Here is a 57,671-nt window from a genome sequence, read left to right on the forward strand (position 1 = left end):
ACAACCACAGCATTGAAATCCCTTGTATAATAGATTGCCTTTGGCAGCGACTTTTAGATACACGGCAAATGCCGGTCAAAAACAACCCCCTTTATTAAGGGGATTTAACTGCTCGCTCCCAAACTCCTTCCCCATTTTCATGAGGACATGGTTTGGGAGCGTACTGGACGAGAAACTCAGTTTCTCTGTAATTGTGTTCCCAAACGGATGCTTCAACAAGTTCAGCACATTGGTTTGGGAACAAGCGGTGGCGGTTTATTTAAAGACAATCTTCAAACAGCTAAAAATGTTACCAATTTCGAATATGTTTACTCTCATTCCTCAACGTGCATGGCAAACTTTAACCGACGGTCATTGAACAGATGATTCATAGGAGTTATCTGCTTATCGCGAGCGATTTTTGGGTTAATTTCAACAACGATTGCCTCATCCCGATCAGATGAGGCACGACAGAAGATCTCTCCCTTTGTCCCTACAATCTGACTGGTACCGATAAAAGTAAGCGTTTCTTCTGAACGTTTCTCCGTTCCAGTACGGTTGGCAGTAATTGCAAACACCCTATTTTCAAGACACCGTGTTATCATAGCCTGCGGACAATACGGCAGGACAAGGTTAGCTGGGTGACAGATAATATCTGCTCCCTTTACGGCCAGGTATCTTGCGACTTCTGGAAAGAACCAGTCAAAACAGATCATGATACCAATCTTTACCTGCCCAATGTCATAGACGTTCAATTCGACATTTCCCGGCTCAAACCACTTTTTTTCATTGGAGAATAGATGAAGCTTTCTATAGCAGCCAATGAATCCATTCGGTCCTGTCAACACGGCCGAGTTATAGCAACGCCCTTTTTCCCGTTCAGACAGGCCTGCCACAATATAAAGGTGTTTTTCCTTTGACAGATTGATCAGCGTACGTGTCGTTTCTCCATCTGGAACTTCTTCTGCTAAAGCAAAGGCCTCTTCTTTTGATGTGAACTGATAACCTGTATTAAAGAGTTCAGGTAAAACTACCAGGTCGGCATCTAGTTGTTTTATTAGCTGAATAGCATTACGTACATTCTCATCCTTTTTCCCAAAAATGGGCGATGTTTGCAAAAAGCCGACCTTCATCGCATTTCCTTTAAGTTAAAAACAAATCTTCGCTCTTTATTGAGTGAACTAAGGATTATGAGCGTGACCTCCTCATCAGGTTCTAGGTAATAGTTTGGGAAATCATATTGACATGCGGCGCGATAGGTAGCAGGCATCCTGATTCCAAGGTTGGTAGGCCTGGCATGAGTATCGTTTTGCTCATTGACCGGTTGGATGGGCTTGTTTTTATACAATAATACTGCATGATAATCTCCGGCAAAACCAGGGGAATTGCCATACAAAACAACCCGGAATGACAAAATGTCCTCCACTTCTGAAATCATCTGAAATATCTGAGGTTCCGTTAATTTCCCGGCGGCCAGAGCCGCCTGCCTTGCTTCATATGCCAGCATGCTAAATTTGGTGTTTAAGGCCGCCCATTCGTATCCATCGTGGGATACAACTACCCATTCATCGAAAAATGAGATATAGTCCAGGTCTTTGTTTTTTTCACCATATTCAATAGCCTGTCTGATTTGCTCATCGGTCAGGAAAAAGTATACGGCATACGCATCTTTGGAAAATGCAAAAAGCAGGACCACCATCCACAAGAAAAGAAATTTTTTCATCATTTTTATTCACAATAACACGAAAGAATCCTTGAAATCATTACAAAATTATCCATATAATAATAACAGAATTTAGTCAATAGAGGAATTAAAGAATTTATGAAGATAACATTTCTGGGCACTGGTACTTCTCATGGGGTTCCCATGATCGCCTGCAATTGCAGGGTCTGTACCTCTGATAATCCGAAAAATAAACGGATGCGTACTTCTGTATTGGTCAGCAAAAATGGCTGCAATATCCTTGTTGATGCCACACCAGAATTAAGACTCCAGTGTATAAAAAACAATGTCACAAGCCTGGATGCCGTACTTATTACCCATCCCCATGCCGACCACATTTTTGGTCTGGACGATCTTCGACGATTCAATATGGTCCAACGGATGGATATCCCCCTTTATGGCACTTCTAAAACCCTCGATACCATACGAAACGCCTTTTCCTATGTTTTTAATAACGAATCAGGTCCGGGTGGTTATAAACCCAGATTTTCTATGAATGTCATTCATGGTAATTTAAAAATAGGCAGCCTTTCTGTCGTACCTATAGAAGCGATTCACGGCGATGGGCAGGTGACGGGTTACAGGTTTGAGAAATTTGCTTACATTACTGATGCAAGCGAGATACCAGCCGGATCGCTGGAAAAATTAAAAGACCTGGATATACTTGTTTTGGGAGCGCTTCGCTATATTCCTCACGTAAAACACTTCAGTATCGAGCAGGCATTACGCATCGTCAGACAGTTAAAACCACGGAAGGCTTATTTTACCCATATGTGTCATGATATTGAACATGAAGAAGACAACCGCAAACTTCCAGCAGGCGTTGAATTCGCCTTTGATGGACTTGTGGTCGAGTTATAAAGAATGATTCAATTGTGAAAAAAGAATGTTTTGGCCCGTTAGGTAAGTTTTAATGGTACTTACTGATTGAGGCGTTTCTTGTGTATTTTTAAAGTTCATTCCTGGCATTTGGTTCCTGATTGTTAAAACGTTTTTCTTCCTACCCACATCAATCCTACCCTGATTGCATTTGATGATGATTAATTCATTGGCAAGGCAAACACATCTGTCTCTTAATTAATATCATTGATGTCAGCGCGTACCGTGCGAGTGGTGAGATCTCCGTGCCGACGAACCGGTTGTGCGCGATACTTTCGGGTGGCGCCGTTTCGTTACCCGTGTAGTTGACGCCGTTTGCCGGGTGGCTGATCCGAAGGTGGCTGATTTTTGCGATCTGGTCCGCCGTGCTGCGATCTGTTTGTGGCGGTGTTGCGGTTGATGAAGCGCAGATTCTGTCTTCTGCGCTGGCGCAGTGTAATTGAAGTCTTTCAGTATGCGTCGTTCTAATTTTACGCCAAGGGCGCTCTCCACGGCACGTACCATGGATGCATCCTCCCGCGTGATAAGGGTAAACGCATCTCCGGTTTTGGCCGCACGGCCCGTACGTCCGATGCGATGAGTGTAGGTTTCTGCAGTGTCGGGCATGTCGTAGTTAATTACATGAGAAATCCTTGAAACGTCGATACCCCGAGCGGCGATATCGGTTGCTACCAGGATCTTGAACGAGCCGTTACGGAAGCCTTCGAGAGCGGCTTGACGCTTGTTCTGGGATAGGTTGCCCTGCAGTGAAGTCGAGCAGTAGCCCGCTTTTTGTAGTCGTTGTGCTACCTGTTTGGCGCGATGCTTGGTGCGTGTAAAAACGAGCACTGATTCTGTATCTGTGTGGCGCAAAATCTCCGTTAGCAGCGCAGTTTTGAGGTGCTGATCGACCGGATACAATGCATGTGAGACAGTGGTTAATGGGACCGTGTGGTTGATTTGTACCGTAACCGGATCATGCAGGATATCGTGTGCCAGACGACGGATATCATTGGGCATGGTGGCAGAGAAAAACAGTGTTTGCCGCTGCGCCGGCAGGTACTTTAATATCTTCCGGATATCAGGCAAAAACCCCATATCGAACATACGATCTGCCTCGTCCAGCACGAGTACTTCCAGATGTGATACATTGATCGTGCCCTGGCCAATGTGATCAAGCAGGCGGCCGGGGCAGGCTACTGCGATTTCTGCTCCACGACGCAGCTTCTGGATTTGGGGGTTTATAGCTACACCTCCATAGATGGTAACACTGCGCAATCCGGTTTGCCGTCCCAGTCCGGCGATGGTCTCGTGTATTTGTTCTGCCAGTTCACGCGTGGGCGCGATTATGAGGGAGCGAAGACGTCCGCGCTGCCCCTGCATCAGACGCTGCAAAATCGGCAGCACGAATGCTGCAGTTTTGCCTGTTCCGGTTTGGGCCAGGGCGATAATATCCCGGCCCTGAAGAATTGATGGGATAGATTGAAGCTGTATCGGCGTCGGTGTAATGTAACCGAGTGTCTGTACACCAGCCGCAATAAGCGGATGGAAATTGAACGTTTTAAAATTCACTGAAACTCCTTATGGTTAAAATATGAGCCAAGTCACCTTTGTTAATGGCTCTCTAATAAACTATAATTCAATTGTTTGGCTGTAGCGTCCAAAACTCTCTGACCAGGATTCTTCAAAAGTTGATAGGGAACGATTTGTAAATGAATTGTGTCTGCCTTGTGGGTCAGAGACTCTTGTCAACCCTGATGGATATTAGTCAACTACGAATAGCCAATTACCTACTTCAGTTAGCGACTGTTACGTAGTCCTGCATGGTATATGCCGTGGAGGGATAAGATGCATACCTGATGTATGCAGCAGTTATTTGAAACCTCTATTATAAACTACTTTCGCCTACCTCTTTTAAGTATGAACACATTATACAGAAAATTTCTCTTTAAGAAAACAGAATATTAAAAAAGTTTTTTACTTTCCTGCCGTTACAGCTTATATGGGAGTTTTCGCCCCTTGCCCGGTAGTCTGTTTCCCAATCCTTGTGGCAAACATGTGGTTCCTCGCTGTTTTTCCAAACCAAATTTCCTTCCGGTTCCACCGATTCTTCATCTTACGGACGATCGCGAATGAATCTCACATCGCAATTCTTCGGTGATTCCGCCACTACCAAATCGATACAATTTTGAATCTGAATTTTCCCTCTTGTTCTGACTTATCTGCAAGCCAATCAACTGGAATTACATGTCCATTTTCATCATGAATGCAACAATAGCCAATGCCACCCCAACAACTATGCGATAATACCCGAACCATTTAAAACCGTGTTGTTTCAGGAAACCGATAAAGGCCTTGATAGCAAACATAGCTACGACAAATGCTATGAAACTCCCCAGGAGCAGGATGACTATATCAGGGTGTTGGATTGTCTTGTAAGAACCCATCATTTTCTTGGCGCTTGCGCCAAGCATGGTTGGAACAGCAAGAAAAAATGAAAATTCAGCGGCTGTTCTCCGGTTAAGCCCTACCACCATTCCTCCAATGATGGTGGCTGCAGCCCGTGATACCCCCGGGATCATTGCGATACACTGAAAGCAACCGATTTTAAAAGCCTGGAACCAGGATATTTCCTGTTCTTCCATTCCTTCGGCGTGTTTAAACCACCGGTCTGCAAAGATCAGGACAATTCCCCCAAGAAAAAGTGAGGCAATGACTACCCATACGTTTGCCAGTAAATAGTCGATATAATCTTCCAGGACAAAACCAACAACTGCAGCAGGCAGGAATGCAAAGGCTAGTTTCAGATAAAACCGGAAAGCGGTGAAAAACTTACGCCAATAAAGCACTACCACCGATAAAATAGCGCCAAGCTGAATAACGATTTCAAAATTCTTTGTCAGGGTATTATTGCTGATACCCATAAATGTAGAAGCGATTACCATATGGCCGGTAGATGAAACGGGTAAAAACTCGGTGATACCTTCAATAATGGCAAGAATCAATGCTTCTAAATAGGTCATACGTTTATTTCCCTTTCTTATTAACGTTTATGGATTTCAAAGATAGGGACACGCTGCGCCGTGTCCCTACGGACTATTTCTCTTTTGTATGGGGAATACCCTTGCAAAGACGGCCTTAAGGTATCGCCCTTCGGGAAAGATGGTAGAAAAGGGATGGTCTGATGACGCCCCCGCAAGCCGAAAAATTTGCAATACAACTCCAGCTTCTGCTGCAGAACGGGTCAGAATGGAAAGAAAGTCCCTCTCTGATACGAGACCTGAGCAAGAGCAGGTCAGCAGGATGCCGCCTGGCCTGAGTACCTGTACGCCAAGCCTATTGATGTCCCCGTAGGTCCGATGTGCACGCTTGATCTCTTCGGTGCATCCGGCAAGTTTTGCCGGGTCGAGGATCACGACGTCGGCCTGTATACCCTTGCTGATCATCATACGCAGGTGATCAAACACGTTGACGTGTTGGAACGTTACTTTTACAGCGTTTAGTCGTGCATTTTCTTGTGCAGTTTCCAGTGCTTTTTCATCCAGGTCTATTGCCGTAGCCGACTTTGCGCCAGCCAGCATTGCAGAAATGGCGAATCCACCGGTATAACAAAAACAATCAAGCACCTCCTTACCGTGGCAATACTGTGACAATGTTAAACGGTTCTCACGTTGATCGAGAAAGAAACCCGTCTTGTGTCCTGTTTTGAGATTTACCTTCATCTTTAACTGATTTTCTTTAATTTCTACGGAATCGGGACCGGGATAAGCCCCGGCTGCCCTTGAAAAATCTACACCCTCCTTGGCGGCAATTCGTTCATCCGGGCGCACAACAACCCGGGTGCCAGGGTAAAGGGACTGTAAAGGCGATACGATCAACTCCATTATTCCAAGGTATCCGGCAGAGTATGGTTCCACGACGAGGACGCCGGCGAATTTATCAATAATCAGCCCCGACAGACCATCGGCTTCCCCATGTACTAATCGGTAGCTGTCAGAAGCCTTCTGAATCCCAAGAATTTCCTCACGAAGTGTCCTGGCCTGTTCCAGTTTTTTGAAGAAAAATTCGTGATCTAACTGTTCGGATATATTCTCGGTTAACAGACGGATGCCAATATTACTTTTGTAATTGTAGATACCCCTGCCAATAAAGGTTCCTTCCTTTGAGATTACCTCTACGAGGGAGCCTGGCTGCAGGCGTTTTTGAGGATGCCGGATCATCCTGGTGAAGATCCATGGATGAAGTGAGTTTCTCCGGGCCTTTAATGAGATTACCGGTAGTTCCATAACGCAAATTCCTCTCCTATCGGATTAATTGCTTAACACACCGTTGACCGCCGGCAGTGGGAATTTATTACCCGCAGCAGACTATCCACAGCCTACCATCCACGATCTTTTTGTCACAACTAAGCTGCCTGATATAAATCTATTCAGGTTCTTTACGATAAACATATCTTTGCAAAGAATAAGGATACTATGGTACCGGTAGAGATATTAATGAAATTAACAACTTCGTTACTTATCCATTTTCTTCGTTCGATAGTCGCACCCAAAATACTTTCAACCGTAGTGCCAACAAACGATGCAATTATTACGATGAGTATTGACTGAAGGTTGATTACGTGTAACACATAAGCTTCGGCGCCAATAAAAGCAGCAGACAGTATCCCCAAAATAGTTCCTTCGACAGATATTGCCCCATCCGTACCTACAGGGACAGGTTGCATCGTAGTAATTAAGATTGGCCTTTTGCCATAAATTTGTCCCAATTCGCTGGAGATTGTATCGAAGGTGGCCGTAGCGAAGGCGGCAACAAAGGCAGCCCTGTAAATTTCTGGGGTATTGGTCAATAAGGCCATAACAGCCATCACAAGCCCAACCCCGCCCTTCGCAATTACGTGTTTTGAGCTGCGCTTGCCCTTGTTTTCCTGGGCAACTCCATGTGAAGCCTTCCACGTATATTTATATCTGGATGACCAGCTGCCGAGTAGAAAAAATGTAAAGAGGATTAAAAATCCCCCTGGACCCAGACAGAGATAGATGATGGTACCGAGAACAACCCCGCTGATTAAGCCAGACTTATTTACGGTTTTTACATAATAAGCAAGCAGGCCAAATGCTACATTGACGCTAAAAGCAGTGAAGATGTTATGAGCATGACTGAGATGTTTCCAATTCACGATAGTCGCAGCGTAAAGAAATAGCCCTGCAGCCAGCGGCACCGTAATATTGTCGTCGATCTTCAGCGGCAATGATTCAACTCCTGCCGTTATGAAAGATGTCAAAAACGCCGTGATCAGCAGATAGTGCCACGGTAATGGTGTTTGTAACGGGCTCAGATTTACCCACCACATGAGAATTGCAGCGCCCAGTCCGCCAAAGAAGACAAAGGCTATAAAACCGATCCATGACTTTTCAGGATTCCAGGGAAGTTTCTTTTTCCCATAAGTCTTTCCAAAGAGATTAGAGCAACCATCGCCCAGGGACATGATTGCCCAGGCGCCTGCCACAATATACATTTTTTTATGAAAGAGAAGGATAAGGGCAAAGACCATTACCCCATAGATCAGTTTACCGAAGGAAAAGCACCTTTCCATCTCATGTTCCCGGAATGAGCCCTTTACGAATATCTTTGATAAGAAAAGTCCATACAGAATTCCCGCTAATGCAAACAGGAGCGCTTGCCAGGTATTTAAATATTTTAATAAAAAAACGAATATGACTGGCACGATGTGTTCAATCCTGCGTTTTGTTTCATTTGTCATGGCTTGACGCTGAATTTTTATTCTTCAGGACTGGTCTTTTCCCTCAATTCCCCGAAAATGACCTTTAAGATATCTTTTATCTCTATTAAACCCGATACATTGCCGCCGGCATCTCTGACAATGGCGATGTGTAATCCCTTTTGCTGAAATTCTGTAAATATCTTACTAATCTTGTTGTTTTCAGAGACAAAATAGGGTTCCATCATAAGGTCTTCGAGGACAAAAAGAGAATTATTTGCCACCATATTAATGATTCCTTTTGCATGAACGATCCCAATTACCTTATCAATGCACTGCCTGTACACCGGATACCTGGTGTAGCCTTCTTCTGCAACGATTCTTACGATGTCCTCACGTCCCATGTCTGCATTTATGGCTACAATCTGTTGTCTGGGTACCATAACCTCTTTAGCAAGCTTATCACTAAATTCAAATATTTTGCGCAATAACTTGTGTTCACCATCAGCTAATACACCCGTCTCTCCACTTTCCCTGATAATATGTTTTACCTCTTCACGGCTGAAAATCGTTTTTTTATACTCAATTTTCACACCAAATAATTTAAAAAAGAGGTAGGTAATATAGGTAATTAATGTAACGCTGGGTGATAAGACCCATCGTATCCACTCATATGGTTTGATGATCAACAGGGAAAGTTGTTCAGGAAACTGGGTTGCTAACACTTTTGGAAACGTTTCCGCAAACAAGAGTAAAATGAAGGCGACGATTACTGGCGCAAGAATTACACCCCATTCATGCAAATAGTATATTGCGATCGTTGTTCCTATCGTTGATACTATGGTATTGACAATATTATTTCCCGTAAGGATGGTGCTGAGAAGTTTATCTGGCTCATTGACACTATTATAAATAGCGACGGCTCTTTTGTTCCGTTGTTTGATCAGATAGTCCAATCGTACCTTGTTAATGGAAAAAAGAGATGTTTCGGTTAGTGAAAAAAAGGCGGAGACGATCAGGAGGATAAGAAAGAGTATCAACATAAAAATGATTGTTGCGGCGGAAAAATGCATGTGGTCCATAAAGGCAACTCCTTCTTATTTCTTTCAGCATAAGGACTATTATTCCTTTTCTTTTTCATTGATAAGACGCATGATCTCTTCCGGCGAATGAGATTTAATAATTCGTTGCTTAAAGGGCTCATCAATGAATAAACGGGCTATTCGACTCAAAAGGCCAAGATACCTGCTGTCTGTTCGCTCTTTGGTAGCAATCAAAATAACGAAATGAACGGGTTTCCCGTCTATTGCATTGAATTCTATTCCCTGCTCCGAAATTCCAAGACATGCGACAATATCTGTTACGCCGGAGGTTTGTGCATGGGGAATCCCAATTCCTCCACCAATTCCTGTACTTTTAATTTTTTCCCGTTCAATTACCTTTTTCAGGAGGTCTGTTTCGCTTGTCACCTTTTCCGATGTCCTGGTCACCTGCACCATTTTTCCCAGCACATCATTTTTATCCCTTCCGTTCAAGTCGATGATTATGCGTTCTTTGGTCAGAACATCTGAGAGTTTCACACTCCCCCCTTTCGCCACATAATTCCTTTTCTCATTCAGGTATGACAAACTTAATCACAGTCATCATGTCGCATAAGCAATATCCTGAAACCACGAAAATATTTGTTTCTTTCACAAACGGACTATATTTTTGTATATTCTAATTTATGGTTAATAAAAATCAATGTATTTAAATTATGGAACCCTTTCTGAGTCTTTTCCCCACGGGAAAGAAGGCTTTCTTAAGCCATATCCTTATAGAAACTCTGACCACACCCGAGGTTTTTAAGGCCTAAGATTTCTGTGATAGTGGCTCCCACGTCTGCAAAGGATTGGCGAATGCCTAATGATTTGGGATAACCCAACCCCTTCCCGTAAACTAACAAAGGCACATACTCCCTGGAGTGGTCTGTGCTGGGGGTGGTGGGGTCACAACCATGATCTGCCGTAATAAACAAAATGTCACTTTCGTTAAGCGCTTCCACGATTTGAGGAATACTCGTGTCAAAGGTTTTTAGCGCATCCGCATATCCCTTTACGTCGTTTCTGTGACCATATTTCATGTCAAAATCAACGAGGTTGGTAAAAAGTATTCCTTTGAAATTCCTTTTCATACATTTTATTGTCTGGATAATGCCATCCTGATTGTCCTGAGTGTGGATCTCTTCCGACAACCCTCTGTGTGCAAATATATCCCCGATCTTGCCAACGCCGATTACCCCGAATCCATCCTGGAGTGCATGATCCAAAACGGTAGATGACGGTGGCGCCAGAGAGAAATCCTTCCGCCTGTCCGTTCTGATGAATTGACCGCTTTGTAAAACAAAAGGGCGCGCAATAACCCTGCCGACAGCATGTTCACCTGTTAATATTTTCCGCGCTATTTCACAAATATGGTATAAGTCCGGAACGGGAATGACATCCTCGCTGGCAGCAATCTGAAAAACACTATCGGCGGAGGTATATACTATGGGAAAACCCGTCCTGATATGCTCTCTTCCCAGTTCCCGAATAATCTCAGTGCCTGATGCCGATTTATTCCCCAAAATGGGTCTGCCAATTTTTTCCACAAAGATATCAATAATTTCTTTTGGAAAACCATTCGGATAGATTGGGAATGGTTTTGGGGTGATAATCCCCATCATCTCCCAATGACCACAAGTCGTGTCCTTTCCCCTGGAAACTTCTGACATCTTGCCATAGAATCCAGAAGGAGTAATTGAAGATGAAATGCCCTTGATAGGCACAATCTTTCCCAGTCCTAAATTTTCCAGATGGGGTAACTGCAATCCTCCCAAAGCATCAGCTACATTTCCCAGGGTATTGCTGTATTCATCTCCGTATAAATGAGCATCGGGCATAGCCCCAATACCCACACTGTCCAGTACAATAAGGATAACTCTTTGAATCGGTATCATATTTGATTCACGACAGGAATAATTCCGGTAACAGATCGAAAGCCATAGGGTTTGTTTCACTGAGTTACTTGACCCAACAGCTTCTTTTGCATGGTTATATCCTTTGTTACGTGTATTGAACCTATGAACTTCCCCGCATCATTAAAATAGGGAAATGCAGTGATATTAAAGATGCCGCACATATGGGGGTCTACGATCTCTTCTGTACATGGAGTCTTCTTCTCCATAGATTTACGGTGTGGACATATCTTCCATGGTTCCTCCGTACCATGAAAAATCTTATAACATTTTTTGCCAACTATTGACTTAATATCCATATTGAATTTTTTGGCTACTGCCTTGTTAGCCCGAAGAATAGTAAAATCTGTATCGTGTATGCTGATTAAATCATTAATGGCGTCAAAGGCGCTTTCCCACTCTATTTTAGAACGTTCTATTGACTTAAATGTGTTCATTAAGGTTGCATTTTCAATACTCACGGCAATATAACTGGCCAGTGTAGTCATAAGAAGGCTCTCGTATTTGTCATATTCAAAAGCATGAAATTTCTCGGGTATAATACTGAATACAGCCGATAACCCGATCAGTTTCCGGTTATGAATAAGGGGGGTATTCATAAAGGACGTATATCGTACATCTATAACAGGACGGGTAATAATGTCTTTCAACCGTGTAGAACATGGCAGGCACGCATCCTTAACCTTGGAGAAAGGAATTCCTACAGAACAAACCGGCGTGAGGTTTTCGTCATTATTTAACATAAGTACGGATGCATCTGCCCCGGTAAATACCTTGAAGTGTCTTGTTGCCGTCCGTAAAAATGATTTGTAATCCAAAGCTCTGGAGGATTGTAAAAAAGCGTCCGAAAGGGCCTTTATGCGGTGGTATAACTTCTTTTCATCTGAAATAGATGACATCTTTCCCGAATCCCGTCCGAATGAAAATGAATATGTATGCAAGATTGGCGATCGGCCATTTATGACGCTACGCGTTGAAACATTTCTTCAAGATGATTATATTGAAAATAATATTTGTTCTTCAAATGAAAAATGCAAAGTGAACTTTGCGCTTTGCATTTTTCGCTTCATCCAGGCCTCCGGTGTCTGTCTACTGGGCATCAGTCAATGTGGCCTGGTTATTCGCAATTGCAACTCATGTGTGAAGGATTCCTACTGAGGATTGGTTAATATTTTATTTATTTTTAACCTTCACGGTCACTCTTGTCTTCAAACCACCATCTGTCTTAAATTTGACCTTTGCATTACCTGTCTTCTGCGTAGCTGTAATCGTAAATATAGCCTCACCATTTGCATCCGTATCTTGACTTAGCGGTGTCACCGATATACGCCTCTTACCAGCCTTAACCGTAGCCGTTACCGTTTCACCAACAACCGGGGTACCATCAGAGCAAGTTACTGTCACTGTTACCTCATCGCTTTCTTCTTTCTTAAGCCGTAGTACATATGGAGATGCAGTTATCTCTTCGGCTTTGCATCGGGGAGTTGGTGTCACTGTCGGTGTAGATGGTATCAAACCAAAATATTTTTCATCTCCATATGATGTTCCTGCGCTATTCTGTGCAGCAATCCTGTAATAATAAATAGTTTCTTCCAACAACTTCCCTATATTGATGCTTACCTGTGTATCAGTCGTTCCGGTTACCGTTTGTGTGCTTGATTTATTATTATAAGAACCACTGCTTGTACCATAATCAAACCATGCAGTTGTCAACAACCCATGGGCATTGACAATACTTTCCAGAATTACCGAATTGTCACCTGCCAGTGATGCCTCCCCAGTTGTTACCGTCGGCGGTTGTGGTGTCGGTGTTACAGTTGTCGTTGCTGAAAGTATCGGCGTTTCCTGTGCAGATACCAACTTCAAACATAAGGTCCCACAAATAATTAACAAACAATAAGAAAGAAAAATAAATCTATTTCTCATAAAAAAATGAATTATTATTTGTTTTATTAAGAAGTACGTAATCAGATAAGATAATAAGATAGCTGCCTACCCTAACCTTGCTTGTAAGTGACAACCGTAAAGAAATAGGTTATACCCAGTATTCGTATCCTTCGATAATTTGGCATATGTGCCCATTTTCCATTCGCACAATTTTATGTAGGGCGGGCATTGCCCGCCATAATCAATCTATTTCGGTACAATCCATCATGCAGAACCCACCCCGATTGCTCAATTTTTGGTAGGCGGTGCCTACCCTACCTGGCTTCAATCGTATCTATACGCTCATTTTGGAGATTACGCTGTACAATGGATAATTCGGTCTGTTGCTCATCTTGTATTGAGACTTTCATAATTTACCCTTAGTTTTAAAAGTATGAAATGACTAACGTTGAAGTATGCATACCAAGGACCGTTCCATTTCATGCTGGTTTAGGCTTGAAGTCTGAACCGAAATGTTTTGATCTATAAATATGCAAGCTCGAACCAACGAAGAGGTATTTTTTGAACAGAAAAATTATTTATTTTTAACCTTCACGGTCACTATCGTCTTCAAGCCAGCAGATTCAAATTCGACCTTTGTCTTACCAGCTTTCTGTGTGGCTGTAATCGTAAACACGGCTTCACCGTTTGTGTCTGTATCTTGACTTAACGGTGTAACCGATATACGCTTCTTACCTGACTTAACCGTGGCGGTTACTGTATTAACAACTGGTGAACCGTCAGCACATGTTACTAACACTGTTATTTTACCGGTTTCTTCCCTCCCGAGTTTCAGCGTCTTTGGAGATGTCACGATATTTGCAACCTCACAAGGTGTTGGCGACGGAGTCGGTGTGGGTAATATAGCTGTTTTAAAGTTGTTTTCGCTTCCATACGTGATTCCTGTACTGCTCTGAGCAACTATCCTGTAATAATAAATGGTTAGAGCAGACAATCCACTTATATTGATACTTACAGATGTATCACTCAATCCACTGACCGTTTGTGTAGATGAAGTACTACTATATGATCCACTAGTAGTGCCGTATTCATACCATGATGTTGCTGCCAGTCCATTAGCATTAACTGTCCCATTCAATAAAGCAGAATCATATGTTACATTTGAAGCAAACCCCGTTATAACATTGGGTGGTGAGGCAGAAAGATTACTATCAAAAAATGATATAAATGCATCAAGACCCTCATAACTATGAGAAGTATCATAAGCATCTATTGTTGTTGGAAAGTTCATTGAAGCTGTCGAACCAGTCACATAAACATTATCACCTGAATTCATAGCTATGGCAAAACTCTGTTCCTCGCTGTATCCGCCCAAAAATGTGGATGCAATGAGGTTTGCCAAATTTCCGCTAAACTTTGATACAAAAGCATCTGCACTACCATTAAAAAAAATATCATAAGCGCCAAAGGAAGCATCAAGGGTCGTTGGAAAATTTGATGACTCAGTTAAACCAGTCACATAGACATTTCCACTTGAATCTATGGCTATAGCATTGGCATAATCACTTGAAGAACCGCCTAAAAATGTGGATGCAAGCAGGGTTGTTAAATCATCACTTAGTCTCGATACAAAGACATCACCATTACCGTTAAAAGAAGTATCATAAGTATCCGTAGTTATTGGAAAATCTGCTGACCCTGCTAAACCTGTTACATAGACGTTGTTACTTTTCCCTGACGTCATTGTTATAGAATGAGCAGTATCACCTGAAGAACTTCCTAGATAAGTAGATGCAAGCAATCTTGTTAAATCTCTGCTTAGCTTTGCTATAAAAACATCATTACTGCCATTGAAAGAAGTATCATAAGCGGTCGTAGATGTTGGAAAGTCTGATGACTGAGTATCACCAGCTACATATATATTCCCATCTAAATCTATGGTCATAGAATAAGCAGACTCATTGGACGATCCCCCCAAATATGTGGATGCAAGCAGAGTTGTTAAACCGCTATTAAATTTCGATATAAAAATATCACTACCGCCATCAAAAGAAGTATCATAGGCATCTGTAGATATTGGAAAATCCGATGATAAAGTTCCGCCAGTCACATAGACATTTCCACTTGGATCTATCGCTATGGCATTGCCATAATTATAGGCAGAACCTCCCAAATAGGTAGATGCAAGCAGGCTGCTTAAATCGCCTTTAAGTTTTGATACAAAGATGTCGTAATAACCGCTATTATTGTAAGAACTATCATAAGTGCCGGGGGTTGTCGGGAAATCTGATGACCATGTGTAACCAGCCACATAGATATCCCCGCTGGAATCAATGGTGATAGAAGAAGCACTATCCGATCGAGAACCACCCAAAAATGTAGATGCAAGGATGCTTGTTAAATTCCAGTTTAACTTTGATATAAAAACATCACCCGTACCGTTAAAAGAAGTATCATAAACACCTAGAGTTATTGGAAAGTTTAATGACGCAGTTGAACCAGTTACATAAATATTCCCATCCGAGTCAATGGCTATAGAATGAACACTATCCCATTGAGACTCACCTAAATATGTAGATGCAAGGAGGGGGTCGATGATGAGTTCCTTTGTTTTGTCGTAGGAGGCTACCTTGAAACCGTATTCTGATTGCGGATTTTGGACTTCGGATTTCGGGTTTGAGAGGTTTGCTTCTGTATGCTGAATTCGATATTCAACAGCCACATCCACCCTCTTTCCATCAATCTCCTGATAAGCCACAGGTTTTGTAAATTTTACAGGCCCAAGCTCTGTTTCTACCACAAGTTCTCCGTCTTCGTTTACCTTTAATCCCCCTGTGTCTCCCTTTAGAGAAAGGGGGTTGGAGGAATTTATGCCACTCAGACTGATCTTTATCTGATCAGGGCTTGCTCCTGGCTTCACATAAAAGAGTTTTTCTACGTTATTCCCATAAGCCCTCAATTTTAAGTCTATTCCCTTATAAACCTCACCAAGATTTATCACCTCATATGTTGAGATATTGGTCTTCCACCTTGATGCGTCTTTCCTTTTGAAATAGTTTACCTTCGTTATGGCCTTTCCTTCGCCTTTGATTTTGTTGACCTTGCCGCCGATGAGTGTTTCTTTAAGGGCAAGTCCTCTTATTTCAGATTTCGGAGTCTGGATTTTAGATTGCGAAAATGTGTAATCAGCATTTTGAGAAACAATTTTGGGTATCGGATCAAAACATGAAATTAAGAACAAGTCGAAAATTTTGGATTTAGGTTGGATGACGTTACCATTTACTTGAGGTCCATAACCCGTTTTCCTGACTCCTGATCTCAGACCACAGAATCTTGTTTCTTGCCCTTCGTCCCTTCCCGGTAATGAATAGACGATCTCCCCGTCTTTCGTTACAAAAACTGTTCCACCAAATGTGTTGGCATAAAACTCCACTCTTTCATCGGTCTGTCCCATATTGGCTATGAAAGGTATCTGGAGTTTTTTGGTCTTTTGAATAACCTCTGCCTGTGATGGTTTGTCTGCACCCATCTGTCCAGCAAAAAGGGTTTTCGAGAAAGACATTGTGAGCAAAAGAACTGTCATGTATCCAAAGGTGTTAAACTTGCCGCATGTAAGACTAAAAGATGCGTTTCTCATAATCTTATTTCCTCCGGCATTAATGGTTTTGATCTATCATCTGTTGAATTATGATAACCATGAAAGCTGTTTTTCGATCAGGTTTTTGGTGAATTTCTTTGAATTTTTTGTGTCCTACCTTGTTCCCAGTCCGGCTTGGAAGCCAGGTTGTTAGTGAAACTCTGCTTCACGCAAAACCGACTTTTAAATTAAAAAAATAAGTTCCCAATTCGCAATTCAACGATATCAATCAGTCGTAACGTCGGGCATCAGGCGCGGCTGAAAGCTAAAGCCCTGCACGCCGTAGTCAGGAGCAATGGATAGGAAAGAAATTCTTACTCCAACGCAACCTGGATCATCTTTTCTATGCAGGCATCTCCCCCAGAGCAGCCTGGAATTGACTCGTGAACCCTGCACATAATTGAGCCCGATCCTCGTTAAAAATAGACGAGATTGTTTTGAGAGCTTCAGCCATAACCATGCCAGCAAGACAGAGAAATTTCGCCGAATTGGCGTCTGAAGGGCCATACTTGAACCCTTGGATTGCTTTTTTTGTTTCATCGTAGTCGAGGTAGGATTCCAAATCCCAGGCTGTTGTATGGACTGCACCACTCAAGATCGCGTATGCGGTCGCGTAGACATCGTGACAATCAGCCCGGCGTGCAACATCCTCAATCTTTAGCGGCTTGATATTCTGCTCTTTTATCGTTTCACTGATGTCCCGAGCGAGGGTATCATCCAGCGTTTCTCGAAGTGCATCAAGACTTGAGCTGCTTGAATTACGTATACGATTGACCAACCCCTTTCGAGAGATGTGAAGCTGGTCTAAGTATTCCTTGAGGAATGTGGGGTCCTTGTGAATGGCCATAAGGCAGAAATAGGCTTCGAGATAGGCTCGGAACACAACGCTACTGACCGACATCATACCGTGTTCAACGGCGATAAACATTCCTTGGAACAACTCCATCAGGCGCGCAAACAGCACAGCTGTGGTTGTGTGCAATTCGCTCGTAACGTCAACAGCCCGGCCGCTCAGAAATCGATGGCATTCCCGGTTTAGCTTGCGGATAGTTGTAAACACCGTAGCGTGCCGATTCTTATGATCTGCAATCCAGTTACAGATGCTGCCTTCGAGGAAACCGTTTTCATCGATTCTGCTCATTACAAATTAATTCCAACATTAATTAGCCGTTACTAACGGCCGTCTTAATATACGGCTATGAGCACATATAATACCCTTACTTGTGAGGTATTATACGCCTATTTTAGTCATATAATAAAATTAATAAAGACTTGGCAATAAAATGTAACAGATTTATTATTTTATTCAAAAAGAAAATAAAATATATGCCCCTAAATTACTGGATCAGGTGCGTGCTGTAATTCTGTGATCCACTATGGTTATGTAGTTATGTAGGGTAGGCACCGCCTACCAAAAACCGGGCAATAGGGAGGGTTCTGCATAAAAGACATGTCCTCGTAATAATGGCTATCGGGTCGAAATGGTCTTGGCAAAGATTTATTTTGGCAGGCATTGCCCTGCACTTGGATAAATCACTTCTGTTATTTAACACTTGCAATTTTTATTCCTTCATAGATAGCCATTTTCCTTTAAAAATTTCCAGCATTGTCCGGTTAAGTTTTTGCGTGGTCATAATTTTTAGCATGTTCTTTGAAATTGTAGTTGCCAAAAGGAGAAAAGTTTAAGTTTCTGGCTTCATTATTTATTTTGATTCTCAACTCTCTGACTCTTTTGATAGAAACTTTTTCTTTGAAATTATTGTGACAGTAAATAGCAAGTAGAAGATAGGTAATTAACCCTGCAAGTATTTGAACCATTAATCCGTGCTGTGATCGTGCGATAAGATGATAGACCTTGAGGTGGCGCTTCCACCAACCAAAGAATATTTCAATATTCCAGCGAAGCTTGTAAAGAGAAGCGATATCTTCAGCAGTAAGGTCATGGCGGTCAGTTGCAACCCAATACTCTTTAGCGTCTATCCAATACCCGATAAGGCGAACAGGTTTTTCTGTCTGATTCACCTGGGGTGTTCCAAGCAGGACAAGGGCATCATAAAAGACTATGCTCCCTGGCTTGAGAGGATTGGTTTTTATAACGGATTTATTTGTATTCTCTTTGATACGGCAGACAAAATGCTTTCCTTCTGTCTGCCATAGGTCAAAGTCTTTATGGCACTGATAATAACGGTCCATGATTCCCGTCTGACCAGGGGAGAGTATTTTGTTTACGAAAGGGCGTTCGTCACCTTTACCATCGGTAAGGTAAATTTTTGATGGAATAGAATGGTTAAGATTAAAACCAAGGTGGGCTTTTGCTTTTTTTGCCCCCTTTCGGTAATCTGCCCAATGCATGGAAAGGACTGCGTCAATGAATGAACCATCAATACTGACGAGTTCCCCCAGATGTTCATATTCCTGGGGGAGCACCTTTGTGGCATCGGCTTGAAGTTTCGTGAAAATAAAGAGGAGTTGCTCGATGCCTCTGTGGTTGATGGCCTCGAAAAAGCTGCTCTTTTTGATACCGTCGGGAGGCGCTATTTCGGTTCTGGCAAAATCATCCTCTTGGAGTTCCTGAAGGAGATCTCTGCCTGAGGAATGTTCTTGGAGATGGTAATAAATAAGTGCTTTGAGTTGTTGTTCGAAATTCATCTGCAACGGCCTGTTTCCTTTTGATTCAAGAGGTGGCACCGAATGAAAAATATTCTGTACAGGACTAAACAGTTCATGAAACGTGGGAATTTTTTGCTGTTTGCAAAACGGATCAATGGTATATGGCATTTTTATAACTCCTTTATAGTTAAAGTGTTATAAAAATTTTGCCATCATTGACTATTTCAAAAAGTCAAGCAAAAAATACCTCTTTCTTAAAAAATTTATTGTCTTTTGTTTTACGCAAATTTCTAACCGGACAATGCTGAAAAATTTCCGTATTTTATCAGACATTTCACCTGCCTCCCTTTTAAATTCAAAAAAATCATCCCTGGTAAATACGTATGATGGATTATAGTCAGCCTCTTCCCGGTATTTCATGAGTTTTGAAAATATGTGTGAAGCCTTTGGCTCAAAAATGCCCTCCTTTACAAAATGAAGACTAAAAAGCCGGAGCGCCCCTTCGTGGCTCTTGGGTTCGAGTCCTTTTGTTAAAAGCAATGCCTTGATGCTGTGAAGAAGAAAATAGTATAGTCTGGAAACGGCGTCATTGAAAAAACCATTATCGTGAAGAAGATTAGCAGCATCCAGTGCTTTGGCTGCCCGTTCAATTTCTTCATGGATGTTTATTCTTTTATTTTTTTCTATCACAGCGGTATCCCCTCTCTTTCGATATCAAGCGCAATACGTCTTTCTTGCCCTTTAAGACGGTCAAACTCTTCCTTTGAAAGTACTATAGCGGATATTGGTTGGAGATATTTGAGTTCTATTTCAGCCACGGCATCAAGGATTTGATTCTTGAGTTCCCTTGTCAGTCCATGGACTATGATCGCAATATCGATGTCGGACTCGTCTTCATAATCTCCCCTTGCCCTTGATCCAAAAAGGACCATTCTCTCTAAACGATTGCCTAAAAATCCTTTCAGGTTATCTTTTAGTTCGATTAACATCTTATTCCTTTGAATGTATGAGGTGTTATTATTCATTCTTTCGTAGCAGTGAACGCGCTGTAACAAGAAACAGGTTTATTAAGAGCCTTGGGTGTACACTCTTGAAAAAGATATCTTTATAAGGGGCATTCCCGGTTACCGAATTCCATAATACCTCATTCATCCGTTTGGTTTCCCAAGTATCCGGATGTTCAAACATGTATTTTATATGACTTGATACGAGGTGTTTCTCTCCGGATATGATATCATTTGCAGTGAGGATTACGCTTCCATAGACATTGTCTCTGCCCAAGAGTATTTTTGCTGGATTGAAATATCCTTTTTCAAAATCCTTCTCCGTCACACCCTTTTCAAATGCGGTCTTTGCAGCCAGTTGTGCCGTGGTAAATGCAGAATCTATACCGTTTTTATAGGTACGGGATATCCCGGCATCCCCGATAATAACAAACCTGTTTGTGTACGGATGTCTGGCATGATTAACCGGTATCTTCGGGAAACAGATGCATCGTTTCTTTACATCATCCCAGCCTTTCGGGAGCATCTCCTGTATTTTCGGTTGGTTTAAAAACTCATTTAGCAGGGTCTTGTTCATCTCTTTGGTTCCCACAAGGCATATGGTCAAAAAATCTCCTTTGGGGATAAATGAGGCGAATCGTATAAATTTTAAGCCCAAGGAGAACACGTAGATATTGTTTCCATACAATGCATTATTTACCGCTCTTGTAGGGTAAATATCCATGATACAGGTTTGAACGGTTTTCGGGGGGATATAGCCAAAACCTAATTTCTGTAATTCATAAAGGGTGTCTGAGTTGACCCCAAAGGCGCCTACGACGAGGTCGGCTGTATATTCGGTTTTTGAAGCTTCTTTTCCATAGGTAAGTTTTATTGAGTCTTTTGGATTTTTGGGTATTTGAATATTTGTTACAGGATCGAGAATAACCTGGGCTCCCATTTCTTTAGCGTGTTCTAAGAGAAAATAATCAAAACTTTCACTCACGTCGCGATCGGCGAACCTGGGCCCGCTGCCACGAAATACCGTAACAATCCTGGTCTTGTGGGGATAGTGTAAAGGTATGCCATATTCAGGTACCTGGAGGAAATACCCTTCTATTTCTTGCTGGATACATGAGGGGGGAAGGTGGATGTTATGTTCCGGAAGTTTCCTGAGGAGCGCCTCGGAAAGCACACCCGCACTCATGTTACAACCGGGGGCACCTTTCCTGGCAAAATCTTTTTTCTCGAAGATTGTTACCGAAACCTCAATGCCTAACTGCCTTGCATATGTCAAGGCGAAATGTGCAAAAAAACTCCCGGCAGGACCACCGCCAATAACTGCTATTTTTGCCCCATTTTTTAGCTGCATGTGTATATGAAATCCTCATCCCAAATACTTTAGTGAGGCATTTGCATACAGTCATTTATGCTCTTCCAGATATTTTCTAACGGCTAGTTGTGAAACGGCAAATTCCTCAATCTTTCTTACCCTTTGTAAAACATGATGCCAATCTTCCGGCGTGCCGCAGGGGCCGTCTTCCTTAATCTTCTTTTCCAATTTTTTTAAGTCCAATTCCAGTAAGTCGAGTCTGTTTTTCAGATCTTTCATGGTGTTCTCCAATATTTTTCGTGATCAACTCACAAAAGTTTGAAATTCCTACACAATCAAATTACAACTGATTTAAAACTTTGCGTTCTTTGCACTTTTTGCGGTGAGTTATCAGGTATTTTACGGGATTTTCTTTGCTGGTTTATCATCCGTATGATAAAGCGAAAATTCATCTTTGGCTTTATCCGTCCAACCCTTTGCTGTATAAGCAATACCAAGCTTTTGGTGGATTTCCCTGTCTTTGGGTTTGCAGGCCAGCGCCTTATTGAATTCGCTGATTGCATCATCGATCAGCCCATTAGAGAAGTAGGAAAATCCCAGGTTGTAATGAACAGAGGCCTTTTGCTTGGTTTTATTTTCAGGGAGAAGCTCCAGAGACTTTCGGTACTCAGGAATGGCCTCACTGTGTAATCCCTTGCATCGATAGGCATAGCCTAGATTATAGTAGGCTTCTGCCGAATTTGGGTTTTGGTTAATGGCCGTCTGAAAGGCGCAGATAGCTTCATCCAGCAGACCCATATCCCGGTATAACAAGCCTTGATAATAATAGAGACCGGGATAATTTTTCTCTTTTTCTAATAGTGTATGAAATGCAGTCATGGCCTCTGAATAGTTTCCTTGATTGCCGCACGTCAACGCAAATTGGAACAGGTCATCGTTGTTCATGGATTTTAATTTATCGGTGATCTGCTGGGTGTCGGTTTTTTGAGAACCTGGGGCAGTTTTATGTATTTCATCGTTGATGCCGGTGGAATTATAAATGATTCCGGCATTGGGATACGTGGTGTCGTGCTTATTGCAACTTAGCACAGGAGCTAAAAGAAGAAAACCCAAGAAGATAACGATATAACTTTTCATGGTAAAAAACCTTTCTAACGGAATAAATTATACTGAATTTCTTATTCATCAGGTTAAAGGAATCATACGAAATTTTCAAGGAAAATAAGAGGAAATATATGGGTTGGCAGTACGATGTGATATGAACAGACTATTTAAGCATCGCAATCGTATGCTTTTTGTTTAACCAACTATAGGTGCCAACAACAATAAAATTGCGTTTTTCGGGTATAAAAATTTCTGCAATAGTTCTGTGCACATCTTCCAATTTGATATTGTGGATTTTCTGTGCCTGTTTTTCCGGTGTATCGGGTGTTTCCGGGGTAATCAGAAGCTCCTCAATGCCAAACCAGTTAGCCATGGCGAGTGGGCTGTCCATGATGAGTTGTGTCTGGCTGAATACCCGTTCCTCTGTCTGGTTCAGCTCCTGTTCCGTGATTCCTTCACGGTAAAGTTTGCGTACCTCATCCATAACGGCCTTAGTTGTTTTTTCAAAATTTTCCCTTTTTGTCGATGTATAGATGTCAATAGAACCAACGTCGGAAAACATGGTGGGGTAGCTTGTGATATCATAGACCAGCCCCAATCTCTCTCGTACATTCAATGATAATCTGGAACTGATTCCCCCTCCCAGGACATCTGCAATGAGAAGCATGATAATGGCTTTTTCGTGTTTATACGGATATGCCTTATGGCAGAGTTTAAAACTGACAGTTTGAGATGGAGATTTTTTGAAGAGGCATCTTGGCTCTGTTTGTGTAGTTTTCAGAGGTGGTTTCTGCCCGAAGAACTTTCCCTGCGCATTTCCGAATAGTTCGTTGACATAGTGAGCAACCATATCTTTCTCGAATTTTCCACTGATACAGAGAACGATGTTCTCCGGAGCAAAGAATTTTTTATAATGGATATTCAGGTCTTTGGCACGTAAGGCCGCGATGGTTTTTTCATCTCCGAATAAGGGCGCCTCTGCTGAGCCTTCCTTCCACATCAATGAAAATGACATATCGTCAATGCATACATAGTCTCCTTTTACATCAACGAACTGCCTCATCTCCTCCTGGATGATACGTCTTTCTATCTCGATATCGTCCGATCTGAAATTTTGCCCGAAAATGATGTCTCCAAGGATGTTTATGCCCCTTTCGATATGTTTGTTGTGTACCTGGATAATCACTGCGGAATATTCCGGCGATGTGTAAGCATCAATATCCCCACCGATATTGTCTATGGCCTGGAATAATTCGAAGGAATTTTTGAAAAGCTTCGTTCCGCGAAAAAGCATATGTTCAAGGAAATGTGATATGCCAAGGTTCTTTTCTTCTTCATATCTGGACCCCACGCCGATATAAGCAGACATAACAACGGAGTGGATATGGGGTATTTCCAGGTAAATTACACGCAATCCGTTCGGTAATAGTTCTTTGCTGTAAGTGTACATTGGTTTAAAAGGGAAAAATGTTTATCCTGAAAAACTGTATATTATTACCACTGTAAAATTTATAGTCCATGAATTTTTGGCAGGTGCTCAAGTTGTTTAAATTTATATTTGTCTTTCTAATGTATTGTTATACTAAAACGATATTGTAAAATAAATTTCAAATATGAAATTTTTACATTAGCAATAGTAATACCACAACACAGGCTAATTACTTCATATTGTGGCTAAATATCTGTTACCAAAAGAATAAGGTCATATTGTAAGACAACAAATATTTTTTGGAATGGAATTTGTGATATAATTTTACGGCTAATGGGAGATTCAATTCCCATGCTCTTTTATTTCACACAGGTACAATTATGAGTAACAAAATAATTGTATGAAAATTTAAAATATTTTGAAACAAGGAAAAAATGGACATTGATCTTATTATAAATAATCTGGCACACCCTCCCGTTCTCTTCTTCTTTCTTGGAATGATCGCGTCATTCTGCAAATCAGACCTGAAGATCCCCGACCCTCTCCCCAAGCTCTTTTCCCTTTACCTATTGCTTGCCATAGGATTTCATGGTGGGGTTGAATTGCGTAAGACCGGGCTTACTCAGGAAGTTGTATTTGCCCTATCCGCGGCCATGGGTATGGCGGTAATTGTGCCAATTTATGCCTTCTTTATCTTAAGAATTAAATTAGATGTTTATAATGCCGCAGCAATTGCCGCTACCTATGGTTCTATAAGCGCGGTGACATATATCACGGCTGTAACCTTTCTTCAGACTTTAGGCCTCGAGCCTGGAGGATACATGGTAGCCGCATTAGCGCTTATGGAGTCGCCAGCGATTGTTATAGGAATTATCCTGGCAAGGCTATTTGCTCCAAAGAAAGAGAACGAAAATGGATTTTCCTGGTCCGCAGTGTTTCGGGAAGCCTTCCTGAATGGTTCTGTGCTGCTTATAACGGGTAGCTTATTGATAGGATTAGCTTCAGGCGAAGAGGGATGGGATACCTTAAAGCCCTTTACCAAGGATATATTTAAAGGCATGCTCAGTTTTTTTCTCCTTGATATGGGACTTTTGGCAGCAAAGAGAATTGGTGATTTAAAAAGTGCTGGATTTTTTTTACCACCTTTTGCTATAGTAATTCCTGTTTTTAATGCTTGTATTGGTATTGTTTTAGCGAAACTTGTCGGTTTGCAGCCGGAAAATGCCCTTATGCTTTCGATTCTCTGTGCAAGCGCTTCATACATTGCGGTTCCTGCTGCTATGAGATTGTCGCTTCCCGAGGCAAATCCGAGCTTGTTTGTTCCCATGGCGTTAGCGATTACGTTCCCGTTTAATATTATAGTAGGAATACCGTTATATTACTATTTAATAAAGAGGGTCAATGAATTGATTCCAGCATTCGGGGGATAAAGGATTATGAAACCGGTATCAAAAGTAGAAATAATAATCGATTCTCTTGAAGTTGAACATGTCGTTAAGTTTCTCGATGAGATAGGAGTTTCTGGTTATAGTATTATCAATGATGTGGTCGGAAAAGGCCATAGGGGTGTAAGGTCTGGGTATGAATTCGCCGAACTATTTAAAAATAGTTACATAATGGTTGTTTGTGAAGAAAAGGAAATGCACAAGATCGTAGAGGCAATAAGGCCGATTATTAAGAAGTTTGGCGGCGTTTGCATTGTGTCCGATGTTATCATGAGAATACATAGAAATACCTAGAAGCTATGGGGTTAACGTCCTGCATTAACTTGTCAATTGTTCGCATATTTTTCAGCCATAGAAAGGGCCGTCCCATTTCTTCAAATTCCTTTCATCAATCAATGCCAACGTCACTCCCGTGATTTAAAGGCAGGACGTTTCCGATGGATTGAGAATCCTCACCTTTCTGCCCTCGATTTTTAATCTGCCCTCTGCAAAGAGGCGTATTGCCTCCGGATATGCCTCGCATTCCTCTTTAAAAACCCGCGCAGCAAGAGTGTCTGGCGTGTCATCTTCGAGGACGGGAACAGCCCTCTGGATAATTACGGGGCCGTTGTCGTACACATTATCCGCAAAATGTACCGTGCATCCGGAAACCTTTGCACCATAGTTGATGACAGCCTCATGCACCTTTTTGCCGTAATAATTGTGGCCGCAAAAGGCAGGAATAAGTCCCGGATGAATATTCATGACCCTGCCTTTGTACTGTTCGGGAATTTTGTAAAAATGTACGAAGCCTGCAAGGACGACAAGGTCGATAGGATGCTTATCCAATTCGTTCGTAATGGCGTGGCTAAAAGCTTCGATATCATTATAATCCGAATAAGGGATGATTGCTGCGCAAAGGTTGTGCTTTCTCGCTCGGTCAAGGCCAGCGGCGTTTGGTTTGCTGCTTATTACGATTTGAATTGTGGCAGGTAATTTCCCTGCCTCTATTTGGTCTATAAAGTTTTGAAGGGTATTGCCACCGCCAGAGATCAATACCCCTAAACGTATTTTTTTTATCATAAAAATAAGCAAAAATATTGACAAAGAATTTGTGATTTGCTATCATGCTCGTCTTCTTGGTTTTCGAAGAAAACCTTCTATAGCATGATACATAAAATATAATAATAGATTTTCTATGTCAAAGATAATTATCGAGAAATCAAAAAAAGCGTTTGCTGAGGCACAGAATTTTATACCGGGCGGGGTTAATAGTCCCGTCAGGGCTTTTGGCGCCGTAGGTGGCACCCCAATTTTTATAAAGTCAGGGTCAGGTTGCTATCTGACCGATGTCGATGGCAACAGGTATGTGGATTATGTGGGTTCATGGGGGCCGCTTATTTTAGGGCATGCAGATTCAAGGGTGGTAAAAAGGATTAACGAAGCGGTAGCCAATGGCACGAGTTATGGTGCGCCAACCGAGTTAGAGATAAAACTTGCCCAGCTTATTAAAGAAGCCATGCCGTCTATGGAAAAGGTGAGAATGGTCAACTCCGGTACAGAGGCTACGATGAGCGCCATCCGTTTGGCGAGGGGATTTACTGGGCGGGACGCAGTAGTTAAATTTGAGGGTTGTTACCATGGGCATGTGGACAGCTTGCTGATACAGGCAGGCTCTGGCGCCACAACGCTAGGGACACCCACCAGTCCTGGTGTTCCGCAAGATTTTGTTAAGCATACGATTTCCCTTCCTTATAACGATATCGATGCGGTAAATGAAGTTTGTTCAAACCGGGGAAAAGACATTGCTTGTATCATTGTTGAGGCAGTTGCCGGGAATATGGGAGTTGTGCCTCCGAAAAAGGGTTATCTTGAAGGGTTGAGAGAAATAACTAAAAAGCATGGTATTGTGCTGATATTGGATGAGGTTATGACTGGTTTCAGGGTTGCGCATGGCGGTGTGCAGTCTCTTTACCATATCACACCTGACTTAACTACGCTGGGAAAGATTATTGGCGGAGGTCTTCCGGTTGGGGCGTATGGTGGTAAGAAGGAGATTATGGATAGTATCTCTCCGGTGGGGCCAATATATCAGGCGGGTACTTTGTCGGGCAATCCCGTAGCTATGACTGCGGGTATTGCCACATTGGAAATACTGAAAGACAATCAAATTTATAAAACTTTGGAAGAAAAATCACAACGGTTGGCTGCGGGTATGGAAAAGGCATGCAAGGATGCAGCGGTGCCTGCCTATCACACCCGTGTAGGCTCGATGCTGTGTACTTTTTTTACCGATCAACCGGTTACGGATTATGCTACTGCCAAAAAAAGTGATACGAAACGATATGCAAAGTTTTTTCACGGCATGCTGGAAAGAGGGTTCTATTTTGCGCCATCGCAGTTTGAGGCAGTTTTTGTGTCGGTTGTTCATGGTGAAAAAGAGATTGATGCAACCATTGATGCCTTTAAGGCTGTAATGAAAGATTTTTAAAACGTAATTGTTCTTTAAAAAACCTGACCCGAACGAGTCGGAAGAGAAATGTAGGGCAAGGTTTTAGCCGTTCGGCTGAGCTCACGACAAAGTCTTGCGTTTGTTGCAGGAAAGCAAACCTGAAGGTTTGTCACTGCATGGTAGTGGTGACAATATCTTTGCAGAAATTGTCAAAAATATTTTTCTTAAAGATACCATTCTTGTGAGATTAGGTTCCCGCGGGGAAGAAAAATGCCCTCCTGTGTTTGCTCTTGCCAAAGGAAAGGGGGGAAAAGAAATTTTGAGGTATTATTTATGACAAACATAAATATAAGCGGTGACTTAAAAAGTATATTGGAACGTATCAGTGGAATGTGCTCCAAGACAGAGTCGATTTTAAGCCTTTGTATGGATGGCTTTATGAAGCATAAGGTCGCATTGCTTGATGATGCGAAGAGGATGAGCCAGGCCATTCACGACGAAGAGAACGAATTGATAAGTCTCCTCAGCAATAAAGCCGCAAGATCCGGCGTGAACAACGAGTCGATAAAATCCTTGATGGCGGTTGTGGGTCATATTGAAATGGCAACGAATGGATTGGATGGCATTCTTCAGCATGTAAAGACTAAGGTGGGTGAAGGGGTGTTATTCAGTGACAAAGGTGTGAATGAGATATCTCATCTCTTCAGAGAAACCCTTGATATATTAAAGACCGCTGGCGATATTCTCCTGACCAGGAACGAGGTACTGAAGAAGTACGTTACTGATAAATACGGAAGCATCAATCAAACTATTGATGCCTACTCGGAAGAGCATGAAGACCGGTTAATTAAGGGATTATGTCAACCCAGAAGTTCTTCATTGTATTTGAGCATTGTTGATGCTCTGGGTAAGGTTGTTTGGCACATAAAGCAGGCAGTTGAAAGATTTTTTTTGATGAGCAGGTGAGGGGTGGTCTTTGTCAGAAAGGATAAAGACAATAAGGTGTATAATATCGCCGGGCTTATTGGAAGCTTCGGTTTCACCGCGGCAGGCGCTATGGCAGGTGGATATTTTATCGGGAGTTATTTAGATAAAAAACTCGGTACATCTCCATGGTTCATGCTGTCGTTCATTTTGCTGGGAATTGCCGGAAGTTTCATCGAGTTCTTTAAGCTGGTAAAGAAGCTTTTGGAAGAAAATAAAAAAATGATAAGAGATGAAAAAATGGCCGCTTTGTTCTTTGATGAGGGCTTCCCTGATAGGGTGTTTAAGATGTCCCTCTATTTGTCATTGGTGGTAGTTGCTTATTCCCTGTCCTATATGTCTTTTATGTTGACCTTAAGCATTGCAATAGGCTGCCTTGTAAGCCTTGCTTCGTGTAAGGTACTCTGGTGGACGGTGCAGCAAGGGTTGTGGCACGGGAGGAGCGAAATTAAAAAATTTTTCTTAAAGGTGAGTATTTTAAAGTATTTTGCCATGGGTGGAATATTATTTTTCTCCTGTGTATTTCTGAAGATCAATATAGTTGCTATGGCGTCCGGTTTGAGTATTGTTATGGCGGTGATTATTATGAAGATTGGTAGTAAATTGCTGGTAAATTTTATGAACAAGTCGATTAAAGTGAGTGAGAAAGGAGCGTAGGTAAAGTGTCCGGTGCGGGTGGAGAAACTGAAAGTTCAACCGAACTGCCATCATTTGTTGACTTTGTGCCTGTTGATGCCCATAGTCAATTTTTCGGTTTGACGAAGCATGAGTGGGTGCCAATTATTATGTCAGCCACGATAATCATATTCCTGGGAATATTTTCTATCCTTGCTACAAGAAGATTGCGAAAAGTGCCCGGTAAGCTTCAGTCGTTTTTAGAAATTGTTGTGGAAGGGCTTGAAAATTTTACCAAATCACAGATGGGAAGGGCTGCTGGGCCGTTTATCCCATTTATTGGGACGTTGTTTATCTATATCTTTGCTATGAACATGCTGGGGCAGATACCCCTTTTCCACTCACCGACAAGTAATTTTAATACGACCATTGCTTTAACACTCATCGTTTTTTTTGTTACTCATTATCAGGGAGTTAAAAATAATGGTATCGTGGGTTATCTAAAGCATATGGGGGGTAAACCGATTTGGCTTGCTCCACTGGTTTTTCCCCTGCATCTCATGCAGGAATTGCTTTCACGTCCGCTTTCGTTATCGATGCGTTTGTTTGGTAATGTTATGGGTGAGGATACAATCATTGCGATATTTATAGGGATTTCTCCCTTTCTTTTGGGCTTTATTCCTTTACCTATGCATCTGCCAATGGTTTTTCTTGCATTATTAGGAAGTACCATTCAGGCAATGATTTTTTCTTTACTGGCAAGTTTTTACATCGCGGGTGCAATTGGCATCCACGAAGATGAACATCATTAATTTTTTAAAAAGGAGGAGGAAGTCGTGATTTATTTTGCAATATTGGCGTTGTCTGTGGCTTTGATTGCGATTGCTGCTTTTGGATGTGCTCTCGGACAGGGTATGGCTGTATATGGTGCAACTACGAGCATTGCAAGGCAGCCGGAAACGGCAGGGAAAATTCAATTGGTTATGTTTGTTGGTTTGGCGTTTATTGAATCATTAACGATTTATTCACTGATGATGTCCTTTATGCTCCTTGGTAAGTTGCCAAAGACTGAGGCAGTTCTCGAATTAATTCAGCATGCCGTTAAATAAAAGTTTGGGAGGAAACTGGTTTGGATATTTTAAATACCCTCGGTATTAATTTTAAATCCATAATCATCCAGGGTGTAGGCTTCTTAATACTGCTTTTTGTTCTCAAGAAGTTTCTTTTCGGTAAGATTTCGGCTATGATTAAGGCCAGAGCTGACGAGGTGAAAAACACGTATGAAAAAACCGAAAAGGACAGGGCAGAGGCTGAGCGACTGATGCTGGAATATCAGAGAAAACTTACTGAAGCGGAAGCAGAGGCTGCAAGAAGGGTTCAGGATGCCATCAACGAAGGGAATCGGATTAGTGAAGAGATTGTTAAGCGTGCCAAGGAAGAGGTTGATCTGATCAGGGGAAAGGCACAGGAAGGTATAGAACAGGAACGGAAGAAGGCCCTGACTGAAATCAGAAATCAGGTGGTAACTCTTTCTGTTTTAGCTTCTTCAAGGATCATCAAGCAATCCATAAGTCAAAAGACGGCAGAAAAACTTGTTGATGACTTTATTGAAGAAATAGGGGAATTGAGTGTTAGATAAAAGCGTTGCAATTACATTTATTAATGCCCTTTTAGAGGTTGCATCGAAGAAGGGGCTGTTTGATCAGATTGAAAAAGATTTGGATCTTGTTTGTGACGTAGTTTTAAAGCATGCCAACCTTAAGAAAGTATTGTTTCATCCGTCGGTTTCACGAACCAGCAAGAAGGAGTTAATAAGGAACATATTTGGTAAATCGGTTTCAGACCTTATGATGAACTTCTTGTGTTTATTGATTGACCGCAGAAAAGAAGGAATTTTGGATTTTGTCCCGGATGTGTGTAAAGAGGTTACTCTTGAAAAGAAGGGGGTCGTAAAAGCCACGGTACAGGTGGTTGCGCCCTTGACAGGAGATCGGTTGGAAGATTTTAAGAAACAGCTGAAAAAGATTACGGGTAAAACGGTAGAGCTGGAGGTTGTCCAGAATCCGGACATTCTCGGTGGAATGGTAATCCAAATCGGCAACAAGATGATAGATGGAAGTGTTGCAAATAGATTAAAAAATCTAAAAACCAAACTGTTGTCTTTACGCACAGCTTAGGTTTTGTGTCTTCTTAATGAGAGAATTACTCATGAGACTTGATTGCACATCTCTTGTTCTGAATTAATTTTCAAGTTTGATGAAATGAATGAAATAGTGGCAGGAGGTTTTCTCCTGCCATACATTTTGGTGATTAAGGGTTTTAGATAACTAAAGTTCTTTTGACATATGGTATTATTTCAGAATGGTAATGGAATAGCAAGATGTCATTCTGAGCAAAATGAAGGATCTTATTTACAATAGGAGTAGGGGATATGGCATTAGCATCCACTGATATTACTTCAATTATCAAAAAAGAGATTGAAGGATATGAAGAAAAATTAAAGTTGGAAAATGTGGGACACGTCATGCAAGTTGGTGATGGGGTTGCTCGTATTTATGGACTGGATGATTGCTTATCCAGCGAACTGTTAGAATTTCCCGATAGCGTATATGGTATTGCCATGAACCTCGAAGAGGACAATGTTGGTGCTATTCTTCTTGGTTCTGATGAAAAAATTAAAGAAGGTGATATCGTAAAGACTACCGGGAAAATTGTCCAGGTACCTGTAGGTAAGGCTTTGTTAGGCCGTGTAGTAAATGCTCTGGGGCAACCTATTGATGGAAAGGGACCTATCGCCGTTGATGAATATAGACCAATCGAAGGTCCTTCCCCCAATGTAGTGGAGAGACAGCCCGTAAAGGAGCCATTACAAACCGGCATTAAGGCAATTGATGCCATGATTCCAATCGGCAGGGGTCAGCGTGAGCTTATTATCGGTGACAGACAAACGGGTAAAACAGCAATTCTTATTGATACAATAATTAACCAGCGTGAATCCGGGGTCTATTGCATCTACGTGGCGATTGGCCAAAAGATGTCTACTGTTGCAGATGTTGTTAAGACGTTGGAAGAGAATAAGGTGATGGATATAAGTATTGTTGTGGTGGCTTCTGCTTCCGATCCTGCCCCGCTCCAATATATTGCACCGTATGCAGGTTGCGCAATGGGTGAATACTTCAGGGATAATGGTATGCATGCTGTGGTTATGTATGACGACCTCTATAAGCATGCGATTGCTTATAGACAGATTTCCCTCTTATTAAGGCGTCCGCCTGGTCGTGAGGCATTTCCTGGCGATATTTTTAACCTTCATTCAAGATTGTTAGAAAGAGCAGCTAAACTGAATAGTGAACTTGGTGGAGGATCTTTAACGGCGCTTCCTGTTGTAGAAACGCAGGGTGGTGATTATTCAGCATATATTCCTACAAACGTTATCTCCATTACCGATGGTCAGATTTATCTGGAAGGTGATTTGTTTAATGCCGGTATACGTCCTGCAATTTCGGTAGGTCTTTCGGTATCCAGGGTCGGCGGAAATGCCCAGATTCCTGCAATGAAAAAGGTCGCTGGCACATTGCGGTTGACTTTAGCCCAGTACAGAGAGTTAGCTTCATTTGCACAGTTTGGCTCTGAATTGGATAAGTTTACTCAGGCGCAGTTGGCCAAGGGTAGCAGGCTTGTAGAGTTGTTGAAACAGCCACAGTATGCGCCAGTGTCCGTAGAAGAGCAGATTATGGCAATCTTTGCCGGTATTAACGGATATCTGGATGATGTTGCCGTAGATAAGGTCAGGGTTTTTGAGAAGGAATTCCTGAAGTTCATGAAGGAAAAATACGCTTCTATTGGGATAGAGATTAGAGAGAAGAAGAAGCTTGACCAGGAGATAGCAAATAAATTAGAGAACGCTATCAAGGAATTTAAACAAATCTTTGCAAAAAAGGGCTAGGGAATGCTGAGCACGAGAGAAATTAAACAACGAATCAGAAGTATTACGAGCATCAAGCAGATTACCCGTGCCATGGAAATGGTGGCGGCGAGCAGGCTCAAAAAGGTTGAGTCTAAGGTTCTCGCCTCACGTACCTATACGGAAAAGATGCATTCCGTCCTAAGCCACCTGGTTTCTTCACTTGAAGGTACTCATCCCTGGTTTGCAGAGAAAGAACAGGCGGTTCCCGTTATAAAAGTCATCTTGATTACGGCGGATAAAGGGCTTTGCGGTGCCTATAACAATAATATAATTCAGAAAGTTGCAAAATTTATCAGGGAAAAAGAAGGCAAGGAGATTAAGCTTACCCTTATTGGAAAGAAGGGTTATCTGCATTTCTCTAAAGGACGATATGCTTCTCTCATAGAAAAGTATATTCCAGAGGGTGTAGAGAAACTCGGATATGGACATGTTCAGGCATTAGCGGCTCAGTTAATAAAAGGGTACGAGGCAAATGAGTTTGGAGAATTGCACATATTCTTCACGAAGTTTCATACGGTAATGCAATCTTTTTCTACAAGTATGAGATTGTTACCCATAGAAAAGGGAACCTTCGAATCAAAGGGAAAACAAACCGGCGGTGAATATATTTTTGAACCGTCTGCAGAGCAGATTATTAGCCATCTTTTCCCGAAATTTGTAGAAACCCGGCTTTACCAGTGTATCCTGGAATCGCTGACATCTGAGTATGCTGCCAGACGTGTTGCCATGATCGCAGCAACAGACAATGCTGGTGAAATGATTGATGAATTGACGAGTTCGTATAATAAAGCCCGACAGGCGGCAATCACTAAGGAATTGCTGGAAGTTGTCTCTGGCGCTGAGGCCCTTGTGCGGTAAAGAAATACTATACATCGCAGAGAACATGGGGAGAGAGGTTTGCAGTGAAGAATAACTGTCTGCAAAAAGATAAAGATATTGAAAATATTTCTTCCTGTACCCTGTGATTAAGTTTTGACTAAATAATAAAGAAGGAAGGAGCAAGAAACTTGGCTAAAAAAGTTAAAGAAAGTAAAGAGAATAAAGGAACTATTGTGCAGGTGATAGGGCCCGTTGTGGATGTGCGGTTTTCCCCCGGTGCGCTTCCTGCTATAAAGAATGCAGTTAATATAAAAGATTCCCAAAAGAATATTTCAGTAGTTGCTGAAGTTGCTCAACACTTAGGAAACGATACCGCCCGCTGTATTGCAATGTCATCAACAGATGGGCTTATGAGAGGAATGGATGCTATCGATGCCGGCGCACCTATTAGTGTGCCAGTGGGAAAAGAAGTATTAGGAAGGGTTTTCAATCTGCTGGGTGATCCTATTGATAAGTTGGGAGAAGTAAAAACCACGAACCGTCTTTCCATTCACCGTCCATCACCTTCTTTTGAAGAGAGGGAAACAGTCACAACGGTATTAGAGACGGGCTTAAAGGTCATTGACCTCCTTGCACCTTTTGCACGCGGTGGAAAGATTGGGATGTTTGGCGGCGCCGGCGTTGGAAAGACTGTGTTGATCATGGAACTCATCAGAAGTATTGCTACAGAGCATGGCGGCTATTCAGCATTTGCCGGAGTTGGCGAAAGAACCCGTGAGGGAAATGATCTCTGGCTTGAAATGAAGGAATCCGGGGTTATTGATAAAACTGTGCTGGTCTTTGGTCAGATGAATGAACCGCCGGGAGCAAGACTAAGAGTTGCCTTAACTGGTTTAACGATGGCAGAGTATTTCAGGGATACGGAAGGGCAAGACGTTCTTCTGTTTATCGATAATATTTTCAGATTTGTGCAGGCGGGTTCTGAAGTATCAGCGCTTTTGGGTCGTATGCCTTCTGCTGTGGGTTATCAACCTACATTAGCTACTGAAATGGGTGATTTGCAGGAAAGGATTACTACGACCAAGAAGGGTTCGATTACATCATTACAGGCTGTTTATGTTCCTGCTGATGACTTCACTGATCCTGCACCGGTAACAACCTTCCCACACCTGGATGCAACCATATCTCTGTCCCGGCAAATAGCAGAGTTAGGTATCTATCCTGCGGTAGACCCGCTGCGATCAACGTCCAGAATCCTTGATCCGAGAATTGTAGGACAAGAGCATTATGAAGTTGCCCGTGAGGTGCAGAGGATATTGCAGCGTTATAAGGAACTTCAGGACTTTATTGCAATTCTTGGTATGGAAGAACTTTCAGAAGAGGACAAGATATTGGTGGGGAGGGCCAGAAGGCTGCAGCGATTCCTGTCACAACCATTCTTTGTCGCAGAACAGTTTACGGGCACAAAAGGAAAATATGTGCCTTTGAAGGAGACAATTAGGGCATTTAAGGAAGTGGTTGAAGGGAAACATGACAGCTTGCCCGAGCAAGCATTCTACATGGTTGGTGGGATTGAAGAGGTGATAGAAAAGGCAAGGCAGATGGGTGGATAAAATGGCTAAAACATTCAAACTAGAGATTATTACACCTGAAAAAGTTGTTTATAGTAATTCGGTTCAGAGTATCTCTGCCGATGGGACGGAGGGTTCCTTTGGCGTCCTAGCAGACCATGCACCATTGATTACGGAATTACAAACGAGTATTTTGACGGTTGGTGACACAAATAACAAGACAATACGGTTTGCACTTGATAGGGGGTTTTTGGAGGTCATGGCAAACAATGTCGTTGTTCTGACTGATGCATGTGTTACGGAAGGCGAAGTGAACGTTGAAAAGGCACGCGCTGAAAAGGATACTGCGGAAAAGACGCTATCCAGCGGAGGAAACGCCGAAGAGAAAGAAAAGGCGATGGCAATCCTCAGGCGAGCCGATACGTGGCTCAAGCTGGCCAATAAATAAAAATTATTTTAAGGAATAGAAAATCCCCTTGGTTTTCCATCAGTTGGAATGGAAATGCAGGGGGATTTTTATTTTGTCTCTAAAAAAGATAGCATGAAAAATTTTCATTTTGGTATAATATTTCGTAATATAGTATAGCAGTAACCAAAAAAATTATTCGTGCGAGTTACAAATACCATCATCTGTTTTTTTGACAAACTCGAACTGAATATTGAAGTAAATGAAATTTTTATATGATTATTCAGCCATGAAGATATTAGGGACAAAAGAATCAGTGGATTTATTTTATCTTTGTGTTTTTATGCCTTTGTGTCTGAAGAGTTAAGGTATTTATGACAATTCTTATTACTGGTGGTGCGGGATTTATCGGAAGTCACTTCGTCCGCCGAATGATTAATCAAGGCAAGCGGGTAGCGGTGCTTGATAAGTTGACCTATGCGGGAAATCTCGAAAATCTTAAAGATATTATTGAAGATCCAAAGATGTCTCAACAGTTTAAATTTTACAAAGGTGACATCGGGAATCAGGAATTCGTAGAGCATATCTTTGTAGAGGAAAATATTGACACAATTGCCAATTTTGCTGCTGAATCACACGTAGACCGAAGTATTCGCAGCGCAAGTAACTTCATTGATACTGATATGAAGGGTGTTTTTGTTCTGCTCGAAGCATCGAGACGTTTCAGTTTAAAAAAGTTTATTCAGATATCTACCGACGAAGTTTATGGGACAGCCCATCAAGGTGCGTTTAAGGAGACGGATGCCCTAAATCCCAGTAATCCTTATTCTGCAAGTAAAGCCGGAGGAGATAGGCTGGCTTACGCTTATTGGGTGACGTATAAACTACCAATCATCATTACCAGAGCATCCAACAATTACGGTACTAATCAACATCCTGAGAAATTCATTCCGCTCTTTATCACAAATGCATTGGAGGATAAAAAACTACCCCTTTATGGCGATGGAAGGCAGATAAGGGATTGGATTCATGTTGAAGATCATTGTGCAGGTATTGATTTTATAATGAATCATGGGCAGGACGGTGAGGTGTATAATATCGGCGGAGGAAATGAACGATATAATATTGACACAGCGCACCTTATCCTGGATGAACTCAAAAAACCAAGGTCATTGATAGAACACGTCAAAGATAGGGAAGGACATGACAGACGTTATGCCCTGGATTGTAGCAAGCTAATGCTTCTGGGATGGAAACCACGGATAAAATTTGAAAATGGTCTGAGTGACACAATCCATTGGTACAGGAATAATCAGGTATGGTGGAAACGGATAAAGAACGGTGAGTTTATGGAGTATTACAACAAGCAATATAGTCACCGGTTTGCTGACACAGATGTGCAGCAAACTCATTAGATGCGTATTTGGTAAGAAAGGAATTTGTTATGTTGTGTACGATAATCATGAAAAATTCAAAAAGAGTTACTCTTTTGCCGGAAAAATTGATGCAACTTTTTGCATATCTTCATAATTTTAAGGAAACACATAAATCTTTTTTCGTGAAATGTGCCGTTATATTTATGTCGGTGAAAATAGGGCTCATTTTCCTCGCCACGTTTGCAACAATGATCTTTTTACTGGGATCTGCAGCACCATATCTCGCTATAGAGATGTCAAAGACGAAGGCAATATTTTTTGCATCACCTCTGACGATGATAATTATGGTAAAGTTGTACTTTATAGTCAAGATATTGATGACCTATGATAAATCCAAATCGATAATTAAAGCAGTGGTCAGTCTTATGTTATTAAAAGGTAGGCAAGGCATACGTCGGGTAGAGGAAACGATTCCAGCGGATTTATCGCCGTTTTCTCTGGAAAAGGTTAGAAATCGATAAAAGAGGCGGTACAAGTTTCTGTTTAAAATTTCGGCATGTGGGGCGTTCGATCACACTTCAGCCTCGCTCCGCATGATATCATTCCGAATGATATACGTTTTTCATACATTCCCACTTATTTCAGATAGCGGCCTCCATCATTGATTACGTCCACATCCTTCCGGTATTTGCCTTGGTTAATCCGTTTTTATAATTTTCAGGGTTAAGATTGTATTTTTTAATCAGTTTATAAATATCTGCTCTGTATCGTTTTGCCATTTTTGAGGCAGTTGAAATATTTCCTTTACTTATTTTCAAGAGATTTTCAATGTATTCGCGTTCAAATCTTTCCTTGGCATCTTTGTATGAATTAAAGGTATTTTTCAGGATATTTGCGCTGGTAAAGATATCCTCTGTTGCAATAATGTTTTTATTGGTTGTGATGATGGCGTGTTCAATCTTGTTTTGTAACTCGCGTACATTGCCAGGCCAATCATAAAGTATCATCCTTTGAATGGCGGCAGGGGTAAATCCGATGATATCTTTCTTGAGCACCTTACAAAATCCAGTCAGAAAGTAAGTGGCTAGCAAAGGGATATCGTCCCTCCGTTCACGTAAAGGCGGGATATAAATGGGTACAACGTGGATTTTGTAAAATAAGTCTTTACGAAACGTTCCGTCATTCACCGCCTTTTGCATGTCCGTATTGGAAGCGACAATGACCCGTACATTGGTCTTCATGCTCTTTGTGCCGCCAACGGGCTTAATTACCCCTTCTTGTAATACCTCCAAAAGCTTTGTCTGCAAGGAAGATGAGATAGTGCCGATCTCATCCAAAAAAATGGTGCCTCCGTCAGCTTGTATGAAAAGCCCTTCTTTTTTTTCATGAGCATCCTTGTGGCCTCGTATGTGTCCAAAGAGTTCTTCTTCCAATGTTTCCTCCGGAACAGTCCCGCAGTTTATGGCTACAAAAGGATATTTTAGACGATCGCTGTTGTAATGAATGGCCCGCGCAATGAGTTCCTTCCCTGTGCCGCTTTCACCGTAAACTGAAACTATACAGTCTGTTTTGGCAATCATGGATACGCGGTCCAGGATTTCCTGCATTCGTTTATCTTTGCCAATAATGTGCTTAAATTTGTGCTGCTCATCAAGCTGGCTTCTGAGATGTTCGATTTCTTTGGTTAGATAGTGCTTTTCAAGGGCATTTTTAATATGAAGCGACAGGTCTTCATTATGAAATGGTTTGGTTATGTAGCTGTATGCCCCCTTTCTCATGGCTTCGACAGCACTTTCGATACTTCCGTGAGCAGTTAGGATAATAACGGGAATATTTGGATGATACCGTATGATTCCTTCCATAAGTTCAATCCCATTTTCTTCAGACAATCGTAAGTCAATGATGACAAGATTAAAGGAAGTAGCGGATAATGCTGACTTTGCCTCCTCACCGTTCCTGGCAACAATAACGTAATAACCCCATGCCTTTAACCGCATACGGATAACTTCCAGGATATTTAGATCGTCGTCTATGACCAGTATCTTTTCGCCTGACATGGCTTACTATGCTACAAATTATTCGTTTTTTTATTTTTCGAGAGTCACTGATTCAGTTCCCAAGGTTACCTCAGGGATATTTGCCGGAATCGTTTCTTCAATACTATTACTAACCTCCTCCTTCTTCTCCTCTACTTGTACATCCACTTCCCGGAGTTTTTCTATATCGTTTTTGAGATCTTCAATCGTTATTTGAGCAAAACGAAGTTCGTCAGTGAGTTTTCCAATCTCCTGATCTTTCTGAGAAAGGCGGTCTAATAGCTCGGTAATAGTTTTTTCCTTGAGTTGAAGGTCAAGTTTAATGGTTGTGATTTCTTCATTTCTAGCACAAAATTCTTTATGGGTCATGCAGACGCAACCTGTGCTTTGGATAAATACAGAAAGAAAAAAGAATGGGAAAAAGTAGTTTTTTTTCATAGGTAAAATATCCACTGTTTTTGGTTCTAATAGGTTTTCAATTTGAAGTTAAATAAATGAAAATTCATATACTATGTAAATGATTTCCCTAACACTGTTGTAAGGCGTAATCGTACCTGCAGGGAAGCGTGAAATGGAAGGTGCTGCCCTTTCCTGCATTACTTTCTACCCAAATATCACCACCGTGGTCAAGTACAATATGCTTTACAATAGAAAGGCCTAACCCTGTTCCTTTCATGCCGCCTTTTCCTTTGTTATTAACCTGTTGAAATTTGTCGAAGATCTTTTTATGACATTCGGCCGGTATCCCAATTCCTGTGTCTGAAAGGCTGACCCTGACAAAAGAATGTACGTTATTCAGTCGATTTTGTTCTGCAAAAAAATGGGAAACGTTACCGGACGCAACTTCAGTTACACGGATTGTAATATCACCTCCTGATGGAGTAAATTTAATGGCATTGCTTAGAAGATTATCCATTACCTGTGCAATTTTGTCACTATCGAGCAGGATTTTTGGCAAAAAGCCTCCATGTGCATGATGAATACTGATATTTTTACTTTCCGCTAGAAAGCGTATTGCATCCGCACTCTTTCGTATAATATCCTGAATGTTCGAGTACTGGAAATTGTATCTCATCAATCCTGCTTCGATTCGAGAAATGTCTAACAGGTCATTAATCATCATGGTAAGCCGAAGAGTTTCTTCTTTGGTAATGTTCAGGAGTTTCATTTGTGAGTCGGATATTGGACCGGCAATTTTTTCCAACAAGAGATCGTTGGCCTCACGGATAGCCGTTAAAGGAGTTTTCAGGTTGTGAGAGACATTGGAAACAAACTCTGTTTTCAATTGGTCCATCTCTTCGAGTTTGTCACACATTTGATTAAAGGCTGTTCCCAGAGTACCGATTTCATCGTTTGATGTAACTTCAATCCGATAATCTAAATCTCCCTGGGCAATACGGTCTGTAGCATCCTTCAGAATCTTTATGGGAGCACAGACACTGCGGGTAAAAAAATAGGCACAAATTGCTCCAAAGAGAACGGCAAAAAGAATTATGACAAGGGATATCTTGGCCGACTTGTATCCGATTCTTTGAAAAAGTCCAATTTTATTTATTAATTCTGCCTGGGTGGTAAGCGTTAGCTTATTAATAGATTCGGTAAGAAGGTCGAGTGTTTTTTCTTTTTCATCTTCATAACGGGTATCAGGCTGGAAAATCTCCTCCTTACCCACCAGGATGATTTCTTTGGAAACCATGGAAAGATATCTTTTGTGCAGTTCCTTTATCTGATTTAATAATGCTCCTTTTTCCCGATTCGTTATGGATGCTTCCAGCAATTTAAGCCTCTCCTGAAATTCTTTTTTCTTCTTGTCAAAGAGATCTAAAAAGGCGCTGTCATTAGTAATGAGGTATTTTTTTTTATTTCTCACCTGTTCAAGAAGGTTATCCACGAGCTTTTCTCCATTCTCAATGGACGGAATATCAGATCTCATAATCGAGTCAGTAACCTTATTGAGGTGATTGAGACGAAAGATTAAATAAAAACTCATTGTCAGCATAAACAATGCAATGGCAAAATAACCAAAGAGTATCCGTTTCCAAAGGCTATTTTTTATCATAAATCCATCACGATACGTAAAATTCTGCGAGAATCCCCTTTATTCGGGGATTTTGATAACGCGACTTGAATGTTATGGAGGATTAAAAAATGGTTACAAAAAATACTACATCATCTTTGGATTCTTGGCAAGGAAAAAACAGCGGGCAAAATTTACATATTGCGGTAATATTACGACTTATGCTATAGTAATTTTCATATGAATGGCTTCAGATTAATACCATAAGATGTAGAAGGAAAGGTGACGCAATGGATGTATCGGCAAGATTTCTCCAAACAGCCCTGGATGGTATTGATGATTGTATTAATATCGTCGATAAGAAATTTCAAATCATATTTATTAATGAGGCTGCAAGTAAGAGAGTCGGGAAAAATTGGCGAACAATGTTAGGAAACAAGTGTTATGCACAACTGTGGGGAAAAAGCGCACCGTGTGAAAATTGTGTGACAGGAAAGGCTTTTGAGACTGGAAAAACACAGCAAACAATCAAATGGGAAATAGGACCTGATGGTAAAAAGCACTTCATGGAACATTTTGCATTTCCCATTACAGATAAGGAGGGTAATGTAGAATATACGGTAGAAATTTTCAGAGATATTACCGAAAGAAAATTGCTTGAAGAGGAGAGGGAGCAACAACGACTGGAACTGGGCAAGCGGGTACGTGAACTACGGCATGCTTATGAGGAACTCAAATCGTTACAGAATCAACTCCTGCAAGCCGAAAAAATGGCTTCTATCGGCCTTCTTGCATCCAGCCTTGCTCACGAATTGGATACCCCGCTTGCCACGATTTCCGGTTATTGCGAATTACTGGCAGAAGATATTCAGGACAAAAATTTCCTGGGGCGTGTTAAAACCATCTCTGAACAGGTAATAAAGTGCCAAAAGACGATTAGAAATCTATTGGATTTTTCAAGGAAATCCAATTATGAAAGAAAATTATGCAATATCCATCAATTAATCAATAGTATACTTTCACTTGTTGAGCATCGCTTAATAATTCATAAAATAAGATTACATAAAACATTTGATGACCAGATACCACCTTTATTGGTCGACGGGAATCAAATTCAGCAGGTAATTCTCAATCTCGTAAATAATGCTGTGGATGCTTTACCTCAGGGCGGAGATGTCTTTATTGAAACCAGGGTAAATAGGGAGGCGAAGTCTTTCGAAATTATTTTTGAGGACAACGGAATCGGGATCTCCGACGAACACAGAAAATATATTTTTTCGCCCTTCTTTACAACCAAGGAACCTGGCAAAGGAACGGGATTGGGATTATTAATTTGCAAAAATATCATTTTGGCCCATAACGGGAAAATAACATTAGAAAGCCGCGTAGGTAATGGGACGAAATTCGTTATATTGTTGCCTCTGTGAGGGTCATTTCAGTTGACGGGTAAGGATCTTGAAGAAGATACTGGTTGTTGATGACGATATGGCAATGGGAGAGATGTGTAAAGAGCTTCTGAAGAGTAAAGGCTATATATCGGATGTTGTCACAAGTGGTAAAGAAGCTATAGAAAAGGTGTCCAGGGACGGCATATATGCCATTATCCTTACGGATCTGGTTATGCCAGAGATTGATGGTATAGAGGTTTTAAAAAGGGTTAAACAACAAAATCCAAGTATAGACGTAGTCGTAATGACAAGTTACGGTACTGTAACAAATGCCGTGGAAGCCATGAAACTCGGCGCCTCTGACTATATTACAAAGCCGTTTAAACGTGATGAGCTTATTATTGTCATTGAAAAAATATTGCAACTACAGCGTCTCGAAGGCGAGGTCGACCGGTTGCGTTCCGAACTCGGTGAAAAATACAAATTTGGTAATATCATTGGTGAAAGCCCGAAGATTAAAAAAATATATGAAATTATATCTAATGTTTCTAATACAGAAGCAAATATCCTGGTTCAGGGAGAAACGGGTACTGGTAAAGAATTGGTAGCAAGGGCTATTCATTATAACAGCGCCCGTAAAGATTATCCGTTTGTAAAGGTAGACTGTGCGGCGCTGGCTGAGACTTTGTTGGAAAGTGAGCTATTCGGCCATGAAAAAGGGGCATTTACGGGTGCCACAAAAGATAGAATCGGTCGTTTCAGAACGGCTGATCATGGTACGATATTTTTGGATGAAATCGGTAATATTCCTTTGTCGGTACAAGCGAAATTACTTCGTGTCCTGCAAGACAGTGAATTTGAGGCTGTGGGGAGTGACGAGCTGATAAGAGTGGATGTACGAATCATTGCAGCAACCAATGCAAATCTGGAAGAACACGTTGAAAAAGGCTTATTCCGCAGAGACCTTTTCTACAGACTTAATGTTATTCGTATTTTCCTGCCACCCTTAAGAGAACGTGTAGACGACGTCCCGCTACTTGCTGCGTATTTTCTTTCCATTCATAGTAAAAAGAACCGGAAAACTGTTGAAGGAATTTCCCGTGAGGCGTTAAACAAACTCGTATCGTATACCTGGCCTGGAAATATACGGGAACTGGAAAATGTTATTGAGCGTGCAGTTATCCTTTGCAGAGGGACAATGATTGAACCTGTTGATATTCCTCTGTATCAGGAAAAAATGGTCTTTCCGCCGGATCTCTCCGGGAAGCCACTCGATGTACTAATGGATCAGGTTGAACGTCAAATAATTATGAATACTCTGGAGACGGCGGGAGCAGACAAGGAAAAAGCCGCAAAAATACTCCAGATTTCCCGTGCCAGTTTTTATAATAAGTTAAGAAAACACAAAATTACCGAAATGACATAATGTTATGAAAGAATTACAAATTCTCTACATCGAGCATTGGCATAATTTTCTGCTCGCCTTTATTCCTCTCTTTATCGCAATCGACGTGGCAGGGATATTGCCTATTTTTATGTCGTTGGTGGAAGGGATAGAAAAGCCGCAGAAAATAAAAACGATAAACCAGTCTGTGATCACTGCCCTTTCAGTCAGTGTTGGCTTCCTGGCCATCGGAAAGTTTATTTTTTCCGTGCTGGGAATTGAAATATACGATTTCAAAATGGCCGGTGGTCTTTTGTTGTTGGTATTTGCCATCAATGATTTGCTATTTGCGGAGAAAGGAAAGAGGGCAATAACTTCAACGATGGGGGTCGTGCCCTTAGGCATCCCGCTTGTTGTAGGTCCGGCTGTGTTAACCACGATCATTGTTACGGTGGATACCTACGGTTATATTCCAACGGTGACTTCCCTGGTAATAAATCTTGTCATTGTATGGGTCGTCCTTCTGAAGTCAAATTTCATCTATCGAATTATGGGTGAGGGAGGGTCCAAGGCCTTTGCCAAGGTCGCATCTCTGTTGCTTGCAGCCATAGCCGTAATGATGATCAGGCGGGGATTTGTGGATATGATAGCATTTCTGAAGAAATCTTCCTGACAATGCATGCCTATCATCCGGAAATTGTTAACAAATGGCGTATAGGTGATCATCGTTATTTGATTATTGCAAAAGCTGTAGTGATGAAACTTCCGGCGGCGATAACAAAATCAGAGAAAATGCTCAAGATTGAAGAAAAAAAGAAGTAATTTGACATTATGAGTCAGGATATATTACAATGACTTTTTATTATTTTTTCATTCTTTATAGGAGAAGTCAATGTTAAGGGGATTTGTTAAACCGATAGGGATACTATTGGGTGGAATATTGTGCATTCATTTGAGTGTATCTGCCGCAGAAACAGATACAAAAAAACCTTCTGCACCGCCAAAAAAGGCACAAGCTGTACCGAAGGCAAAGGCTAGTGAACCGAAAGAAAAAGAGGCAGTAGCACCCCAGAAGCGAAAGGGCGATTCAAGTAAAGTTCTGGCGACAGTAAATGGTGAAAATATCATCCAGGAGGACGTTGACCATGTCCTCGGCAGATTCGGAAATCAGATAAGCGAAGATCAAGTTCCAGCAGTTACGCAACAGATACTTGATGGACTGATTACCCAAAAGCTCATCCTGCAATTTATTCGTGATAATAAGCTCGAACCGAGCAAAACGGAGATAGAGACAGAAGTGAATAAGGTGCGGGAAGATATCAAAGCCAATCCGGGTCTGGCAGGTCAAACACTGGAGCAGGTATTGGAGTCCCACGGGAGCAGTATTGACGATTTGAAGAAAGATATCACTATATCCCTATCATTGGAAAAGTATCTTGGCAAAGACCTTGATGATCAGAAAATAAAGGCATATTTTGAGCAGAATAGGTCTGCCTATGACGAATCGGAAGTAAAGGCCAGCCATGTCCTGGTAGATACACGGCAAATGAAGTCGGAAACAGAATTGGCACAGGCTAAAGAAAAAATCAATAAAATAAAGGCAGAGATAGATGCGGGAAAAGATTTTGCAGAAGCTGCAAAGCAGTATTCTGATTGTCCTTCCAAAGAAAAAGGCGGAGACTTGGGTTTCTTTAAAAGAAAAGGACAAATGGTTGAGCCATTCGCTGCTGCTGCGTTTGCGTTAAAAACAGGACAGATAAGTGGCCCTGTACAGACACAATTCGGATATCATCTCATAAAAGTTACAGAAATAAAAAAAGGGAAAGATATTAACTTCGATACTATAAAGCCCAATGTTAAACAAGATATCCTGAGTGAAAAAGCCAAGGTACTCATAGCGCAGCTCAGACAGAATGCCAAGATAGATATGAAAACGCCTCTTTAATCAATTCTCGGGTTCTCTATCTTGTTGACAGGTAGATATTTTGAGTAGCGTGATAAGCTTCCCATCCGTTTTCATTGGGGTGGGAAGCTTTGTTTATTATATCTTTAATCTTCGTAGATATTTAAGTTGATTTTTTACTTCCCATATATTATCTTAACGATGCACGAAGGCCTTTTTAAGGTCTTTTCATGCAAGTAGATGGAACAAAAGTTATAAAAATAATAATTTTGACTATCGAAATCGTATGTGATATATTCCCTCTCGTTGATTCAGATAATGTAAATGATCTATTCAATTGCACATATTTGGTATAGAATTGAAAAAGGAGGTATATGAAATCAATGGCACTGAAGAAGAATGTCACGAACAAACTTGTATTAAGTTCCTTTTTCAAGATAATTACTATTGATGGGAAGTCAGAAGAGGTGGTAGTAAAGGTAAGAAGAACGCTTTTTTTTGACGATGAGGATAGCTTCCCTTTTTCTAAAATAAAAAGTGTGGAAGTTGTAAAGGATGTCCGGGAATCGGTGCCGAATAATTACATAACCTATGCGGTATTCTTAAGGTTGGCAAATGGAAAAAAGATATTAGTTGATGAAGTGGGTGAATCATCCAATCGTGGGGGGCTTAAGGAGATGAAAAACCTTGGGAAAAAAATTAGTGTGATAACACGGAAAGAAATGAAATTATTTGAGGATTAAAGAAGGACGCACGATCGAAAAACCCGGAAGACAGAAACACAAATATTATTCAGGAGGTGTTCCATGAAACTTGTTAAACGGTGTCTTGGCCTGGTTTGTATAATGATATTGGGGGTACCGGCACTGTCCGGTGCATTTGACATTCAACTAACGCAAGAGCAGATGAAAGAGGCAAATGAATATGGTGGAAAATACAAAGGAAAAGATATTTTTGACAGCCCTGTTGTAAAACCGGCCTGTTTTGGCGAATATCCCAAAGGTGGAGGCGGGCTGATCATGAGCAAATATATTAAAATTGCGGTAAGTTCTGCCATGAAGGCTATGAAAGATCAATCTCTTACTTCTGAGGATTTAAAAGAAATGACAGAATCTGTTACTTTCAATGTTGTTGTTAGCGTTCCCGAAGAAGGCATTCAATCTCCGGAGGATGTTCAAATTATTCTGAAACAAGGAATGAATGTTATATTGCCAGAAAAAAATGCGTTTGGTATGAAATATAAGGACAAAAGACAGGGTATCATTGGCGCTTTCCGATACGACAAAATTAATCCAGGTGCAAATACAGCCATTGTTGTCAAAACGAAAAAAAGTGAGGAAACGTATAAAATTGATTTTTCTGATGTAAAATGATTAACACTTTAGAAAAGAAACAAATTGGTCCGAAGCGGACGTTGAGAGACAAGGTATTCGATTATTCCAGTCAAAAAATCGGTAAAGAAAGGACGAAATTTTTCTTTAAATTATATGACCTTGCCAGGTTTGACCTCTTTGGCAAACCAAAAGGCGCAATTGGATCAATTGATATTACCAACCGCTGTAATCTGCGTTGTAAACACTGCTATTTTTATGCACATGACTATGAAGAGAGGCCTGAGCTCAGTGATGACGAATGGATTGATAAACTCGAGAGCTTGAAAGAGACAGATTTTCCATTTTATCAATGTTCCTGGATTGGCGGTGAACCCCTCCTGAGAAAAGAATTAATAGAACGCGGCATGAAATATTTCAAATCAAATCTGGTGGCTACCAATGGTACGATTGAACTGCCCAACTGGCCAGATGTGAACTTCTATATGTCGGTTGACGGCAAAAAGGATATGCATGATACCATTCGGGGAAAGGGTTGCCATGAAAGGATAAAAAAACATGCCAACAGGCCTGAATTAAAAATTCATGTATCGATGGTAATTAATAAGATGAATTATCAGGATATTGAATATTTTATCGAGGAATGGAAAGACGTTGGTGTTAAGGGATGTTTATTTCAAATACATACGCCAATAAAAGGCTTGAAAAACGATGACCTGTGGCCAGGCTGGCAATTACGCGATGAAATATTAGATAAACTGCTTCGGCTAAAAGATGACAAATACGGGGATTTTATCGGCGTGCCCAGTCTTGTTCTGAAGCTTATGAAATCAGATAAATGCAAAGAGGTCACGAGAAATTGCGTCTTCAAAGAGGTATCCTTTTGTCTCGACCCTCAGGGTCAGATTAAAAAACCGTGTATGATGGGCCCTTATGCTGACTGTCTACGGTGTGGATGCGTCCTCCCTTTTCATATGTGGGCGCTTGAAGACAAGTGGCTTATGGCAAGAGAGGTTTTCATGTCATTGAGGCGCAAATTGGGGAAAAAGGCCTTTCGTTAGATTATACAAAACTCAAAATATCTTTTCCATTTTTGTTCATTTGGGCAAACTCGTTTCTGACCGGTCAGAAATTTGTTTGGTTTCCCCCTCTTTCCTTTCAATAAACCATTTTACAAACCAATCGGACTCTTTCATAATAATACTTCCGAGAATGGCGCTGAGCAGTACGTAAACCCCTGTAAGAGATTTGAGGGGAAAGGGTAAATTGGGATTCATTGCAATCGTTCCTGCTAAGATGATGGAAAATTCCCCTCTTGGAATGAGGCTGAAACCAAGCCTTAAACCTGCCTTTCTGCTCAAATGATATCTTTTGCCAATAAAATAACCTCCAAAGACCTTGCTGAAAGAGGAGATAACAAAGATAAATATCCCGATCGGAATAAGGTTTGTCACATGCTTATAATCGATTGACATGCCAAATGCGACAAAGAAAATCGCTGTGGAAAATTGTTGGAAGGGTTTGATCGCCTCGGAAATTCGATGCCTTTGTTTTGTTTCCGACAATAAAAGTCCTGCAAGAAACGCCCCTATTGCTTCAGAAAGCCCTATTTTGGACGCAGCACCGGCAGAAAGCACGATAATCGAAAGAATCAGGATTACAAATAACTCCGTATGCTCAATATCAACAATCTTATCGATAAATTTCTTTGAAGTCTTGGCGAGAACAATAAAGAACAGAAAAAAGGCCGAGGTTTTTAGCAGAACAATGATTGTACCCTTTGTGTCAATATGACCATAATTCAGAATCCCAACAAAAAATGCAAGGAATAGGGCTATAAACATATCCTCAAAAATCAGAATGTTAAGGATATATTCAGTCTCTGGGTTTGCAGAACGTTTTAAATCGATAATTGACTTGGCCACAATCACAGAGCTGGTGACATAAAGAATACCACCGAGTAAAAGGGATTGCATCAAATCGTAACCTAGTATCCAGCCAAGAAGCAGACCAATGGGAAAGTTGAAGAAAAGGTCGTAAATCCCGGTAGTAAATATTTTCCGCTGGTTATGAAATAAATTGCCCACAGAAAATTCCAGACCAAACATAAACAGCATAAAAATAATACCCAGGGTGGCGATAAATTCTGTAATAATCGTAACGGGGAAAAAATTCTGCAGAATCATTCCCACCACGATGAATACAGCCGTGAGCGATTGATTGACTTTTGCGGCCAACAAACCAGCAAAAAATAAGGCGATGAGGGAAATCCCTAATGATAACACGCTTTCATTTACGATCATTTTCCCAAATGTTGTTTAATCTCAAAGGTTGATAGAAAATTCTTAATCTGCTCGTTATTCCCTATAATGATAAGTGTATCCTGGGGTTTAATGATTTCGCTGGAAGAGGGATTGGGAATTACCGTTTCGCCCCTGATAATGGTGGTAATGGATACTCCCGTTGTTTTTCTGATATCCAATTCTTCAATCTTTTTATTGGCAAGTATTGAATCGGGGACGATCTTGATCCATTCCATAGTCACGTTTTTCATCATTAATTTCGGCTCGTCTTCAATGACAGGCTGGAAGTATGTTCCCGAGAGTATGGTGCCAATCTGACGTGCCTCTTCATCGCTAAGCGTAGTTACGGAAGTAGGCTCGTCGTTGTCTTTGGTAAATTTAAACACCTCTCTTTCTCCTGAAGAATGAATCACTACGACCAATTTATCGCCAGAATCCAATTCCAGGGTAAATTTTTTACCTATACCAGGCAGGTCGCATTCCTTGATTTCCGACATATACAACCCCTTTCTCTCATACGCATTTTACTTTTAACAAACACAAAAATGTCTACGAGCGTTCCATAGAAATAAGATGATATTACGCATTGCATAATCAGTTGTCAATTTATTTTAGTAATCAAGCTTCTTCAATATCCTTGACTTTAGTTTGTGATTAATATAACCTTTTACCTGTGGAATAATAAATGAATTCAACAAATAAGGAGAGCGCTATGGAAAACGGACTCCTCATGGTAAATACAGGTGATGGGAAAGGCAAGACAACGGCCGCTTTGGGTCTTGGCCTGCGGGCAGCCGGACATGGTATGAAAGTACTCATGCTCCAGTTTTTCAAAGGGCCGTGGCTTACAGGAGAGATTTGTGCGGCAAAACGGCTGGAACCCGATTTCAAGATTACCCAGTTGGGACAGGGATTTGTCAAAACACGGAAAGAGGAACATTCTAAAGCGACTCTTGAAAATGCCCGTGTATCCTGGGATTATGCGAAGCAGGAAATCTTTTCAGATTTATATGATATCATTATCCTGGATGAGATTAACAATATGATTGACCATGGACTTTTATCTGTTGAGGAACTGATATCAGTATTAAAAGAACGGCCCAAAAGGCTTACTATAATTCTGACAGGACGTAATGCCCACGACAGGATTATTGAACTGGCAGATATGGTGACCGAAATGCGGGAGATCAAACATCATTACAAAAGTGGAATCAAGGCACAAAAAGGCATTGAATTTTAATTTACCCTTAGTCTCTCTATTAATAAAAGCAGCCCTTTGACTATTTGTTTACCATGAGGATATTAAATCTGTAGGGATACGGGAACCGTACCCCTGCATTGAAATTTTCAAAATGGAAATTTATGCCAGAATCCAAATTGCATGTACTATTATTGCGATACACACCAGATCCCGAAGAAATAGTGGCCAAGGCAGCCAGGCTGTGTTATAGTCCGGCTTCTATTGATGAGCTGAAGCAGCAGATTGAAAGTCAGAACCAGGCAAATTTTATTGAAAAGCTGACCGATATGAGACATCTCTCGCCCATTGAACACGTTACCTTTACCTTCGGTGTAGAAGGTATCTCCCGTGCCTGTTCTCATCAGATGGTAAGACATCGTTTAGCATCTTATTCTCAGCAGAGTCAGCGATACGTGGGACAACAGAGTAAGAAGAGAGGGGGATTTCATTTTATTGTCCCACCCAGCATCGAAAAAATAGGCAAAAAGCAATGGTTTATTGAAAAGATGAGTATTCTGCAGAAATGGTATGATGAACTTGTGGAGACACTTGGCAATAGCGGAGAAAGCACATTTGAGGATGCACGTTTTTTATTGCCGAATGCCACAGAGACAAAGATTATTATCACCATGAATGCCCGTGAATTGCTGCACTTCTTTCGGATGCGTTGCTGCAACCGCGCTCAGTGGGAGATAAGGAACGTTGCAACAGAGATGCTCCGGCAGGCCAAACAGGTTTCTCCTCATATTTTTAAAGATGCAGGACCTGGCTGTGTGAATGACAAATGCCCTGAGGGAAAGATGACCTGTGGAAAAATGGATGAGGTGAGAGAACGATTTAAAAATCTGTTGTAAGAAGGTCCTTCGGGAAAGTTTTTTACCCTTTTATGATTATTTCCCTGTTTATTTGGGATAATTTGTGGCTGAAATGGCTATTTCTTGCCATCACGCTTCTCAATGGCCTCAGCTTGACGTAAATAGAGAGGCAATAATTTGTCTGTCTCGCATTGATATCCCGCTTCATACATCCTTTCTCCTAACAAAGCCACATGTTCTGCCTTTGGTATTGACCACTCCTCTTTGTCTATAAAAATGTCCTTTTGATGAAATATATCTCTGTAAGGTGCAACACCGTCTCCGAAAATAATTATCGGTCGTGGAAGGACAGATAAAAGTTTTTCTGGCTGAATCACCAGAAACTCAGATACCCTTTTCCATTGAACACCTCCCAATCCCTGTTCACGGCTTGCAACGGCAGTCTCATAGACACATGCATAAACGTGGTTTCGTCTTGCATCAAGGACAGGACAAATGGGTGTTGAATCAGCCGTGTAATTCCTGGCTATAATGTCGAATATAGGTACGCCAACAACAGGTTTCTGTAATGCGTAGGCCAGTATCTTTGCACAGGTCACACCTACCCGTAATCCTGTATATGAGCCTGGCCCCACATCTACTGCAATGAGGTCTATGTCCTTCAGTGTACAGCTGATTTCAAGCAAGGCGCTCTTGATAGCAGGTACCAATTCTTTACCATGTTGCATGCCCCTAAAATTTCTTGCAGTGATAATATGCTTGTCCTGGCATATTGCAATTCCGCCAATGTTTCCAGACGTTTCTATTCCAAGTACTTTCATAGATTATTGGTTGTTGAAATTCCCTAATATAACAGAGCCTCAACCAAATCCCCTAGTTTATTTTAGTCAGGTATTATTTATAATATTTGCTATAATTAAGATTAAATCGATTGTGGCTAACGGAAGGAGGGCGTAGCCAGACTGGAGTTAGCCACAATCGCGGCTTTTTTCTCTTTCCGTTCAAGCATTTGTTTTTTCGATAAACAAGTTGGCCGCTTAAAGCAAATTTCAGGACTTAATAAGCCGTACCGATTGGACGGAATCAAATACTCACAATTGGCCAACAGGTAAGTGACCGGATTTCAGCGTAGTAACCTGTTCTGGGGTGAAGGGTGGTTCGAAAAGATCTTGCGACTCCTGATAACATCGGAACAGGTCGACGATGAAATGCAAGCGATCAGGCAGGTCTGCCCAATCGACGGCACCGGTTTCGTGCAGGCTGTTAGGTGTAGGGTCGATCCGTTCAAGCAGGGCACGCAGATCGGGGTTTGCTATCTCTTTCAGTGAAACGGGGAACTCAGCGTTCAGGTCTTTGCCCAGCTGTAACCGCTCGTGTGGCAGGCTAATGGTCATCAAGTGTTCAGTGATGACCAGTCGGGCTTTTTGTCGTGCGGTGGCGATGAGCGTATTGATCGCAGCGTCAAAAGGCTTCAGCCTCCCAAGTAGCCGTATCAAAAGCCGTTGTACCAGGGTAGGCCAGCCTCTGGAGGGAAAAATAATCTTTATGAGGAGATGGGTGAACTGCCTGTAATCGGTGATGGCAGCATTAAGTGCTTCTGCAATCTCAGGTTGCAAACGCGTCTGTTCATGAAAACCGATTTCAATGTTGGCTAGCAGATAGAGTTCTGCACGCTTTTTAGCATCGTCTTCGAAGAATGACTGATAGTACCGAGGGAACGCCTGGCTCAAATATCTTTGGCCATCGGGCGGATCGCCGGGCCTCAGTTCATCGCAGAAACGTCCTATCTTACCGACATCAAACATTTCGTCGTGTAGGCACGTTGAAAAGAAGCGGGCGAATTCGCGTCCGATTTCTTCAAAGACCTTCTTGTTGCCTCTGCCCACCGCATCGCCTGCCTGATCAATTGCTATGAAAGGATTCAAGATTTTCCACACTGATTCCTGTATCTCCCGGGTGTCTCGTTTTGCACCGACTTGTTGTGCGGATGTGGCGATATCCCTAACTGCCTGCGTTGCTATGAGATCTGTATCGAGTATGTTTTCCAGTGATTGCACAAGGTCCTCCTTGCGAATTGTCTGTCCGGCTTGCTTGGATGCCCAGGTTGCAAATGTGCACCAGTTGGCGCTCAGACCCGTTCGTTCCGAAAGTACTGCTGACAATTCGTGATAACACTGTGTGATCTGCAGGTTGCGCAGGATCGGGTCCTGAATTGCAGAGATTCGATCGACTTCGGTAACGGTGGGTACGTGATTGTTTCTCATTGTTTCCACATAATGACATACTTGATCAGTGATCGACCGAGAAATTTACAAGGCACCCCATTATATCAACTTCCTTGTGATGTTCAGGAGAGGAAGCAGATACATCCTTCAAATTTCATAAAATCAGCATTCCTTAATTCTCAGTATACTATCTCATGAGGTAGTGTGTGTCAACCCAAAATCAGTACAATTACATGGGGTACCTGAAGATATTTTTCAATATAACGTTTGATAATGTGTATGCAATTGAATAAAATACATATGGAGATAAGAGAAATGAAGGGTACTTTAAAAGTGAGAAAGCAATTTATTCTTGATCCGGCAAAGATAGAAGCCGTAAAAAAATCACCGAACGCTCACCATGATCGTTTTTGTTTGATTATTGCCGTTCATCCATCGACATGATCAGGATGAACAGTATAAAGAAAAATAGGCAACCTTTCGTCAATTCAGTATACATCACAAAAAGGTTCCTATTGGGACATAGACGCTCTTAATGGATATACCGATATAAACTTATTATGGGCAAACATAGTAATATACTCCTTCTGGCAACTGAAAATTTATTGCGCCACAGGACAAAGACCATTGTCGTCTGCCTTTGTATTATTGCCATCCTTACACCGTTTATTACGGCTATAGCCATTTCTGACGGGATACGTGCACAATCACTCATCTCCGTCAAGGAAGGTGCGGATCTCTATCTGACATTTGACGAATTTGGAAGAAATTCAGCCATTCCATTAAAATATCTGGACGAGATTAAAAAAATCTTTGGGGTAACGAAGGTGATACCGCGGATTATTGGCAGGGGTTTTCTGCAAAATAAACTGGCGGTCGTTGTCGGTGTCAATAAAGAAGATATCCCTGAATCTGTTGATTGTATTTCTGGTCGAATTTTTGAAAAAGCAAATGAGGTGGTTGTGGGTCATGAACTGGCGAGGCATTTTAAACTCAATATCGGTGACCAGTTCAGCATGCGTTGCCAGCAACGAAAGACCTTTACCGTTGTAGGTTTCTTTTCTTCAGACTCAAGTATCTGGGGGACGTCTATGATATTCATGTCGTTCAAGGATGCCGGGGAACTGTTCGGGAAACAGGACGTTGCTACCGATATACAAATTCACAGCCTGCCGGGGCATAATTCAGAGATTGCGACTGATTTGTACGATATTCTTCAGGGCGAACCATACCGGCTGCAGGACAAACACATGATAGAACTGTATTTTAAAAAGGGGTTTATGCTCAAGGAAGGTATCTTTAGTGCCTTATATATAGTGGCCTTTGCCTTGGGTGTTCCAGCCATTCTGGTAGCTTCTGGTTTTGGATTATCTGAGCGAAAAAAGGAAATCGGTATTATGAAGGCCACGGGGTGGCATACCCTGGAGGTATTAGAACTGATTTCCTTTGAACAATTACTCATCAGTTTATTGGGGGCTACCATTGCCATAGTGCTATCCATTCTTTGGGTTAAGGGTTTTAATGGTGCATTTATTGCGCAATTTTTTATTGCAGAGATAACCATGTTGCCCAAATTTACTCTCCCTGCACGGTTTCTCCCCTTACCGTGCCTCCTGAGTTTTTTCTTTGCCTTTCTCTTGACTATGGTTGGTAGTGTCTATTCTTCATGGAGGGCATCAACGGTATCGCCGGTTGCGTCGATGAAATAATGATAAGGACTGAGAATCTTTGTAAATCTTACAGACAGCATTCACATTACGAGGTACGCGCCATATATGACATTAACGTAAATATTTCAAAAAACAGTTTTTTGGTATTTCATGGGCCATCTGGTTCCGGGAAAACCACCTTGCTGAATATTATCGGTACTCTGGACAGACCTACTGCGGGTAAGGTATTCATGTATGGAAAAGAGATTACCTCGTTTTCCGATATTGCCCTTGCAAGGCTACGGCGAGAAAAGATCGGTTTTATCTTTCAGGACTTTCATCTTATTCCAAGGCTTACCAGTTGGGAGAATGTTTCTTATCCGCTTATCCCATCAGGGATCGGCTTCAAAGAACGTTTTGAAAGAGCAAAATTCCTTTTGGAAAAGGTGGAACTCGGTGACAGGTTAGATCATACCCCTGAGGAACTCAGCGGGGGGCAGCAGCAGCGGGTAGCCATTGCACGGGCGCTGATCAATAACCCTGAAATTATTATCGCTGACGAACCCACATCGAATATCGATGACGAAACCAGCGCGCATATACTAAATTTTCTGAGTGAACTAAAAGCACGGGGAGTAACCATTCTCGTTGCTACCCACGATACCTCGCTTGAAAAGATTGCCGACGTGACTTTTAAAATGAAAAATGGCAGGATTGTGTAGTAGTTTTGCCACGAATGAACACGAATAGGTACAAATGAACTGTATTTAAATCCATGAATAAACTTGATAAAACACAAATAGCAAACAAATTTTTCCGATATTTATGATATTTTGAATTGTTATCTTTTCCTTTGCAGTCGCACCTAACCCAGTACTCCCACAACCCCACGATGGTTATTCCTTACCCGGCACACGGCTTTTTGTTCCCATCTTAAGGAGATTGGTAAGCTAATTTATTTTTATCATAACAAGCACCTTGACATTCAGGTTTTTTAATCCATATTATATCAACATAATTTGATGTGTTTTTATGGATACTTTTAAAACCCAACAATTTGCCAAATTATTAAAAGCGCTGAGTGGTGATATCCGTCTCAATATTATTTCCTACCTTGCATCCGGCGAGAAATGCGTGTGTCATATTTATGAGTATTTTAAGCTCTCGCAAAATCTTGTTTCTCACCACCTGGGAATTTTACGGGAAAGCGGTCTCATTAAAGACCGGAAGGATGGTAAATGGGTCTACTATTCACTCAACGAACAAAATATAGAAAAAGTAACACATTTTTTACAAGAGATTGTGCAGAAAAAGAAAGAAGAAAGAGATACATGTTAACGTATTTCATGTGTTTGCTATATAAAAATATTTTTCAACTGCTCGCTCCCAAACTCCTTCCCCATTTTCATGAGGACATGGTTTGGGAGTGTAATGGGTGAGAAACTCAGTTTCTCTGCAATTGTGTTCTCAAAACAAGAGTTTGGGAACAAGTAGTAGTTACTTATT

General features: G+C 41.5%; 58 protein-coding genes. 30 read left to right on the forward strand and 28 right to left on the reverse strand.

From position 1 onward, the window contains the following. Nucleotides 1–314: 314 nt before the first annotated feature. Nucleotides 315–1,112 carry a nitrilase-related carbon-nitrogen hydrolase gene (locus tag BROSI_RS12015; protein WP_052564040.1) on the reverse strand — a complete coding sequence of 266 codons (798 nt, stop codon included), beginning with the start codon at nt 1,110–1,112 and terminating at the stop codon, nt 315–317. Further along, nucleotides 1,109–1,705 (reverse strand): hypothetical protein, encoded by a 597-nt coding sequence (locus BROSI_RS12020; protein WP_052564041.1) that lies wholly within the window; start codon nt 1,703–1,705, stop codon nt 1,109–1,111. The genes BROSI_RS12015 and BROSI_RS12020 overlap by 4 nt, the downstream gene beginning before the upstream one ends. Before the next feature lie 96 nt (nt 1,706–1,801). Between BROSI_RS12020 and BROSI_RS12025 the strand changes: the two genes are divergently transcribed. Continuing rightward, entirely contained in the window at nt 1,802–2,563 is a 762-nt protein-coding gene (locus BROSI_RS12025; protein ID WP_052564042.1) for an MBL fold metallo-hydrolase, read from the forward strand. Between the two features lie 231 nt (nt 2,564–2,794). On the opposite strand, the gene BROSI_RS12030 is transcribed toward BROSI_RS12025, so the two are convergent. The 18 genes from BROSI_RS12030 to BROSI_RS12115 all read right to left on the reverse strand — a co-directional run bounded on the left by BROSI_RS12030 (nt 2,795) and on the right by BROSI_RS12115 (nt 24,281). Continuing rightward, a complete protein-coding gene (locus BROSI_RS12030; protein WP_052564043.1) occupies nt 2,795–4,132 on the reverse strand; it encodes a DEAD/DEAH box helicase in 1,338 nt (445 codons plus the stop codon). 671 nt (nt 4,133–4,803) lie between these two features. Continuing rightward, entirely contained in the window at nt 4,804–5,583 is a 780-nt protein-coding gene (locus BROSI_RS12035; protein ID WP_052564044.1) for an undecaprenyl-diphosphate phosphatase, read from the reverse strand. A gap of 66 nt (nt 5,584–5,649) precedes the next feature. Further along, the gene (locus tag BROSI_RS12040) at nt 5,650–6,846 is read right to left on the reverse strand and encodes a class I SAM-dependent rRNA methyltransferase (protein ID WP_052564045.1); all 1,197 of its coding nucleotides are present in this window, start codon (nt 6,844–6,846) and stop codon (nt 5,650–5,652) included. Nucleotides 6,847–6,998: 152 nt separating this feature from the next. Beyond that, on the reverse strand, nt 6,999–8,324 hold the full coding sequence (locus BROSI_RS12045; protein WP_052564046.1) for a DUF92 domain-containing protein: 1,326 nt from the start codon (nt 8,322–8,324) through the stop codon (nt 6,999–7,001). A gap of 17 nt (nt 8,325–8,341) precedes the next feature. Then, nucleotides 8,342–9,364, reverse strand: coding sequence for a hemolysin family protein (locus tag BROSI_RS12050; RefSeq protein WP_052564047.1), 1,023 nt, complete (start codon nt 9,362–9,364; stop codon nt 8,342–8,344). Nucleotides 9,365–9,403: 39 nt separating this feature from the next. Then, nucleotides 9,404–9,862, reverse strand: a complete 459-nt coding sequence (locus tag BROSI_RS12055) for a PTS sugar transporter subunit IIA (RefSeq protein WP_157842510.1) — start codon at nt 9,860–9,862, stop codon at nt 9,404–9,406. A gap of 221 nt (nt 9,863–10,083) precedes the next feature. Continuing rightward, a complete protein-coding gene (locus tag BROSI_RS12060) occupies nt 10,084–11,250 on the reverse strand; it encodes a phosphopentomutase (protein ID WP_052565810.1) in 1,167 nt (388 codons plus the stop codon). A 65-nt stretch (nt 11,251–11,315) separates the two neighbouring features. Continuing rightward, nucleotides 11,316–12,176: a PAS domain-containing protein gene (locus BROSI_RS12065; protein ID WP_052564049.1), complete on the reverse strand. Its 861-nt coding sequence runs from the start codon at nt 12,174–12,176 to the stop codon at nt 11,316–11,318. Between the two features lie 274 nt (nt 12,177–12,450). Then, nucleotides 12,451–13,143 (reverse strand): Ig-like domain-containing protein, encoded by a 693-nt coding sequence (locus BROSI_RS12070; RefSeq protein WP_052564050.1) that lies wholly within the window; start codon nt 13,141–13,143, stop codon nt 12,451–12,453. 595 nt (nt 13,144–13,738) lie between these two features. Continuing rightward, entirely contained in the window at nt 13,739–16,801 is a 3,063-nt protein-coding gene (locus tag BROSI_RS12075) for an SBBP repeat-containing protein (protein WP_052564051.1), read from the reverse strand. Between the two features lie 343 nt (nt 16,802–17,144). Beyond that, nucleotides 17,145–17,942 carry a DUF5677 domain-containing protein gene (locus BROSI_RS12080; protein ID WP_052564052.1) on the reverse strand — a complete coding sequence of 266 codons (798 nt, stop codon included), beginning with the start codon at nt 17,940–17,942 and terminating at the stop codon, nt 17,145–17,147. Between the two features lie 473 nt (nt 17,943–18,415). Next, complete coding sequence (locus tag BROSI_RS12085) at nt 18,416–19,567, reverse strand: IS4 family transposase (protein ID WP_420886074.1); 1,152 nt, start codon at nt 19,565–19,567, stop codon at nt 18,416–18,418. Nucleotides 19,568–19,630: 63 nt separating this feature from the next. Beyond that, complete coding sequence (locus tag BROSI_RS12090; RefSeq protein WP_082059195.1) at nt 19,631–20,101, reverse strand: HEPN domain-containing protein; 471 nt, start codon at nt 20,099–20,101, stop codon at nt 19,631–19,633. After that, complete coding sequence (locus tag BROSI_RS12095; protein WP_200891740.1) at nt 20,098–20,400, reverse strand: nucleotidyltransferase domain-containing protein; 303 nt, start codon at nt 20,398–20,400, stop codon at nt 20,098–20,100. Before BROSI_RS12095 ends, BROSI_RS12090 begins: the two co-directional genes overlap by 4 nt. 28 nt (nt 20,401–20,428) lie before the next feature. Beyond that, entirely contained in the window at nt 20,429–21,766 is a 1,338-nt protein-coding gene (locus tag BROSI_RS12100) for an NAD(P)/FAD-dependent oxidoreductase (protein ID WP_052564054.1), read from the reverse strand. A gap of 51 nt (nt 21,767–21,817) precedes the next feature. Further along, nucleotides 21,818–22,006, reverse strand: coding sequence for a hypothetical protein (locus BROSI_RS12105; protein WP_052564055.1), 189 nt, complete (start codon nt 22,004–22,006; stop codon nt 21,818–21,820). 120 nt (nt 22,007–22,126) lie between these two features. Then, complete coding sequence (locus BROSI_RS12110; RefSeq protein ID WP_052564056.1) at nt 22,127–22,864, reverse strand: tetratricopeptide repeat protein; 738 nt, start codon at nt 22,862–22,864, stop codon at nt 22,127–22,129. A gap of 130 nt (nt 22,865–22,994) precedes the next feature. After that, nucleotides 22,995–24,281: a M16 family metallopeptidase gene (locus tag BROSI_RS12115; RefSeq protein WP_052564057.1), complete on the reverse strand. Its 1,287-nt coding sequence runs from the start codon at nt 24,279–24,281 to the stop codon at nt 22,995–22,997. A gap of 413 nt (nt 24,282–24,694) precedes the next feature. Here BROSI_RS12115 and BROSI_RS12120 point away from each other — a divergent pair, with 413 nt between their 5' ends. Continuing rightward, nucleotides 24,695–25,690, forward strand: coding sequence for a sodium-dependent bicarbonate transport family permease (locus BROSI_RS12120; protein WP_052564058.1), 996 nt, complete (start codon nt 24,695–24,697; stop codon nt 25,688–25,690). A 6-nt stretch (nt 25,691–25,696) separates the two neighbouring features. After that, the gene (locus BROSI_RS12125; protein ID WP_052564059.1) at nt 25,697–25,999 is read left to right on the forward strand and encodes a P-II family nitrogen regulator; all 303 of its coding nucleotides are present in this window, start codon (nt 25,697–25,699) and stop codon (nt 25,997–25,999) included. Nucleotides 26,000–26,122: 123 nt separating this feature from the next. Here BROSI_RS12125 and purN read toward each other — a convergent pair whose 3' ends face one another. Then, nucleotides 26,123–26,767 (reverse strand): phosphoribosylglycinamide formyltransferase, encoded by a 645-nt coding sequence (gene purN, locus BROSI_RS12130; RefSeq protein ID WP_052565812.1) that lies wholly within the window; start codon nt 26,765–26,767, stop codon nt 26,123–26,125. Between the two features lie 115 nt (nt 26,768–26,882). Between purN and hemL the strand changes: the two genes are divergently transcribed. The 13 genes from hemL (at nt 26,883) to BROSI_RS12200 (ending at nt 38,395) form a co-directional block, all read left to right on the forward strand. Beyond that, nucleotides 26,883–28,175, forward strand: coding sequence for a glutamate-1-semialdehyde 2,1-aminomutase (gene hemL, locus BROSI_RS12135; protein ID WP_052564060.1), 1,293 nt, complete (start codon nt 26,883–26,885; stop codon nt 28,173–28,175). A 294-nt stretch (nt 28,176–28,469) separates the two neighbouring features. Continuing rightward, nucleotides 28,470–29,102: a Na/Pi cotransporter family protein gene (locus BROSI_RS12145; protein ID WP_052564062.1), complete on the forward strand. Its 633-nt coding sequence runs from the start codon at nt 28,470–28,472 to the stop codon at nt 29,100–29,102. Nucleotides 29,103–29,105: 3 nt separating this feature from the next. Then, on the forward strand, nt 29,106–29,777 hold the full coding sequence (locus BROSI_RS12150) for an AtpZ/AtpI family protein (protein ID WP_052564063.1): 672 nt from the start codon (nt 29,106–29,108) through the stop codon (nt 29,775–29,777). Between the two features lie 5 nt (nt 29,778–29,782). Continuing rightward, nucleotides 29,783–30,547 carry a F0F1 ATP synthase subunit A gene (gene atpB, locus BROSI_RS12155; RefSeq protein WP_052564064.1) on the forward strand — a complete coding sequence of 255 codons (765 nt, stop codon included), beginning with the start codon at nt 29,783–29,785 and terminating at the stop codon, nt 30,545–30,547. Between the two features lie 24 nt (nt 30,548–30,571). Further along, the gene (gene atpE / locus BROSI_RS12160; protein ID WP_052564065.1) at nt 30,572–30,844 is read left to right on the forward strand and encodes an ATP synthase F0 subunit C; all 273 of its coding nucleotides are present in this window, start codon (nt 30,572–30,574) and stop codon (nt 30,842–30,844) included. A 20-nt stretch (nt 30,845–30,864) separates the two neighbouring features. Continuing rightward, entirely contained in the window at nt 30,865–31,374 is a 510-nt protein-coding gene (gene atpF / locus BROSI_RS12165) for a F0F1 ATP synthase subunit B (RefSeq protein ID WP_052564066.1), read from the forward strand. Continuing rightward, on the forward strand, nt 31,364–31,912 hold the full coding sequence (atpH, locus tag BROSI_RS12170) for an ATP synthase F1 subunit delta (protein ID WP_052564067.1): 549 nt from the start codon (nt 31,364–31,366) through the stop codon (nt 31,910–31,912). The genes atpF and atpH overlap by 11 nt, the downstream gene beginning before the upstream one ends. A gap of 254 nt (nt 31,913–32,166) precedes the next feature. Next, nucleotides 32,167–33,681 (forward strand): F0F1 ATP synthase subunit alpha, encoded by a 1,515-nt coding sequence (gene atpA / locus BROSI_RS12175; RefSeq protein WP_052564068.1) that lies wholly within the window; start codon nt 32,167–32,169, stop codon nt 33,679–33,681. A gap of 3 nt (nt 33,682–33,684) precedes the next feature. After that, a complete protein-coding gene (gene atpG, locus BROSI_RS12180; RefSeq protein ID WP_052564069.1) occupies nt 33,685–34,560 on the forward strand; it encodes an ATP synthase F1 subunit gamma in 876 nt (291 codons plus the stop codon). 149 nt (nt 34,561–34,709) lie between these two features. Next, the gene (gene atpD, locus BROSI_RS12185) at nt 34,710–36,134 is read left to right on the forward strand and encodes a F0F1 ATP synthase subunit beta (protein WP_052564070.1); all 1,425 of its coding nucleotides are present in this window, start codon (nt 34,710–34,712) and stop codon (nt 36,132–36,134) included. Between the two features lies 1 nt (nt 36,135). Further along, nucleotides 36,136–36,540, forward strand: coding sequence for an ATP synthase F1 subunit epsilon (gene atpC / locus BROSI_RS12190; protein ID WP_157842511.1), 405 nt, complete (start codon nt 36,136–36,138; stop codon nt 36,538–36,540). Nucleotides 36,541–36,872: 332 nt separating this feature from the next. Further along, entirely contained in the window at nt 36,873–37,913 is a 1,041-nt protein-coding gene (gene rfbB, locus BROSI_RS12195; protein ID WP_052564072.1) for a dTDP-glucose 4,6-dehydratase, read from the forward strand. A gap of 29 nt (nt 37,914–37,942) precedes the next feature. Beyond that, a complete protein-coding gene (locus tag BROSI_RS12200) occupies nt 37,943–38,395 on the forward strand; it encodes a hypothetical protein (RefSeq protein ID WP_052564073.1) in 453 nt (150 codons plus the stop codon). A gap of 144 nt (nt 38,396–38,539) precedes the next feature. On the opposite strand, the gene BROSI_RS12205 is transcribed toward BROSI_RS12200, so the two are convergent. From BROSI_RS12205 to BROSI_RS12215, 3 genes are all read right to left on the reverse strand, one after another. Continuing rightward, nucleotides 38,540–39,931 (reverse strand): sigma-54-dependent transcriptional regulator, encoded by a 1,392-nt coding sequence (locus tag BROSI_RS12205; RefSeq protein ID WP_052564074.1) that lies wholly within the window; start codon nt 39,929–39,931, stop codon nt 38,540–38,542. A gap of 30 nt (nt 39,932–39,961) precedes the next feature. After that, nucleotides 39,962–40,279: a hypothetical protein gene (locus BROSI_RS12210; RefSeq protein ID WP_230400682.1), complete on the reverse strand. Its 318-nt coding sequence runs from the start codon at nt 40,277–40,279 to the stop codon at nt 39,962–39,964. 157 nt (nt 40,280–40,436) lie between these two features. Beyond that, the gene (locus BROSI_RS12215; protein ID WP_052564076.1) at nt 40,437–41,969 is read right to left on the reverse strand and encodes a sensor histidine kinase; all 1,533 of its coding nucleotides are present in this window, start codon (nt 41,967–41,969) and stop codon (nt 40,437–40,439) included. A 248-nt stretch (nt 41,970–42,217) separates the two neighbouring features. Here BROSI_RS12215 and BROSI_RS12220 point away from each other — a divergent pair, with 248 nt between their 5' ends. From BROSI_RS12220 to BROSI_RS12250, 8 genes are all read left to right on the forward strand, one after another. Beyond that, the gene (locus tag BROSI_RS12220) at nt 42,218–43,354 is read left to right on the forward strand and encodes an ATP-binding protein (RefSeq protein ID WP_052564077.1); all 1,137 of its coding nucleotides are present in this window, start codon (nt 42,218–42,220) and stop codon (nt 43,352–43,354) included. A 28-nt stretch (nt 43,355–43,382) separates the two neighbouring features. Further along, a complete protein-coding gene (locus BROSI_RS12225) occupies nt 43,383–44,741 on the forward strand; it encodes a sigma-54-dependent transcriptional regulator (RefSeq protein ID WP_052564078.1) in 1,359 nt (452 codons plus the stop codon). Nucleotides 44,742–44,745: 4 nt separating this feature from the next. Continuing rightward, nucleotides 44,746–45,372 (forward strand): MarC family protein, encoded by a 627-nt coding sequence (locus tag BROSI_RS12230; RefSeq protein WP_052564079.1) that lies wholly within the window; start codon nt 44,746–44,748, stop codon nt 45,370–45,372. A 2-nt stretch (nt 45,373–45,374) separates the two neighbouring features. Further along, the gene (locus BROSI_RS19915) at nt 45,375–45,521 is read left to right on the forward strand and encodes a hypothetical protein (RefSeq protein ID WP_157842512.1); all 147 of its coding nucleotides are present in this window, start codon (nt 45,375–45,377) and stop codon (nt 45,519–45,521) included. A 70-nt stretch (nt 45,522–45,591) separates the two neighbouring features. Further along, nucleotides 45,592–46,644 (forward strand): peptidylprolyl isomerase, encoded by a 1,053-nt coding sequence (locus BROSI_RS12235; RefSeq protein WP_052564080.1) that lies wholly within the window; start codon nt 45,592–45,594, stop codon nt 46,642–46,644. 341 nt (nt 46,645–46,985) lie between these two features. Further along, a complete protein-coding gene (locus BROSI_RS12240; RefSeq protein WP_157842513.1) occupies nt 46,986–47,345 on the forward strand; it encodes a hypothetical protein in 360 nt (119 codons plus the stop codon). Between the two features lie 63 nt (nt 47,346–47,408). Continuing rightward, the gene (locus tag BROSI_RS12245) at nt 47,409–47,975 is read left to right on the forward strand and encodes a hypothetical protein (protein ID WP_052564082.1); all 567 of its coding nucleotides are present in this window, start codon (nt 47,409–47,411) and stop codon (nt 47,973–47,975) included. Next, nucleotides 47,972–48,994 (forward strand): radical SAM protein, encoded by a 1,023-nt coding sequence (locus BROSI_RS12250; RefSeq protein WP_052564083.1) that lies wholly within the window; start codon nt 47,972–47,974, stop codon nt 48,992–48,994. The genes BROSI_RS12245 and BROSI_RS12250 overlap by 4 nt, the downstream gene beginning before the upstream one ends. A 36-nt stretch (nt 48,995–49,030) precedes the next feature. Here the strand turns inward: BROSI_RS12250 and BROSI_RS12255 are convergent, their stop codons facing one another. Then, a complete protein-coding gene (locus BROSI_RS12255; RefSeq protein ID WP_052564084.1) occupies nt 49,031–50,236 on the reverse strand; it encodes a cation:proton antiporter in 1,206 nt (401 codons plus the stop codon). Next, entirely contained in the window at nt 50,233–50,733 is a 501-nt protein-coding gene (locus tag BROSI_RS12260; RefSeq protein ID WP_052564085.1) for a cation:proton antiporter regulatory subunit, read from the reverse strand. The genes BROSI_RS12255 and BROSI_RS12260 overlap by 4 nt, the downstream gene beginning before the upstream one ends. 215 nt (nt 50,734–50,948) lie before the next feature. Here BROSI_RS12260 and cobO point away from each other — a divergent pair, with 215 nt between their 5' ends. Both cobO and thyX read left to right on the forward strand, forming a co-directional pair. Then, complete coding sequence (cobO, locus tag BROSI_RS12265) at nt 50,949–51,476, forward strand: cob(I)yrinic acid a,c-diamide adenosyltransferase (RefSeq protein ID WP_052564086.1); 528 nt, start codon at nt 50,949–50,951, stop codon at nt 51,474–51,476. A 122-nt stretch (nt 51,477–51,598) separates the two neighbouring features. Beyond that, nucleotides 51,599–52,330, forward strand: a complete 732-nt coding sequence (gene thyX / locus BROSI_RS12270) for an FAD-dependent thymidylate synthase (RefSeq protein ID WP_052564087.1) — start codon at nt 51,599–51,601, stop codon at nt 52,328–52,330. A 77-nt stretch (nt 52,331–52,407) separates the two neighbouring features. Here the strand turns inward: thyX and tsaB are convergent, their stop codons facing one another. Next, nucleotides 52,408–53,112, reverse strand: coding sequence for a tRNA (adenosine(37)-N6)-threonylcarbamoyltransferase complex dimerization subunit type 1 TsaB (gene tsaB, locus BROSI_RS12275; protein WP_052564088.1), 705 nt, complete (start codon nt 53,110–53,112; stop codon nt 52,408–52,410). 270 nt (nt 53,113–53,382) lie between these two features. Continuing rightward, nucleotides 53,383–54,555 (reverse strand): hypothetical protein, encoded by a 1,173-nt coding sequence (locus BROSI_RS12280; protein ID WP_052564089.1) that lies wholly within the window; start codon nt 54,553–54,555, stop codon nt 53,383–53,385. Nucleotides 54,556–54,831: 276 nt separating this feature from the next. On the opposite strand from BROSI_RS12280, the gene BROSI_RS21015 reads away from it, so the two are divergent. From BROSI_RS21015 to BROSI_RS12295, 4 genes are all read left to right on the forward strand, one after another. Next, complete coding sequence (locus BROSI_RS21015) at nt 54,832–54,960, forward strand: hypothetical protein (RefSeq protein WP_261338853.1); 129 nt, start codon at nt 54,832–54,834, stop codon at nt 54,958–54,960. A gap of 116 nt (nt 54,961–55,076) precedes the next feature. Further along, nucleotides 55,077–56,225 carry an ABC transporter permease gene (locus BROSI_RS12285; RefSeq protein ID WP_052564090.1) on the forward strand — a complete coding sequence of 383 codons (1,149 nt, stop codon included), beginning with the start codon at nt 55,077–55,079 and terminating at the stop codon, nt 56,223–56,225. Further along, nucleotides 56,225–56,887 carry an ABC transporter ATP-binding protein gene (locus BROSI_RS12290; RefSeq protein ID WP_052564091.1) on the forward strand — a complete coding sequence of 221 codons (663 nt, stop codon included), beginning with the start codon at nt 56,225–56,227 and terminating at the stop codon, nt 56,885–56,887. The genes BROSI_RS12285 and BROSI_RS12290 overlap by 1 nt, the downstream gene beginning before the upstream one ends. Before the next feature lie 310 nt (nt 56,888–57,197). After that, complete coding sequence (locus BROSI_RS12295) at nt 57,198–57,503, forward strand: ArsR/SmtB family transcription factor (protein ID WP_052564092.1); 306 nt, start codon at nt 57,198–57,200, stop codon at nt 57,501–57,503. Nucleotides 57,504–57,671 lie beyond the last annotated feature (168 nt).

Origin of the sequence: Candidatus Brocadia sinica JPN1, assembly GCF_000949635.1 — a bacterium.
GTDB lineage: Bacteria > Planctomycetota > Brocadiia > Brocadiales > Brocadiaceae > Brocadia > Brocadia sinica.

Excerpts from the sequence above, each read along its gene's own strand:
- BROSI_RS12015 (WP_052564040.1), bottom strand. The coding sequence starts at position 1,112 with ATGAAGGTCGGCTTTTTGCAAACATCGCCCATTTTTGGGAAAAAGGAT.
- BROSI_RS12020 (WP_052564041.1), bottom strand. The coding sequence starts at position 1,705 with ATGATGAAAAAATTTCTTTTCTTGTGGATGGTGGTCCTGCTTTTTGCA.
- BROSI_RS12025 (WP_052564042.1), top strand. The coding sequence starts at position 1,802 with ATGAAGATAACATTTCTGGGCACTGGTACTTCTCATGGGGTTCCCATG.
- BROSI_RS12035 (WP_052564044.1), bottom strand. The coding sequence starts at position 5,583 with ATGACCTATTTAGAAGCATTGATTCTTGCCATTATTGAAGGTATCACC.
- BROSI_RS12040 (WP_052564045.1), bottom strand. The coding sequence starts at position 6,846 with ATGGAACTACCGGTAATCTCATTAAAGGCCCGGAGAAACTCACTTCAT.
- BROSI_RS12045 (WP_052564046.1), bottom strand. The coding sequence starts at position 8,324 with ATGACAAATGAAACAAAACGCAGGATTGAACACATCGTGCCAGTCATA.
- BROSI_RS12050 (WP_052564047.1), bottom strand. The coding sequence starts at position 9,364 with ATGGACCACATGCATTTTTCCGCCGCAACAATCATTTTTATGTTGATA.
- BROSI_RS12065 (WP_052564049.1), bottom strand. The coding sequence starts at position 12,176 with ATGTCATCTATTTCAGATGAAAAGAAGTTATACCACCGCATAAAGGCC.
- BROSI_RS12075 (WP_052564051.1), bottom strand. The coding sequence starts at position 16,801 with ATGAGAAACGCATCTTTTAGTCTTACATGCGGCAAGTTTAACACCTTT.
- BROSI_RS12080 (WP_052564052.1), bottom strand. The coding sequence starts at position 17,942 with ATGAGCAGAATCGATGAAAACGGTTTCCTCGAAGGCAGCATCTGTAAC.
- BROSI_RS12095 (WP_200891740.1), bottom strand. The coding sequence starts at position 20,400 with ATGTTAATCGAACTAAAAGATAACCTGAAAGGATTTTTAGGCAATCGT.
- BROSI_RS12100 (WP_052564054.1), bottom strand. The coding sequence starts at position 21,766 with ATGCAGCTAAAAAATGGGGCAAAAATAGCAGTTATTGGCGGTGGTCCT.
- BROSI_RS12105 (WP_052564055.1), bottom strand. The coding sequence starts at position 22,006 with ATGAAAGATCTGAAAAACAGACTCGACTTACTGGAATTGGACTTAAAA.
- BROSI_RS12110 (WP_052564056.1), bottom strand. The coding sequence starts at position 22,864 with ATGAAAAGTTATATCGTTATCTTCTTGGGTTTTCTTCTTTTAGCTCCT.
- BROSI_RS12115 (WP_052564057.1), bottom strand. The coding sequence starts at position 24,281 with ATGTACACTTACAGCAAAGAACTATTACCGAACGGATTGCGTGTAATT.
- BROSI_RS12120 (WP_052564058.1), top strand. The coding sequence starts at position 24,695 with ATGGACATTGATCTTATTATAAATAATCTGGCACACCCTCCCGTTCTC.
- BROSI_RS12125 (WP_052564059.1), top strand. The coding sequence starts at position 25,697 with ATGAAACCGGTATCAAAAGTAGAAATAATAATCGATTCTCTTGAAGTT.
- purN (WP_052565812.1), bottom strand. The coding sequence starts at position 26,767 with ATGATAAAAAAAATACGTTTAGGGGTATTGATCTCTGGCGGTGGCAAT.
- hemL (WP_052564060.1), top strand. The coding sequence starts at position 26,883 with ATGTCAAAGATAATTATCGAGAAATCAAAAAAAGCGTTTGCTGAGGCA.
- BROSI_RS12145 (WP_052564062.1), top strand. The coding sequence starts at position 28,470 with ATGACAAACATAAATATAAGCGGTGACTTAAAAAGTATATTGGAACGT.
- atpA (WP_052564068.1), top strand. The coding sequence starts at position 32,167 with ATGGCATTAGCATCCACTGATATTACTTCAATTATCAAAAAAGAGATT.
- atpG (WP_052564069.1), top strand. The coding sequence starts at position 33,685 with ATGCTGAGCACGAGAGAAATTAAACAACGAATCAGAAGTATTACGAGC.
- atpC (WP_157842511.1), top strand. The coding sequence starts at position 36,136 with ATGGCTAAAACATTCAAACTAGAGATTATTACACCTGAAAAAGTTGTT.
- rfbB (WP_052564072.1), top strand. The coding sequence starts at position 36,873 with ATGACAATTCTTATTACTGGTGGTGCGGGATTTATCGGAAGTCACTTC.
- BROSI_RS12200 (WP_052564073.1), top strand. The coding sequence starts at position 37,943 with ATGTTGTGTACGATAATCATGAAAAATTCAAAAAGAGTTACTCTTTTG.
- BROSI_RS12205 (WP_052564074.1), bottom strand. The coding sequence starts at position 39,931 with ATGTCAGGCGAAAAGATACTGGTCATAGACGACGATCTAAATATCCTG.
- BROSI_RS12210 (WP_230400682.1), bottom strand. The coding sequence starts at position 40,279 with ATGACCCATAAAGAATTTTGTGCTAGAAATGAAGAAATCACAACCATT.
- BROSI_RS12215 (WP_052564076.1), bottom strand. The coding sequence starts at position 41,969 with ATGATAAAAAATAGCCTTTGGAAACGGATACTCTTTGGTTATTTTGCC.
- BROSI_RS12220 (WP_052564077.1), top strand. The coding sequence starts at position 42,218 with ATGGATGTATCGGCAAGATTTCTCCAAACAGCCCTGGATGGTATTGAT.
- BROSI_RS12230 (WP_052564079.1), top strand. The coding sequence starts at position 44,746 with ATGAAAGAATTACAAATTCTCTACATCGAGCATTGGCATAATTTTCTG.
- BROSI_RS19915 (WP_157842512.1), top strand. The coding sequence starts at position 45,375 with ATGCATGCCTATCATCCGGAAATTGTTAACAAATGGCGTATAGGTGAT.
- BROSI_RS12235 (WP_052564080.1), top strand. The coding sequence starts at position 45,592 with ATGTTAAGGGGATTTGTTAAACCGATAGGGATACTATTGGGTGGAATA.
- BROSI_RS12240 (WP_157842513.1), top strand. The coding sequence starts at position 46,986 with ATGGCACTGAAGAAGAATGTCACGAACAAACTTGTATTAAGTTCCTTT.
- BROSI_RS12245 (WP_052564082.1), top strand. The coding sequence starts at position 47,409 with ATGAAACTTGTTAAACGGTGTCTTGGCCTGGTTTGTATAATGATATTG.
- BROSI_RS12250 (WP_052564083.1), top strand. The coding sequence starts at position 47,972 with ATGATTAACACTTTAGAAAAGAAACAAATTGGTCCGAAGCGGACGTTG.
- BROSI_RS12255 (WP_052564084.1), bottom strand. The coding sequence starts at position 50,236 with ATGATCGTAAATGAAAGCGTGTTATCATTAGGGATTTCCCTCATCGCC.
- BROSI_RS12260 (WP_052564085.1), bottom strand. The coding sequence starts at position 50,733 with ATGTCGGAAATCAAGGAATGCGACCTGCCTGGTATAGGTAAAAAATTT.
- cobO (WP_052564086.1), top strand. The coding sequence starts at position 50,949 with ATGGAAAACGGACTCCTCATGGTAAATACAGGTGATGGGAAAGGCAAG.
- thyX (WP_052564087.1), top strand. The coding sequence starts at position 51,599 with ATGCCAGAATCCAAATTGCATGTACTATTATTGCGATACACACCAGAT.
- tsaB (WP_052564088.1), bottom strand. The coding sequence starts at position 53,112 with ATGAAAGTACTTGGAATAGAAACGTCTGGAAACATTGGCGGAATTGCA.
- BROSI_RS12280 (WP_052564089.1), bottom strand. The coding sequence starts at position 54,555 with ATGAGAAACAATCACGTACCCACCGTTACCGAAGTCGATCGAATCTCT.
- BROSI_RS21015 (WP_261338853.1), top strand. The coding sequence starts at position 54,832 with ATGAAGGGTACTTTAAAAGTGAGAAAGCAATTTATTCTTGATCCGGCA.
- BROSI_RS12285 (WP_052564090.1), top strand. The coding sequence starts at position 55,077 with ATGGGCAAACATAGTAATATACTCCTTCTGGCAACTGAAAATTTATTG.
- BROSI_RS12290 (WP_052564091.1), top strand. The coding sequence starts at position 56,225 with ATGATAAGGACTGAGAATCTTTGTAAATCTTACAGACAGCATTCACAT.
- BROSI_RS12295 (WP_052564092.1), top strand. The coding sequence starts at position 57,198 with ATGGATACTTTTAAAACCCAACAATTTGCCAAATTATTAAAAGCGCTG.